46 protein-coding genes (1 of these 46 running past the window's edge) are annotated in these 57,671 nt (G+C 74.9%); 25 read left to right on the top strand and 21 right to left on the bottom strand.

From position 1 onward, the window contains the following. Positions 1-3,096 carry the end of a type I polyketide synthase gene (locus NX794_RS17830; protein ID WP_258779542.1) on the top strand. It extends 7,374 nt beyond the left edge of the window, so only the last 3,096 of its 10,470 coding nucleotides appear in the window; its start codon lies beyond the left edge, outside the window; the stop codon is at positions 3,094-3,096. A 69-nt stretch (positions 3,097-3,165) separates the two neighbouring features. Here the strand turns inward: NX794_RS17830 and NX794_RS17825 are convergent, their stop codons facing one another. The 6 genes from NX794_RS17825 to NX794_RS17800 all read right to left on the bottom strand — a co-directional run bounded on the left by NX794_RS17825 (position 3,166) and on the right by NX794_RS17800 (position 19,333). After that, a complete protein-coding gene (locus NX794_RS17825; RefSeq protein ID WP_258779541.1) occupies positions 3,166-5,898 on the bottom strand; it encodes a helix-turn-helix transcriptional regulator in 2,733 nt (910 codons plus the stop codon). 757 nt (positions 5,899-6,655) lie between these two features. Further along, a complete protein-coding gene (locus tag NX794_RS17820) occupies positions 6,656-8,524 on the bottom strand; it encodes a SpoIIE family protein phosphatase (protein ID WP_258779540.1) in 1,869 nt (622 codons plus the stop codon). Positions 8,525-8,889: 365 nt separating this feature from the next. Further along, positions 8,890-10,494: a PfaD family polyunsaturated fatty acid/polyketide biosynthesis protein gene (locus tag NX794_RS17815; RefSeq protein ID WP_258779539.1), complete on the bottom strand. Its 1,605-nt coding sequence runs from the start codon at positions 10,492-10,494 to the stop codon at positions 8,890-8,892. Continuing rightward, the gene (locus NX794_RS17810; RefSeq protein ID WP_258779538.1) at positions 10,491-10,745 is read right to left on the bottom strand and encodes a hypothetical protein; all 255 of its coding nucleotides are present in this window, start codon (positions 10,743-10,745) and stop codon (positions 10,491-10,493) included. Before NX794_RS17810 ends, NX794_RS17815 begins: the two co-directional genes overlap by 4 nt. Continuing rightward, a complete protein-coding gene (locus tag NX794_RS17805; protein ID WP_258779537.1) occupies positions 10,738-16,848 on the bottom strand; it encodes a type I polyketide synthase in 6,111 nt (2,036 codons plus the stop codon). Before NX794_RS17805 ends, NX794_RS17810 begins: the two co-directional genes overlap by 8 nt. 148 nt (positions 16,849-16,996) lie before the next feature. After that, entirely contained in the window at positions 16,997-19,333 is a 2,337-nt protein-coding gene (locus tag NX794_RS17800) for an MMPL family transporter (RefSeq protein WP_258779536.1), read from the bottom strand. 193 nt (positions 19,334-19,526) lie between these two features. Here NX794_RS17800 and NX794_RS17795 point away from each other — a divergent pair, with 193 nt between their 5' ends. From NX794_RS17795 to NX794_RS17760, 8 genes are all read left to right on the top strand, one after another. Beyond that, positions 19,527-20,123, top strand: coding sequence for a hypothetical protein (locus tag NX794_RS17795; protein ID WP_258779535.1), 597 nt, complete (start codon positions 19,527-19,529; stop codon positions 20,121-20,123). Between the two features lie 340 nt (positions 20,124-20,463). Then, positions 20,464-21,426, top strand: a complete 963-nt coding sequence (locus NX794_RS17790) for an alpha/beta fold hydrolase (RefSeq protein ID WP_258779534.1) — start codon at positions 20,464-20,466, stop codon at positions 21,424-21,426. A 74-nt stretch (positions 21,427-21,500) separates the two neighbouring features. Then, the gene (locus tag NX794_RS17785) at positions 21,501-22,166 is read left to right on the top strand and encodes a PepSY domain-containing protein (protein ID WP_258779533.1); all 666 of its coding nucleotides are present in this window, start codon (positions 21,501-21,503) and stop codon (positions 22,164-22,166) included. Between the two features lie 88 nt (positions 22,167-22,254). Continuing rightward, positions 22,255-23,496 carry an LmeA family phospholipid-binding protein gene (locus NX794_RS17780; RefSeq protein WP_258779532.1) on the top strand — a complete coding sequence of 414 codons (1,242 nt, stop codon included), beginning with the start codon at positions 22,255-22,257 and terminating at the stop codon, positions 23,494-23,496. Between the two features lie 66 nt (positions 23,497-23,562). Beyond that, positions 23,563-24,333 carry a L,D-transpeptidase family protein gene (locus NX794_RS17775; RefSeq protein ID WP_258779531.1) on the top strand — a complete coding sequence of 257 codons (771 nt, stop codon included), beginning with the start codon at positions 23,563-23,565 and terminating at the stop codon, positions 24,331-24,333. A gap of 246 nt (positions 24,334-24,579) precedes the next feature. Continuing rightward, entirely contained in the window at positions 24,580-26,268 is a 1,689-nt protein-coding gene (locus tag NX794_RS17770; RefSeq protein WP_258779530.1) for a PP2C family protein-serine/threonine phosphatase, read from the top strand. Beyond that, positions 26,265-27,356: a cobalamin B12-binding domain-containing protein gene (locus NX794_RS17765; RefSeq protein ID WP_258779529.1), complete on the top strand. Its 1,092-nt coding sequence runs from the start codon at positions 26,265-26,267 to the stop codon at positions 27,354-27,356. Before NX794_RS17770 ends, NX794_RS17765 begins: the two co-directional genes overlap by 4 nt. Beyond that, complete coding sequence (locus tag NX794_RS17760; RefSeq protein WP_258779528.1) at positions 27,353-27,703, top strand: STAS domain-containing protein; 351 nt, start codon at positions 27,353-27,355, stop codon at positions 27,701-27,703. The genes NX794_RS17765 and NX794_RS17760 overlap by 4 nt, the downstream gene beginning before the upstream one ends. An 8-nt stretch (positions 27,704-27,711) precedes the next feature. On the opposite strand, the gene NX794_RS17755 is transcribed toward NX794_RS17760, so the two are convergent. The 3 genes from NX794_RS17755 to NX794_RS17745 all read right to left on the bottom strand — a co-directional run bounded on the left by NX794_RS17755 (position 27,712) and on the right by NX794_RS17745 (position 31,497). Beyond that, entirely contained in the window at positions 27,712-28,575 is an 864-nt protein-coding gene (locus NX794_RS17755) for a restriction endonuclease (protein WP_258779527.1), read from the bottom strand. Positions 28,576-28,711: 136 nt separating this feature from the next. Continuing rightward, positions 28,712-29,923, bottom strand: coding sequence for a PP2C family protein-serine/threonine phosphatase (locus NX794_RS17750; RefSeq protein ID WP_258779526.1), 1,212 nt, complete (start codon positions 29,921-29,923; stop codon positions 28,712-28,714). After that, complete coding sequence (locus tag NX794_RS17745) at positions 29,920-31,497, bottom strand: sensor histidine kinase (RefSeq protein WP_258779525.1); 1,578 nt, start codon at positions 31,495-31,497, stop codon at positions 29,920-29,922. The genes NX794_RS17750 and NX794_RS17745 overlap by 4 nt, the downstream gene beginning before the upstream one ends. A 115-nt stretch (positions 31,498-31,612) precedes the next feature. On the opposite strand from NX794_RS17745, the gene NX794_RS17740 reads away from it, so the two are divergent. After that, positions 31,613-31,978: a hypothetical protein gene (locus NX794_RS17740; protein WP_258779524.1), complete on the top strand. Its 366-nt coding sequence runs from the start codon at positions 31,613-31,615 to the stop codon at positions 31,976-31,978. 3 nt (positions 31,979-31,981) lie between these two features. Continuing rightward, on the top strand, positions 31,982-32,413 hold the full coding sequence (locus NX794_RS17735) for a response regulator (protein ID WP_258779523.1): 432 nt from the start codon (positions 31,982-31,984) through the stop codon (positions 32,411-32,413). Positions 32,414-32,449: 36 nt separating this feature from the next. Here the strand turns inward: NX794_RS17735 and NX794_RS17730 are convergent, their stop codons facing one another. Next, complete coding sequence (locus tag NX794_RS17730; protein ID WP_258779522.1) at positions 32,450-32,881, bottom strand: SsgA family sporulation/cell division regulator; 432 nt, start codon at positions 32,879-32,881, stop codon at positions 32,450-32,452. A gap of 480 nt (positions 32,882-33,361) precedes the next feature. Between NX794_RS17730 and NX794_RS17725 the strand changes: the two genes are divergently transcribed. The 3 genes from NX794_RS17725 to NX794_RS17715 are packed head-to-tail and all read left to right on the top strand — an operon-like array spanning position 33,362 to position 37,868. Beyond that, positions 33,362-34,975 (top strand): SDR family oxidoreductase, encoded by a 1,614-nt coding sequence (locus NX794_RS17725; RefSeq protein ID WP_258779521.1) that lies wholly within the window; start codon positions 33,362-33,364, stop codon positions 34,973-34,975. A 5-nt stretch (positions 34,976-34,980) separates the two neighbouring features. Next, positions 34,981-36,357, top strand: coding sequence for a cryptochrome/photolyase family protein (locus NX794_RS17720; protein ID WP_258779520.1), 1,377 nt, complete (start codon positions 34,981-34,983; stop codon positions 36,355-36,357). Beyond that, a complete protein-coding gene (locus NX794_RS17715) occupies positions 36,354-37,868 on the top strand; it encodes a cryptochrome/photolyase family protein (protein WP_258779519.1) in 1,515 nt (504 codons plus the stop codon). The genes NX794_RS17720 and NX794_RS17715 overlap by 4 nt, the downstream gene beginning before the upstream one ends. Before the next feature lie 16 nt (positions 37,869-37,884). Here NX794_RS17715 and NX794_RS17710 read toward each other — a convergent pair whose 3' ends face one another. Genes NX794_RS17710 through NX794_RS17700 form a run of 3 tightly spaced genes read right to left on the bottom strand, consistent with a single transcriptional unit; the run spans position 37,885 to position 41,422 of the window. Further along, on the bottom strand, positions 37,885-39,465 hold the full coding sequence (locus NX794_RS17710) for an FAD-dependent oxidoreductase (RefSeq protein ID WP_258779518.1): 1,581 nt from the start codon (positions 39,463-39,465) through the stop codon (positions 37,885-37,887). Next, positions 39,462-40,196 (bottom strand): methyltransferase domain-containing protein, encoded by a 735-nt coding sequence (locus NX794_RS17705; protein ID WP_258779517.1) that lies wholly within the window; start codon positions 40,194-40,196, stop codon positions 39,462-39,464. The genes NX794_RS17710 and NX794_RS17705 overlap by 4 nt, the downstream gene beginning before the upstream one ends. Further along, entirely contained in the window at positions 40,193-41,422 is a 1,230-nt protein-coding gene (locus NX794_RS17700) for a lycopene cyclase family protein (RefSeq protein WP_258779516.1), read from the bottom strand. The genes NX794_RS17705 and NX794_RS17700 overlap by 4 nt, the downstream gene beginning before the upstream one ends. A gap of 255 nt (positions 41,423-41,677) precedes the next feature. On the opposite strand from NX794_RS17700, the gene NX794_RS35900 reads away from it, so the two are divergent. Genes NX794_RS35900 through NX794_RS17670 form a run of 5 tightly spaced genes read left to right on the top strand, consistent with a single transcriptional unit; the run spans position 41,678 to position 47,199 of the window. Next, positions 41,678-43,459 carry a polyprenyl synthetase family protein gene (locus tag NX794_RS35900; protein ID WP_309506003.1) on the top strand — a complete coding sequence of 594 codons (1,782 nt, stop codon included), beginning with the start codon at positions 41,678-41,680 and terminating at the stop codon, positions 43,457-43,459. Beyond that, positions 43,456-45,000: a phytoene desaturase gene (locus tag NX794_RS17685; protein ID WP_258779515.1), complete on the top strand. Its 1,545-nt coding sequence runs from the start codon at positions 43,456-43,458 to the stop codon at positions 44,998-45,000. The genes NX794_RS35900 and NX794_RS17685 overlap by 4 nt, the downstream gene beginning before the upstream one ends. Further along, positions 44,997-46,013: a phytoene/squalene synthase family protein gene (locus tag NX794_RS17680; protein WP_258779514.1), complete on the top strand. Its 1,017-nt coding sequence runs from the start codon at positions 44,997-44,999 to the stop codon at positions 46,011-46,013. The genes NX794_RS17685 and NX794_RS17680 overlap by 4 nt, the downstream gene beginning before the upstream one ends. Beyond that, positions 46,010-46,192: a hypothetical protein gene (locus tag NX794_RS17675; RefSeq protein WP_258779513.1), complete on the top strand. Its 183-nt coding sequence runs from the start codon at positions 46,010-46,012 to the stop codon at positions 46,190-46,192. Before NX794_RS17680 ends, NX794_RS17675 begins: the two co-directional genes overlap by 4 nt. Continuing rightward, positions 46,189-47,199 carry a Rieske (2Fe-2S) protein gene (locus tag NX794_RS17670; RefSeq protein WP_258779512.1) on the top strand — a complete coding sequence of 337 codons (1,011 nt, stop codon included), beginning with the start codon at positions 46,189-46,191 and terminating at the stop codon, positions 47,197-47,199. The genes NX794_RS17675 and NX794_RS17670 overlap by 4 nt, the downstream gene beginning before the upstream one ends. 73 nt (positions 47,200-47,272) lie before the next feature. On the opposite strand, the gene NX794_RS17665 is transcribed toward NX794_RS17670, so the two are convergent. Next, on the bottom strand, positions 47,273-48,322 hold the full coding sequence (locus NX794_RS17665) for a MerR family transcriptional regulator (protein ID WP_258779511.1): 1,050 nt from the start codon (positions 48,320-48,322) through the stop codon (positions 47,273-47,275). Positions 48,323-48,479: 157 nt separating this feature from the next. On the opposite strand from NX794_RS17665, the gene NX794_RS17660 reads away from it, so the two are divergent. The 3 genes from NX794_RS17660 to NX794_RS17650 all read left to right on the top strand — a co-directional run bounded on the left by NX794_RS17660 (position 48,480) and on the right by NX794_RS17650 (position 50,118). Beyond that, the gene (locus NX794_RS17660) at positions 48,480-49,067 is read left to right on the top strand and encodes an RNA polymerase sigma factor (protein ID WP_258779510.1); all 588 of its coding nucleotides are present in this window, start codon (positions 48,480-48,482) and stop codon (positions 49,065-49,067) included. A gap of 126 nt (positions 49,068-49,193) precedes the next feature. Continuing rightward, on the top strand, positions 49,194-49,553 hold the full coding sequence (locus NX794_RS17655) for an STAS domain-containing protein (protein WP_258779509.1): 360 nt from the start codon (positions 49,194-49,196) through the stop codon (positions 49,551-49,553). Beyond that, positions 49,546-50,118 (top strand): ATP-binding protein, encoded by a 573-nt coding sequence (locus tag NX794_RS17650; protein WP_309506002.1) that lies wholly within the window; start codon positions 49,546-49,548, stop codon positions 50,116-50,118. The genes NX794_RS17655 and NX794_RS17650 overlap by 8 nt, the downstream gene beginning before the upstream one ends. A gap of 247 nt (positions 50,119-50,365) precedes the next feature. On the opposite strand, the gene NX794_RS17645 is transcribed toward NX794_RS17650, so the two are convergent. Further along, the gene (locus tag NX794_RS17645; protein ID WP_258779508.1) at positions 50,366-50,851 is read right to left on the bottom strand and encodes a MarR family transcriptional regulator; all 486 of its coding nucleotides are present in this window, start codon (positions 50,849-50,851) and stop codon (positions 50,366-50,368) included. Positions 50,852-50,999: 148 nt separating this feature from the next. Here NX794_RS17645 and NX794_RS17640 point away from each other — a divergent pair, with 148 nt between their 5' ends. Continuing rightward, a complete protein-coding gene (locus tag NX794_RS17640) occupies positions 51,000-52,172 on the top strand; it encodes a PP2C family protein-serine/threonine phosphatase (RefSeq protein ID WP_258779507.1) in 1,173 nt (390 codons plus the stop codon). 89 nt (positions 52,173-52,261) lie between these two features. Beyond that, on the top strand, positions 52,262-53,440 hold the full coding sequence (locus NX794_RS17635) for a PP2C family protein-serine/threonine phosphatase (RefSeq protein WP_258779506.1): 1,179 nt from the start codon (positions 52,262-52,264) through the stop codon (positions 53,438-53,440). A 21-nt stretch (positions 53,441-53,461) separates the two neighbouring features. Here the strand turns inward: NX794_RS17635 and NX794_RS17630 are convergent, their stop codons facing one another. The 4 genes from NX794_RS17630 to NX794_RS17615 all read right to left on the bottom strand — a co-directional run bounded on the left by NX794_RS17630 (position 53,462) and on the right by NX794_RS17615 (position 55,380). Next, on the bottom strand, positions 53,462-53,986 hold the full coding sequence (locus tag NX794_RS17630; protein WP_258779505.1) for a MarR family winged helix-turn-helix transcriptional regulator: 525 nt from the start codon (positions 53,984-53,986) through the stop codon (positions 53,462-53,464). A gap of 217 nt (positions 53,987-54,203) precedes the next feature. Continuing rightward, positions 54,204-54,635, bottom strand: coding sequence for a PRC-barrel domain-containing protein (locus NX794_RS17625; RefSeq protein WP_258779504.1), 432 nt, complete (start codon positions 54,633-54,635; stop codon positions 54,204-54,206). Further along, positions 54,632-55,237: a PRC-barrel domain-containing protein gene (locus NX794_RS17620; protein WP_258779503.1), complete on the bottom strand. Its 606-nt coding sequence runs from the start codon at positions 55,235-55,237 to the stop codon at positions 54,632-54,634. Before NX794_RS17620 ends, NX794_RS17625 begins: the two co-directional genes overlap by 4 nt. After that, complete coding sequence (locus NX794_RS17615) at positions 55,234-55,380, bottom strand: hypothetical protein (RefSeq protein ID WP_258779502.1); 147 nt, start codon at positions 55,378-55,380, stop codon at positions 55,234-55,236. Before NX794_RS17615 ends, NX794_RS17620 begins: the two co-directional genes overlap by 4 nt. A 162-nt stretch (positions 55,381-55,542) precedes the next feature. Here NX794_RS17615 and NX794_RS17610 point away from each other — a divergent pair, with 162 nt between their 5' ends. After that, on the top strand, positions 55,543-55,995 hold the full coding sequence (locus NX794_RS17610; RefSeq protein WP_258779501.1) for a hypothetical protein: 453 nt from the start codon (positions 55,543-55,545) through the stop codon (positions 55,993-55,995). A gap of 222 nt (positions 55,996-56,217) precedes the next feature. Here the strand turns inward: NX794_RS17610 and NX794_RS17605 are convergent, their stop codons facing one another. Further along, positions 56,218-57,081 (bottom strand): ANTAR domain-containing protein, encoded by an 864-nt coding sequence (locus tag NX794_RS17605; RefSeq protein WP_258779500.1) that lies wholly within the window; start codon positions 57,079-57,081, stop codon positions 56,218-56,220. A 142-nt stretch (positions 57,082-57,223) separates the two neighbouring features. Beyond that, positions 57,224-57,424, bottom strand: a complete 201-nt coding sequence (locus NX794_RS17600) for a hypothetical protein (RefSeq protein ID WP_258779499.1) — start codon at positions 57,422-57,424, stop codon at positions 57,224-57,226. Positions 57,425-57,671 lie beyond the last annotated feature (247 nt).

The following is a 57,671-nucleotide window of genomic DNA, read 5'->3' as shown; positions in this document are numbered from 1 at the left end:
GACCTCACCTACGCGCCGCCCACCCTGCCCGTCGTCTCCGACGTCACGGGGGCCCGGGCCGGCGCGGACGAGCTGTGCGACCCCGCCTACTGGGTCCGGCACGTCCGCGAGACGGTCCGCTTCGGGGACGGTGTCAGGGCGCTGGAGGCCCACGGGGTGCGCACCTTCCTCGAACTCGGCCCCGACGCCGCCCTCACCCCGATGGGCGCGCAGGCCGTCACGGACCCCGAACGCGTCCTGTTCGTCCCGGCGTTGCGCCGCGACCGCGACGAGCAGCGGACCTTCGCCGCCCTGCTCGGCACCGCCCACGTCCGCGGGGCGGCCGTCGACTGGCAGCGCGCGTTCGCCGGCACCGGCGCCCGCCGCACCGACCTGCCGACCTACCCCTTCCAGCGCCGCCGGCTGTGGCTGGACGACGAGCCCGGCGCGAGGGGCGACGCGGGCGGACTCGGCCAGGCCCCGGCCGGACACCCGCTGCTCGGGGCCGCGCTGCGACTCGCCGACGAGGACCGCCTCGCCCTGACCGGACGCCTCTCCCTGGCCACCCACCCCTGGCTCGCCGACCACGCCGTGGCGGGCGTCGTCCTGGTGCCCGGCAGTGCCTTCGTCGAACTGGCCGTGCAGGCCGGCGACCGCACCGGCTGCCCGCAGGTCGCGGAACTCACCCTGGAACGGCCCCTGGTGCTGCCCGCACACGGCGCGGTCCACCTCCAGGTGGCAGCCACCGCCCCGGACGCGGACGGCCGCCGCCGGCTCACCGTGCACGCCCGCCCGGAGGGCTCCGACGGCGCGTGGACCCGGCACGCCACCGGTGTCCTCGCCCCGCGCACCGCGCCGGAACCGGCCCCCGAGCCGGCCTGGCCGCCCGCCGGAGCCACCCCGGTGGACGTCACCGGCACCTACGACCACCTGGCCGAGCAGGGCTACCACTACGGCCCGCGGTTCCGCTGCCTGCGCGGCGCCTGGCGGCTCGGCGCGGAGGTCTGCGCCGAACTCGCCCTGCCCGAACCGGAATCGGCCGACGGCTTCGCCCTGCACCCGGCCCTGCTCGACGCCACCCTGCACGCCATCGACCTGCTCGACGGCCAGGACCCGACCGTCATGACCCTGCCCTTCTCCTGGGAGGGCGTCACCCTGCACGCGGCCGGCGCCACGGCACTGCGCCTGCGCCTGACCCCGCACGGCCCGGACCACCTGACCCTGCGCCTGTACGACGGCACCGGCGCGCCCGTCGCCGAGGTGGCCGCGCTGCGCGTCCGCCAGGTCACCGCCGACCAGCTGCACGCGGCGACCCCGGCACCCGGCGACCTGTTCCGGGTGCGCTGGACCGCCCGCCCGCTCAGCGCCGCGGGCCCGGCACCGGAGCCCCGCGCCGTCACCGCCGATCCGCGGGGCGGCGGCGACCCGCCGACGCTGGCCCGCGAGACCGCCGTACGCACCCTGGCCGCCCTGCGGGCATACCTGGCCGAGGCGCCCGACGAGCGGCCCCTGGCGGTCCTCACCCGCTCCGCCGTCGCCGTCCACGCCGACGAGACGCCCGATCCGGCGCAGGCCGTGGTCTGGGGCCTGGTGCGGGCCGCGGCCGTCGAGCACCCCGGCCGGTTCGTCCTCGTCGACACCGACGACGCCCCCGCCTCCGTCGCCGCCCTGCCCGCCGCCGTGGCCGCCGGGGCCCCCGAACTCGCCCTGCGCGAAGGCACCTTGCATGTGCCGGAGCTGGCCGGGCTCGGTGCCGCGGAGCCCGGCGAGGGGCCCGCCCTCGACCCGGACGGCACCGTCCTCGTCACCGGCGGCACCGGAAGCCTCGGCCGTCTGCTGGCCCGGCACCTGGTCACCCGGCACGGGGTCCGGCACCTGCTGCTGGCCGGCCGCACCGGACGCCTCCCGGACCCCGCCGCACGGGACGACCTCACCGCCCTCGGCGCCACGGTGACCGTCACCGCCTGCGACGTCACCGACCGCGCGGCACTCGCCGCCCTGCTGGAGTCCGTGCCCGGCGAGCACCCGCTGACCGCCGTGGTGCACGCCGCCGGCGTCCTGGACGACGGCCTGGTCACCGACCTCACCCCCGAGCGTCTGGAAGCGGTCCTGCGCCCCAAGGCCGACGCCGCCTGGCACCTGCACGAACTCACCCGCGACCTCGGCCTCGCCGCGTTCGTGCTGTTCTCCTCCGCCGCCGGCACCCTGGGCGCGGCCGGCCAGGCCAACTACGCGGCGGCCAACGCCTTCCTGGACGCCCTGGCCGTCCGCCGGCACGCCGAGAAGCTGCCGGCGCTCTCGCTCGGCTGGGGCCTGTGGGACACCGGGGAGGGCATGGCGGCCGGCCTCGGCGCGACCGGGCTGCGCCGGCTGGCCCGCGACGGCATCCTGCCGCTGCCCGCCGACCGGGCCCTGGCCCTCTTCGACCGGGCCCTCACGGCCGGCACCGACCCGGTGCTGCTCCCGGTCCGCGTCCAGATCACCGAGGACGCCCCGGCCCTGGTACGGGCCCTCGCCCCGGCGGCCGTACGGCGCACCGCGCGGGCGGCCACCCACACGCCGGCGCCCGCCGAACCGCTGCCGCGGCGGCTGGCCGGGCTCGGCGCGCCCGACGCCCTCAAGGTGCTGGTGGAGGCGGTGTGCGGGCACGCCGCCGATGTCCTCGGCCACGGTTCGGGCACCGCCGTCGACCCGCACCGGCCGCTGGGCGACCTGGGCGTCGACTCGCTCGCGGCCCTGGAGCTGCGCAACCGGCTCGGCGCCGACACCGGCCTGCGCCTGTCCACCACCCTCACCTTCGACTACCCGACCTGCGACGCCCTCGCCCGCCACCTCTTCGAGGAACTCGGCGGGGACACCTCCGGCGGCCTCGACATCGAGGCGGAGGTGCTGCGGCTGGAGGAGGCGCTGGGCGCGGCCCTGGACCCGGCCGCCGTGGACGAGGAGCAGCGCGCCCGGGTCGCGGCCCGGCTGCGCACCCTGAGCGCGCGATGGGACGGCCCGGGGGAGTGGCCGGCGGACACCGGCACCCGGCCGAGCGCCGGCACCGGCCTGGAATCCGCCACCGCCGACGAGCTGTTCGGCATCCTGGACGACGAACTCGGCACGTTCGGCTGACCGACGGCGAAGGCCCCGGACACCCGCCGCCAGGTGTCCGGGGCCCTCGTCGTTCTCCGGGGAGAGGGCTCAGCTGGCGGTGGGGTGGGTGTTGGCCCAGCGGTCCGACAGCTTCGGTATGCGGTGCTCCAGCATCTTCGACGGCAGCTCCGAGCGGCTGGCCACGTTGAGCTTGCGGTAGACCCGGGTGAGATGCTGCTCGACAGTGCTGATGGTGACGTGCAGCCGGGTGCTGATCTCGCGGTTGGTGTAGCCGAGCGCGGCCAGCCCCGCGACCCGGCACTCGGCGTCGCTGAGCAGGGCGGGCGCGGCCTCGGCCGCCGGGCTCTCGGTCCGCGCCGGCTCCTCCAGCAGGTGCGCGTCGACCGGCGACTCGATACGGCAGGCCTCGGCCTCGGTGGCCGCCTGCCGCGCCACCAGCCGGGCGCGGGCGTACTCGCCCAACTCGTAGTGCGCCGCCGACAGATCGGCGTACGCCTGGGCCAGCGCGTAGCGGTCACCGCACGCCTTGAGCAGATCGATCGACTCGCGCAGCAGCGAGGCCCGCCGGTGCGGCTTGCAGGTGGCGGCGAGCAGCCGCAGCGCTGTGGCGCGGGCCCGGGAACTGTGCCCGCCGGGCAGCCGCAACTGCTCCTCCGCCCACTCCCGCGCGGTACGGGCCTTGCCGATCCGCAAATTGGCCAGCGCCAGGTCGGAACGCCAGGGGATGCCCTTCTGGAGGCTCGGGTTGCCCTCCCGGAGCAACTGCCCGCACGCCTCGAAGTCGTTGAGCGCGGCGAACGGCCGCCCGGTGGCCAGTTGGTGGTGCCCCCGGGCGCGCAGGTACTGGATCCCGAACACGGTCCGGAACATCGCCTCCGGCACGTCCTGGCCGAGCAGTTCCTCGGCACGGGCGTAGGAGCCCATCGCGGTGTGCGCGAAGACCGCCGTCGACAGCGGCAGACCGATCAGCACCCCCCAGCTCGGGGCACGCAGCGTGCCGAGCGCCGCGTGCGCGGCCTGCGCCGCGGTGGTCACGTCGCCCCGCAACAGGGCGATCTCGGCCCGGATGGCGCCCAGGACGGCCTGCCAGGTCGTCGCCCGCCGCTCCACGGCGCGCTGGAGAAGGGCGTCACAGACCTGCGCCGCCGTCGCCGGCCGGTCCGCGTGCGCGATCGCGAGCAGCGACATCGCGACCAACTCCAGGTTGAGATAGTCGAGTTGGTAGCCCTGGAGGGCCTGGGCGAGAGCGGCGGCCGAGTCGTCCGTGGCCTCGCCGCCGACCAGCGCCGCGACCCGGGCGGACAAGGCGCCGGTCCCGGCGGCGGTACGGGTGTGCACGGGGCGTCGGCGCGCCTCCGAGCCCCCGCCCTGACCGGACCTGCCGGGCAGGGCGACGCCGTAGAACCACTGTCGTACGAATTCCACCTCGGCGACGACCTGGGCGTCCGCCGGCGACTGCGCGTGGACGAGGCTGGCGATGGTCTGGACGGCCAGCTCGGTGTCGCCCTTCCACAGCATGTACCGCAGCACGGTGGCGGTGTCCCGCATGGTCAGCCGCCCCTCCAGGGCGGCCTGGCGTAACGGCTGGAGGTGGGGTCCGGCCGCCGCCGGGTTGGTGCGCCACTGCGCCCGGGCGAGGGCCGCCGACAGCGCGTGCCGTTCGCCCTCCTCGGCGCACTCGCGCAGGACCAGGCCCAGATAGGCGGTGCAGCGCGCCACGTCGTCGGCGGCCAGCGCCTGCTCGGCAGCGGCGCGCAGGATTCCCGTGCCCCAGCCGCCGGGGACCAGCCCGGCCGCGTGCAGATGACGTGCCACCTCCAGGGCGGACGCACCCGAGCGGTACAGGGCGTGCGCGATCCGGCCGTGCAGGTCGGCGCGCTCGCCGGAGTCCATGTCCTCCAGCACCGCCGCGGCGCCGGTCGGGTGCCGGAAGGAGTGCCCGTCCAGCAGGCCCGAGGAGTTGAGGGCGTCCACCGCCTCCTGGACACCGGCCGGCGTGGTGCCGGTCAGCTCGGCGACCGGGACGGTTCCGGTGGCACAGCCGAGCGCGGCGAGCACCCGGGCCACCCGGAGGTGTCCGGTGTTGCCCCGGTGCAGCAGGGACAGCACCGCCTGGCGGTAGGCGGAGGCGGCGACGGGCGGCCCGATCTCGGGGCCGAGCCGGGTGCTGTCGTCGAGCAGCGCGTGCACCAGGAGCGGGCTGCCGGCGGTGGCCCGGTGGTAGGCGTCGCGGACCTCGTCCGGCACCGGCCGTCCGGCCTGCGCGGCGAGCAGCTCGCCGACGTGCGCCTCCGGCAGCGGGGCCAGCCGGATGCGCCGGTGCGGCAGGCGCAGCAGCTCGGTGTGCGCCGCCGAGCGGACCCGGCCCAAATCCCCCGACGTCGCGCACACCACGAGCACGCTCCGGAGCCGGCCGCGGCGCAGCAGCTGGACGAGGGTCCGCAACGAGGGCCGGTCCATGGCGTGGGCGTCGTCCACGGCGACGACGAGAGGACGCCCGTCGTCCGCCAGCCGCAGCAAATCCTCCGCCTCCGCGCTCACCTCGGGCGAGGGCGCGCCCGGTTCCGGTCCCCGGGCCCCGGCATCGCGCGCGAGCTGCGCCAGCAGACTGCTGGGCCGGTCCCGCTCCTCCGAGCCGGCCGTACCGGCGAGTATGCGGGCATCGGCCCTGTCCAGCGTGGTGAGGAATTCGTGCAGCAACTGGGTCTTGCCCGATCCCGGGCCGCCCGCGATGATCACGAGCCGGCCGTGCCCCCGCGCGCTCTCGGTGAACGCTTCACCCAAAGCGCGCAGTTCTCTCGAACGTCCGAAAAGATGCATCGTAGGATCCCCCCTGATTCCTTTTTCGAGTGCGGTCGTGCACCGCTTTCCCGTGTGCCGGGACGATGCCGGGCGACGGTACGGAAAGGATTCTGTGAAGGCCGTGACGCCTTCACGAAGGCGGCGCGCCGGACTTTTCCCGGTGTGGGCGAACGGCCCGTGACGGGCTGCGGAACAAGGGCGGAACCGGTCGGTCAGGCCGTCCGTCCCCACCCGGGTGCGCCCCGGGAATTCGGCCACCTATTTCCGGCCGTCTGCTGTGTTTCCGGATTCCGCTTTTTGCCGGGATTTTCCGGGTGGCCGACCGATCAACAAGAGAAGCTCATAGCAGAAAGGAACGCTAGCTGTCTAGAACAACCGTGTCAACCGGGTCTCCTCGGCCTCCCTTGCCTACCTCTCGGACAGTCCGCGTGTGTGCCCCTTTACAGTCATTTAATTTACTGGCCAGTCAAAGAAAGGGACCGGACGCGGCCAATCGTGACATCGGTCACGAGAAAGCGCTTACTGCGCCCGCTCGGGCACCACGGGTCACCTGGAAACCCCCTGCCCTTCCGGTTCCGCTTTCCCGGCTGCCCACCGCTCGGGTGGCGATCGTCATACGACGCTCCGGGCGCCCCTGTCCGAAACCGGCACCGTCGACCGTGCCGACCGGGCGGCCACGACCTGTGCCTTCCCGCACCGGCCGCACGCGCACCCGGCCACGCGCCCACGGCAGCCGGCCGAGGGCGCCGCCTCGACGCACCGAACCAGCCAAAGGTCAGTCGGTCGGGCGCCTCGGATCCCGCAGGGGCTCACGGGCCTCACGGGTGGGGTCCTTCACCGGAGCCTGTTCCTGAACGGAGCCGGGGGCGTCCCGGTCCGGAGCGGCCGGGCTCCGGGGGCTCTGCGGGGGCGGCGGCGGGTTCTGGTCGCCGGGGGCGCCGGCGCCGGCCGGCGGCAGCCGCAGGGCGAGCAGGGCGGTGTCGTCACCGCTGGGCGAGAGCCGTTCCAGCAGTTGGTCGCAGAAGACGTCGACGGTCGTCTCGGGCAGCCCCCGGGCCAGGACGCCGGCGTGGTGGCGGAGCTTGGCCATACCGGCGTCGATCGGGCGCCCCCGGCTCTCGACCAGACCGTCGGTGTAGAAGAGCAGGGTCGCCTCCGGCGGCAGATCCTCGTGCGTGTCCGGCCAGCTCAGCCCCAGGTGCAGGGTGGCGCTCATGCCGATGAGCGGCCCGTGTCCGCCGGTGAGGAAGCGGGTCTCCCCCTCGCGTGTGACCAGCAGCGGCGGCGGATGGCCGGCGTTCACCCAGCGCAGCCGCCACGGCCCGCCCTCCGGGCCCTCGACCCGGGCGAAGACGAGGGTGGCCATGGGAGCGTCACTGGTGTGCGTCACCGCCTCGTCCAGCCTGCGCATGATCATGCTGGGCGGCTCGACATGCGTCCAGGCCAGCGCCCGCAGCATGTTGCGCACCTCCGCCATGTGCGCCGCCGCCTGGAGGTCGTGGCCCACCACGTCCCCGATGACCAGCGCCATGACCCCGTCCGCGAGCAGGAAGGCGTCGTACCAGTCGCCGCCGATCTCCATGGCGCTCTGCGCGGGCAGATAGCGGGCGGCCATCCGCAGATGGTCGACCTGGGGCAACGGGGCGAGCAGCTGACGCTGCATCGTCTCGGCGACGTCCCGCTGCTCGTCGTAGAGCCGGGTGTTGTCCAGGACCAGGGCCAGCCGCCCGCTGATGTCGGCGAGGAGGCGTACCTCGGCCTCGCCGAGGCCGGGGCCGTCGCCGCAGCGGGCGACGGTCAGCATGCCGTAGTCGCGCCGGCGGGAGTGGACCGGGACCACGGTGGCGCAGGCCCCGCCCAGTTGCTGGAACAGGACGCGGTGGCTCGCGGCCAGCGGCGCGCGGGCACGGTGCACCTCGTCGGCGGTCACCCGGAACGGCTCGTCCCCCCGGGCGGCCTCCCGCCGCTGCCGCTCGGCCGGCTGGGGCAGCGGTCCCTCCAGGCGCTTCGCCAGGTCGGGCTGGGCCGGGACGCACACGGCGACGCGCTCCAGGGCCCCGGACCCGGCCGCCACCAGGTCGAGGGCGGCCCAGTCCCCGAGGTCGGGCACCAGCAGCGGCAGCAGCCGGTGGGCCACGGCGCCGGCGTCCATGCTGGAGATCAGCGCGGTGGAGACGTCCGCCAGGAGGTTCAGCCGGTCGGTCAGCGCCTCCAGGGCGGCCATGTGGGCGGCCGCCCGTCGCTCGGCGTCACGGTGCGCGCTGTAGTCGCTGAAGACGACCACCAGCCCGGCCTGCCGGTCCTTGAGCGCGAGGGGCGTGGTGGTCCAGATGATCGGCACGGTGGTGCCGTCGCCCCGCAGGAAGTACTCGTCGCTGCCCTCCTCCGCGTCCCGGTTGCCCAGCAGCGGGGTCCGCAACAGGCACCGCTCACGGGGCACGGGGCTGCCGTCCGGCCGGCGGTGCAGCAGGTCGTGCGCGTCACGGCCGAGCATGTCGGCCATCGTGCGGGCCAGCAGCCGCTCCGCCCACGGGTTGACGTAGGTGATGAGCCCGGCCGAGTCCATCGTGAAGACACCCGCGCCGAGGTCGCGCAGGACGGTTCCCGCGAAGTCGGGATCCAAGGCCTCGTCCGATCCGGTCATGCGCTACCGCTCCTCGTGGCCCGGCTTCCTTGTAGCAGACCACACCGCGCACCTCCCGGCGACAGTGGTGCGCTGCCCGGGCGTACGGGCCCCGTCCCGGATCGGCATCGGCGTCGGCAACGGCGTCGGCGTCGGCGTCGGCAAGATCCGGTCATCTCGGCAGTGCCCGGCAGGCGGGCCCGGTGCCCGCCCCATGGTCGAGCTTCGGACGATCGAGACGACCGGCATTCGGCTCCACATCGCCGAACAGGGCGCTGGGGGAGGAGACGGCGTGTGCCGTGGAGCGACCGCTGCCGCACGCAGCCCGACGCCGCCCCGCACACGACGGCCGCCGGCACTGCACGATCGCCGTGCCGGCGCCCGCGTCATCTTGCGGCCGCGAAGGGTGAGTCACGGGCAGCCGGTGCCGGGATCGGGACGAGCGCGGGCGGGAGTGACGGCATCGGTCGCGGGTGACAGCGGATGGCCTCGGCGGGCAGGATGAGGCCGGTCGCGCGCAGGGCGTGGACGCGGGTGAGGAAGGCCGCGCCGTGCAGCAGACGGGCGGCGACGACGGCGGCGCGGCGGTGCTGCGGCTCGGCCAGCGCGGTGCCGGCGGTCCACGCGTTGAAGGCGCCCATGGCGGGGCCGCACCAGATCTGCCAGTGCGCGGCGTGGTCCGTCTCTCCCCGGGTGGCCCGGCGTGAGGCCATGGCGAGATACCAGCGGAACACCAGCGCCATCCGGTGCTTCGCGTCCCCGTCCGCGCGGGTCAGTTCGTGCGGGGCCCGGGTCCGCAGGAACGCGGCGGTCTCTTCCCACACTTCGGTCAGCGGCCGGCCCAGGACGGTGGTCTCCAGGCGGCGCACCTGGTGGGCGGGGAGCGCGTCGAGGCCGTCGTGGTCGCGGTAGAGGCGGTAGAGGTAGCCGGCGTGCTGGGCGAACCGCGTGCCCCTGGTGAGGACCTGGACGGTACCGCCCTGTTCGAACAGGTCCGCGGCCGGGGCCATGGTCACGTCGGTGGGCCCGGCCTCGGCCAGCAGCCGCTTGACCTCGGCGGAGGTGCCCGCCTCGACGCACGCCTGGTTGACGGAGCCGGTCACCACGTAGTCCGCGCCGGCGGCGAAGGCCGCGGCGACCGCGTGCGGGGTGCCGATGCCGCCGGCGGCCCCGATCCGCACCGGTGGGCGGTCCGGTAGCGCGAGGTCGTCGCGCAGGGCCGCGATCAGCGGGAGGACCACGGTCAGCGGCCTGCGGTCGGTGTGGCCACCGGAGTCGGCCTCCACGGTGACGTCGTCGGCGACCGGTACCCGGTCCGCCAGGGCGGCCTGTTCGGCGCCGATGTGCCCCGCCCGGACCAGTTCGGCCACCAGCGCCGCGGGCGCGGGGCACAGGAAGAGCCGGGCGATCTCCGGGCGGGAGACCTTGGCGATCAGGCGGTGCCCGGCGACCACCGACCCGTCCGGGCCCCGGCGCAGCCCGCTGAGCCGGTAGCGCAGCAGGTCCGGGGTGAGCTGCACGAAGGCGGACGCCTCCACGCAGCGCACGCCGTGGCGCAGGAGGAGATCGACGCAGTGCCGCTCCAGCTGGGGTGCGCTGGGGCTGTGGATGAGGTTGCAGGCGTACGGCCGGCCGTCGAGGAGTCGGCGCAGCTCGCTCAGGGCGTCGTCGAGCCGGTCGGGTGCCAGGCCCGCGGCGCCGAAGGAGGCGAGGTACCCGGCGCGGGCCAGGGCCGACACCAGGTCGACGGAGGCGATACCGACGGCCATGGCACCGGCCAGGTAGGCGGCGGCGACGCCGTGATGGGCGCGGAAGGCGGGTGCGCCGAGCCGCTCGACGGGGAGGGGTGGGGCGTAGGCGAGCAAAGGGCGCGCCGCGGTGGGCCGGTCGTGGGTCAGCCGGGGGTCGTGCGGCGGGCCGGTGACGTAGCAGGGGCGGTCCAGGGCGTCGAGGACGGCCCGCAGCTCTGCCGGGCTCTGCGGCGCGGTCACCGGGCGTGTCCGGTGCCGGTGCCTTCTCCCGCCAGGCGTACCTGGTGGCGGGCGATGGCGTGGTGGGCGGCCAGCACGGCCGCGTGGGCCCGCTGGATCTGCTCGGTGAGCAGGAGGGCGGAGGCGCGGGGCGTGCCGGTTGCCGTGATCAGGGCAGGTGCGCCGGGTGCGGGAGCGGCGGTGCTCGTCGGTGCGGTGTCCTCGGCGAGCAGGGTGTGCAGCGGGGTGCCGTCGAAGGCCAGTTCAGACACGGAGGGCACCTTCCGGGGTGGTGGGGCCGGTGCTGGGGGGCGTCGGCGCGGCGGCCTGTACCGGGCGGGCGGCCGAGGACGGCGATGTCGGAGCCGCCGGCGTGGTGCTCGCGCGCAGGCGGGACAGCATCTCGTCCGGGGTGAGGTTGACGAGGGTCACACCGCTCCAGCGCTGGAGGACCTCGCCGCCCGGGGCGCAGGCCGTCACGGTGCAGTGGGCGTCCACCGGGGTGGTGCCCTCCAGTTCGGCGACGACCAGGAAGGGCGCGTCGTCGGGCAGCGGGGCGAACAGTTCCACGCTGCGGACGCTGAGCGGGGCGCAGGCCCGCTGGTGGTGGGAGCGCACCAGCAGTGCCGCGGCTTGGAGCAGCAGGTCGCTCAGACCGGGGTCGTACAGCGGGGTGGCGAAGGCACCGGCGGACAGGGCGGGGGCCGGCATCCGGGCGCCGAGGACGAGCCGGTCGTGGGTCTCGGACAGGACGTCGCGCAGACCGGTGAGGGCGCGGCCGTGGAAGAGGAAGCCCTCCTCGTAGGCCGGGTGGGGCGGCCCCCCGAGGCGGCTCGCGGGAAGTGTGAGGGGAACCGGTGGTGCCGGGGGTTCGGTGCTCCAGGTGTAGTCGGCCTCGTAGAAGAGGCGCGGCGGCCCGTCGGCGGCCTCGATGGTGAGGTGGGCGCCGGTGCCGTGTTGGTTCCGTACGGCGACCGCGGTGACCAGGTCGGGCTGGCTGCCGTCGAAGAAGAGGCCGCGGCGCACCCGGAAGTCGTGACAGGTATGGATGCGGGTGTGGCCGCCGAGGGCCCGTTCGAGGACGTTCAGGCCCCAGCCGACGGCGGCGGTCAGGGGCAGCAGCGGGACACCGCTGAAGCTGTGGTCGCGCAGGACGGATTCGTCGCGCGTGCCGCGCAGGCAACGGGTGGCGCGGACGGTGTCCGGGAGACGGTCGGTGCGCCGGACCGGGGCGGTGGTGGGGCCGATCACCGCGACGGCGTCCGCGGCGGAAGCCGTCCGGGTGAGATCCAGCAGCTGGGCGCAGCCCTCCGTGCGCGTGAGGACGGGTACGCCCTGGCTGCGGAACAGCTCGGCCACGGGGGTGGCCATCCCGCCGTCCCAGGGGCCCCAGACCAGCGAGGTGACCCGGGTGGCGGGCCGGGCGGCCTTGACCGCGCAGGCGTAGCGGACCAGGGACTCGTTGGCCAGCGCGTAGTCGGACTGGCGGATGTTGCCCCAGTAGCCGGTGATCGAGGAGAAGACCATCAGATGGCGTAGCCGGTCTTGGTCGAGCAAGCCCATCAGCTGGTGCAGGCCGGTGAGTTTGGTGCTCACGACGCGTGCCACGGCATCCGGTGTCTTTTCGCGCAGCGGCTTGTCACCGAGGACACCGGCCGCGTGGACGATGCCGGTGATGCGCGGGACGTGTGGGGCGAGAGCCTTCGCGGCGGCGCCGGGCTCCAGGAGGTCGGCGCTGACGTAGTCGACGGTGACGCCGTCGGCGCGCAGCTCGGCGAGGAGCTGGGTGATCTCCGTCGCGCGCGCGTCCGGACCGTGCGGAGTCCCCTGCCACGCGGACGGCAGGGGAGTGCGGCCCAGGAGGACGAATCCGCAGCGGTGGGCCCGGGCGAGGGCTCGGACGCACCAGGCGGTGATGCCGGAGGCGCCGCCGGACACGAGCAGGACATCGTCCTCGCTCAGACCGGGGGTGGCGGGGTCCTGCGGCAGGACGCTCGCGTCCGGTTCGGCGGCGAGTGCCGTGGTACGGCGGCCGGACCGGTCGTGGCCGGCCTCCCGTACGTCGGTCGCGGTGTCGGCCAGCTCCGCGAGGAAGGTGCCGGCGGCCTCCGGGCCGCTGAGGGCGGGGTCGAGGTCGAGGGCGCGGCAGAACAGCGTGGGCGCCTCCAGCGCCACGGTCTTGACCAGTCCGGCCAGTCCGCCGGCGAGCGCGGCGATCGGGTCGCCTCCGGAACCGCGGTGTCCCAGGGCGCCGTCGAGCCGGGTGACGGTGAGGAACGCGGCCCGGCTTCCGGTGCGGGCGCTCTCCTCCAGGCCCGGGCAGGTGTGCTTGGCGAGCAGGACACTGTGCTGGAGCCGCGCCACGAGGATGTCCGGGTCGGCGTCCGCGTCTCGGTCGACCGGCTGGAGGACCAGGTGCGGCGGGCCGTCCGGGGCGGTGACGGCGCCCAGCCCGGCGGTGAGGGCCGCTTCGCTCCAGTCGGCCAGCACGTGTCGGCCGTCCCGGGGCGCGGTGCCGGGCAGGCCGAGGTGGCGTACCTGCCAGCCGGAGGTGCGCAGCGCGTCGCCGAGCGTTGCCGCGAGGGACCCGCCGTCGTCGACGAGCAGGGCCCGGCGGTCGGCGGGGAAGAGGGTGTCGCAGGTGTCGGGCGCGGGCAGCCGGCGCAGGGTGACGTAGGTGCGTGCGACGGGGGGCGGGCCGCTGTCCTCCGGCCCGACGCCCCAGGTGATGGCGCTGGTCCCCTTGTCGGCCAGGATCGAACGGAACTTCTGGCTCATTTCGCCGACCGTGCGCGCCGAGCTGAACTCGAACAGTTGCTCTCGGCTGATGACGGGGTAGCGCTGCCAGATCGCGGAGGCGATCTCGACCTGCTTGAGTGAGTCGATGCCGAGGTCTTCCTGGATGTACAGGTCGGGTTCGAGCTGGTGTGCGTCGTAGCCGGTGCGTTCGGCGATGATCTCCAGGAAGGCTCGTTCGACCTCGGCCGGGGCCAGGTCCTCCAGGCCGGTGGGCGTGTGAGCGGCCGAGGGATTCTCCGCTCCGGTGCCGTCGCGCAGGGAGCGTACGGCCCCCCAGCGGTCGCCGGAGTCGCCGCGGTCGCCGTCGGCCGGTTTGCGGCCCGCCGGGACGGCGGCGTGGGGATGCTCCGATGCCCTGTCGGAGAAGTGCTCGTACCCGGCTTCCGCTGCGGTTTCCGGTTCGGCCGGGCTGACGTGCGGGGCCGCGGTGCCGGCGGCGGTCGGCGTGAGCAGGGTGGTGACCACCTCGCCCGCCCGGGTGTGGGCCTCGCCCATGGCCAGGCCGTGCTGGGTGAGGGCCTGGACGGCCTCGAAGAGCGGCGCGGCGTCGCCGCCCCCGTGGGTTGCGGTGTCCAGCAGCCGGGTCAGCTCCTGGGCGGTGTGCAACTGGCTGTCGAGGTACCGGACATGGGCGTCGAGATGCGCCGCTGCCGCCTCCGCGAGCGTGGCGTGGACGCCGGGTGCCGGCTGCCGTGGGGACGGCCTGGCTGACACCGCCGCCGGAGCCGGAGCGGGGCCCGAGGCCGGGGGTGCCGGGGAGGGCAGTGCCGCGCGGGCGGCTTCCTGGCGGTCCTGGAAGGCGAAGTTGGGGCCGTGCAGGGTGCGGGTCACCGTGGACACGGGGTCAGGAGCCGGGGGCGGCGGCGCGTCGTAGCGGTTGATGCCGGTCAGGGGCAGGCCGAGCACGGCCAGGCGCAGGGCCGCCGACTTCAGGGCCGCCGCCGAGTCGCCGGCGCGGTCGGCCGTGTCGCAGGAGACGACTCGCACGGGCCGCCCGGCGAGCGTACGCCTGACCAGTCCGGCGAGGATGTTCCGGGGCCCGAACTCCACGAACACGGTGACGCCGTCGTCGTGCAGCTCCCGCAGGCGGCCCGCGAAGTCGACGGGTGCGGTGAGCTGGTCCACCAGGGTCGCGCGGTCGGCGTCGGCCCCCCTGCCGTAGCGCGCCCCCTCGGCACCGGCGTGGACGGCAATGGCGGGAGCGGCGAACGGAGTCGTGGCGCAGGCGGCGGCGAAGGGCGCCCGGGCGTGGGCGACGAGCGGGGTGTGGAAGGCGGCGGCCACCGGCAGGCGCAGCGCCGCGACGCCGGCCGTACGGCAGACGTCCAGGAACGCCTCGACGGCGGGCGCCGGTCCGGCCACCACCTGCTCGTCGGGCGCGTTGGCGTTGGCCATCCGCACCTCGGGATGGCTGTCGAGCAGGTCCCGTACCCGCTGCGGGCCGGCGTGGACGGCGGCCATGGCACCGGCGTCGCCGCCCTCGGCCGCGGTCGCGGCCAGGGCGGTGCCGCGCGCGCGGGTGAGGGTGAGGAATCCGGCGCGGTCGAGCACGCCCGCGGCGTGCAGGGCTGTGACCTCGCCGTAGCTGTGGCCGAGGACGGCGCACGGGGCGAACCCCAGCTCCGACAGGAAGTCCCACTGTCCCAAGGACAGTGCCCCGACCCCCAATTGGGCGTGGTCGGGGCGACGCAGGCGGTCCTCGGCGGCCCGCTCGCGTTCGGCCTTGGGCGGCGGGAAGACGGCGTCCGCGAGGGTGTCGCCACCGTCACAGAGGGCGTTGGCGTCGTCGAAGGCACGGCGCACCGCGGGCACGGCGAGGGCCGCGGCGGCGCCCATGCCGACGTACTGGCTGCCCTGCCCGGCGAACAGGGCGGCGGCGCGGACCTCGCCGGCGAGCGCGTGGCGCCGGTAGTGGATTCCGTCGGGGTGCTCCCACTCCTCCTGTCCGGGTTCGGCGCGCAGGTGCCGTACGGCCGAGTCGAGCAGGTCGCCGTAGCGGTCGCCCGGGGGGCAGACGAAGCCGATCCGGGCGTGCCCGGCGGGTGCGGGTGCCGGGTCCGCCGGTGCGCCGGACGTCAGCTTGGCGAGCAGGAGTTCCGGGGTGGCGGCGTGCCACAGGTGGGCGGCCGGCAGCTCGTGGGCGGCCCGGGGAACCGGCGGGGCACCGTCGGGCAGGTGTTCCTCCAGTACGGCGTGGTAGTTGACGCCGCCGAAGCCGAACGCGGAGACACCGGCCCGGCGGACGGGCCGTTCGGGGTCGCGGATCCAGGGCCGGGTGCGGGTGCTGAGGTAGAGGGGGGTGCCCGCGCGGGTCAGGGCAGGGGCGGGGGCCGTGACGCCGATGGTGGGCGGCAGCACCTTGTGGTGCAGGGCGAGTACCGCCTTGATGAGACCGGCCGCGCCCGCCGCCGCTTTGGTGTGCCCGACCTGGGACTTGACGCTGCCGACCGCGACGCTGGCGGGGCGCGCGCCGGACGACACGAGGGAGTCGAGCGCCTCGATCTCCACGCTGTCCCCGGCGGGAGTGCCGGTGCCGTGGGCCTCGATGAGGCCGACGCTGTGCGGGGGGCAGCCGGCGTCGTCGTAGGCGGCGCGCAGGGCTCGCAACTGGCCCTGGCCGCAAGGGGCGTAGATGCTTTTGGCGCGTCCGTCGCTGGAACTGCCCAGGCCGCGCAGGACGGCATAGACGCGGTCACCGTCGCGTTCGGCGTCGGCGAGCCGCTTCAGGACCAGCATGCCCAGGCCTTCGCCGAGGAGGGTGCCGTCGCTGTCGGCGTCGAAGGGGCGCACCCGGCTGCTCGGGGACAGCGCCGGGGTCTTGCTGAAGCACATGAAGGTCAGCAGGCCGTTGTCGGCGTCGGCGCCGCCGGTGATCATCACATCGGCGCGGCGGGAGAGGAGTTCGTCGGCGGCGGCGCGGACGGCGGCCAGGGAGGAGGCGCAGGCGGCGTCCACGGTGTGGTTGACCGCGCCCAGGTCGAAGCGGTTGGCGATGCGGCCGGAGACGATGTTGCCGAGGGTGCCGGGGAAGGAGTCCTCGGTCCACTCGGGCAGGGACCCCAGGAAGTCGCCGACGAGCGCGTCGGTGTCAGCCGGCGACAGGCCGCGGCGCAGTGCGATGTCGCGCACGTGCCCCGCCCACAGCCGGGCGGCGAGCGGGATGAGAGTGGAGTTGACGCCGCACACGCCCAGGACGACCCCGGTGCGGGCGGGATCGTGCCACCGGTCGCGTCCGTGGGCGGCGTCGCGCAGCGCGGCCTGCGCGACGCGCAGGCTGAGCAGTTGCACCAGCCCTACGGAGTCCACGCTGCGCGGCGGCATCCCGAAGGCGAGGGGGTCGAACCGCTGGGGGGCGAGGAAGCCGCCGCGCCGGGCGTAGACCTTGTCGGGGGCGAACATGTCCGGGTCGTAGTGTTCCTCGACGTCCCACCAGGCGGCGGGTACCTCGCCGGTGCAGTCACGGCCGGCCACCACCGCGCGCCAGAAGCCCCGCAGGTCGTCCGCTTCGGGGAACATGCCGCCCAGGCCGATGACGGCCAGCGGGTCATGTGCCATACGGCGGTCGGGTTCGATCATGACCGGTGTACCTCGCTTCACGGCATGGGGTGCGGGGACGCGACCGGGCGGGAAGGCGGCGCAGCACGAGGCCGCCGAGCCGGGACGCTGCCTTAAACGACGGCTTCGCGTCCCGGGTACGCGCGGCGGCGGCGAGTGCGGGCGTAAATCACCTGGTCGGCGGAGCGGAGGAGGTCTGCCCGGCGGTGTCCGCCCGTTCGGGCGCCGACGCGTGCGGTACCGGCAGTGCCGGTCCTGGGGACTGAGCGGCCACGGCTCGGTGCCAGGTGTCCAGGCCCAGCCGCCCGCGCAGCCGTGCCAGTCCGCGCGGTGCCCACCAGTTGGCCGTTCCGGTGAGGACCAGCAGGGCCGGGACCAGGACGCCGCGCACCACGGTCGCGTCGACCAGGACCGCCAGCGCCAGGCCACACCCCATGAGCTTGAGCAGGGTGATGCCGGAACCGGCCAGCGGGAGCAGTGCCACCGCGACCACAGCCGCCGCCGCGGTGATCACCCGACCGGTGGAGGAAACCGCACCGAGCACGGCAGCGCGGTGGTCGCCGTGCCGCCGGTACCCCTCCTCGACCCGGGAGACCAGGAAGAGTTCGTAGTCGACCGACAGGGCGAACGCCACGGCGAACATCAGCACCGGCACCGACGTCTCCAGCTCCCCGGTGACGGTGAAGTGCCCGAGCAGACCCCGCAGATGACCTTCCTGGAACACCCACACCATGGCCCCGAACGAGGCCCCCAGGCTCACCGCGCCGGTCAGCACCGTCTTGAGCGGGATGAGGACCGAGCCGGTGAACAGGAAGAGCAGGAGCAGCACGCCGGCCACGATCAGGGTGCCCGCGAGGGGCAGGGCGCCGAGGACGGCGTCCTGGGTGTCGAGGACCCGGGCGGGCCGCCCGGCGACACGGGCCCCGCCGCCCGGCGCGGGCAGCGCTCGCAGACGTTCCACGAGGGCGCGGTCGTGTGCCGGCCCGTGCGCGGGCAGGACGGCCAGCCAACTGGCGCCCTCGGCGACGAACGGCAGCGAGTCGGGGCCGGCCTGTGCGACCTGGCGCCCCTCGCGATAGGTGCCGGTTCCGGTGACGACCTCCCGCACGTCGCCGAGCGCGGACACCCGGGTCGCGTACGCGTCGAGCCGGTCCGCCTGCTCCAGCGCGTCGACATGGGGCAGGACGACGGCGAGCGTGCGGTTCCAGGGCAGGTCGAACTCCGCCTCGACGCGCCGTGCGGTGGCGTGCGACTCGGTGGCGGCGGGCAGCACCCGCTCGTCGGTGGCGCCGAACCGCACCTGCGCGAACGGCAGTGCCAGGGTCGCCAGGAGGACGACCGCTCCCAGGGCGGCCCACAGGGGCCGTGCGGTGGCGGCACGGGCGATCCGCGACCAGAGTGCCGAGCCGTCGGCCGGACCGCGCCGCAGCCGGGCGAACAGGTCGCCGCCCACGAGGCGGTCACCCAGGAGCACGAGCAGGGCGGGCAGCACGAGGACCGTGGCCAGCGCGGCGCACACCACCACGCTCACCCCGGCCACCGTGAGCGACCGCAGGAATCCCACCGGGAACAGCAGCAGCGTGCTCAGGCACAGGACGACGGTGGCCGCCGAGTAGCGCACGCACCGCCCCACCGTGCGCAGGGCGAGCACGACGCACTCGGCGGGGTCGGCGTGCGTGCCGCGCTCCTCGCGGTACCGGGTGACGACGAACAGGGCGTAGTCCACGGCCAGTCCGAATCCCAGCGCCGTGGTCACGTTGGCCGCGAACACCGACACCGGCATGAAGAGCAGTACGACCCGCAGCACGGCGAAGGCCCCGGCCACCGCCAGCGCGCCGATCAGCACCGGCAGCAGGGCCGCGGCCACCGAGCCGAACGCGAGCAGCAGCACCAGGGCCGTCAGAGGTGCGCCGATCAGTTCGGCGCGGAGGAGTTCGGTCCGGCTGAGCTGGGTGGCCTGGGCCATGACCCAGGCCGTCCCGGTGGCGCTGACCTCGACCCCCGGCCGGTGCCGGGTGAGGTGCGGGACGAGTGCGGCGGCGGTGCGCGCGGCCTGGTTCTCGTCACCGCGCAGGTCCAGGGTGATCAGTGCGGAGCGGTGGTCGCCGGACAGCAGCCGTTCCTGCCCCGTCGTCCAGTACGACAGAGCCTCGCGCACGCCGGGGCGGCCGGCCGCCTCACGGGTCAGGGCCCGCCCGAGCGCGGCGGCCGGCCGGCCGGTGGCCGGTCCCGGGAAGCGCGCCAACAGGACGACGTCGGGCACAGGGGCGTCGAAGCGGCGGGCCAACTCGCCCTCGGCGCGGACGGCTTCGGTGCCGGAGGCGATGTAGCCGCCGCTGGAGAAGGCGCCCGTGCCGCCGACGGCGGCGAGCACACACAGCAGTCCGGTCACGGCCGCCGCGCACACCACCCGCCAGGGCCGGGCGACGACGCGACGGACAAGGGCCTCGGACCACGGGGTACGGCCGGAGGGGACACGGGCTGACGGTGGGGTTCGCTGTGGCATGTTGGCCCCTTCTCGGTGCCGGGGGCGGCGCCGGGGGATCGGCGCGGCTCTGCCGACGACCAACGATTCCTGGGCCGAACAAGTGACGAAACCACATCCAACGTGGTGACAGCGCAACGAAGCCACTAGCTTCCGACACAGCGGGATCAGCTCGGACATACCCGCCTGTGCAACGCCTCGAAGGAGTACGTCGATGCATCGTGGAACCCGTACCGAATACCGCCCGGCACGCGTCTTGCTGGCGGCCGTCGTCACCCTGCTGGCGACCGTCGTCACCGGCCCGGCGGCCACCGCCGCCCCGGACGCCGCGCCATCGGCCCGAGCGGCGGCCACCCTGCGCTGCTCGCTGCGCACCGCCTCGCCGGTCACCTTCTCTCCCGCGGTGTCCGGCACCCCACGCAACGTCACGGCACGGGGCACCGTCAACCTGAACGGGTGCACGTCCCCCGACGGCCGCCGGAAGAGCATCCGTTCGGGTCGGCTGACCGTGCGGGGCAGTGGCCGGGCCACCTGCTCGCGGGTGTCCGGGGTGCGCGGCTCGGCCACCGTCACCTGGTATTCGGGGGCGGGGCGCACCGGGCGGGTCGTGGGACGCTCGGCCGTCACCCCCGCGGCGGCCGGCGTGAGCGGCTACACGCCGCTCGACTCCTTCCTCAGCGGTCGGATCACCTCGGGCCCGATGGCCGGCCGGCACATCACCGGCCGGGCGGCGCCCACCACGAACGTCAGCTCCTGCTACGGCCGGGGCCTGCGCAGCGTGGGCCTGCGCGGTACCGTCACCGTGAGCTAGTACTCCAGCGGCGGTTCGTGTCCTGAGCCGGTTCCTGCCGTCGGCCGCGTACGGCGGGGACGGTTGGCGCTCAGAGGCGGGCCGCGCAGCCGGAGCCGGAGTTCGCGCGGGTGGCGCCGGAGGTCCAGGCCTCCACAACTGGGCCGCCGCACGCGGGAGATCGGAGCCTTCGACGGCGACCGGCCCGCCCGCCGGCCCCCGGACACTCTCCCGCGCCGTGCCCCACCCCACCTCGGAGCGGTCGTCCGCGCACTGCGCTGGTTCCGCCGGCGCAAGACGGCGCCAAGCGATCGCCCGCCGCTGCCGCTACCGAAGAAGAGCCAGCTACTACGCTCGCCCCATGGTCGAGCATCGGATGATCGAGACGAACGGCATTCGGCTGCACATCGCCGAGCAGGGCAGCGGCCCCCTGGTGGTGCTGCTCCACGGCTTCCCCGAGTCCTGGCGTTCGTGGCAACACCAGTTCGGGCCGCTGGCCGACGCGGGGTTCCGGGTGGTCGCCCCGGACCAGCGCGGCTACGGGAGCAGCGACCACCCGGAGGACGTCGACGCGTACACGATCCTGCACCTGGTCGGGGACGTCGTCGGCCTGGTGCGGGCGCTGGGGGAGGAGACGGCGTACGTCGTCGGGCACGACTGGGGCGCGCCCGTCGCCTGGCACACCGCCCTCCTCCGCCCGGACCTGGTGCGCGGCGTGGCCGGGCTGAGTGTGCCACCCCCCTTCCGCGGGACGCGTCCCCCGCTGGCGGCCATGGAGGAGCGGTACGGCGGCCGGTTCTACTGGAACTACTTCAACCGTCCCGGGGTGGCCGACGCCGAGTTCGGCGGGGACACCCGTACCGCGCTGCGGAAGTTCGTGTACTGGGCCTCCGGTGACGCCCCCGGCGCGGGCGAGGGCCGGCAGCCGCTGGTCGACCCCGAGCGCGGCTGGCTGGCGGCCATGCCGGAGCCCGACACGATGCCGGACTGGTTCACCGAGGACGACGTCGACGCGCTCACCGAGAGCTTCGCCGGGGGATTCACCGGGGCGCTCAACTGGTACCGCAACCTGGACCGCAACTGGGAACTCACCGCCGCCTGGCAGGGCGCCGTCGTCACCCCGCCCGCCCTGTACGTCTACGGCGACCGCGACATCGTCCCGGCGTTCCCCGGCACACCCGAACTGATCGCCCGGCTCCCCGAGCTGATGCCGAACCTGCGATCCCGGCCGCTCGCACTGCCGGGCTGCGGCCACTGGACCCAGCAGGAGCGCCCCGAGGAAGTGAACACGGCACTGATCGAGTTCCTCACGTCCCTCGCGTGACCCCGGCGCGGGCGGGTCCGTCGGCCGCCCTCGCTCGCCGTGCCCCGTCCGGACATGTCACCTAAAATACCCGTATGACTACAAAGCGTAAGGAAGTCGCCGCGGTCATAGCCGCCGCGGCCGCGACCGGCGCCCTGCTCACGGGATGCGGCGCCGGTACCGACGACAGTGCCGCCGAGACCGGTGCCGCCGAGGCGGCGCAGGTGGCCGCGCCGTCGATGTCGCCCTCGCCGTCGGCGACCGCGAGCGCCCTCACCGAGGACCAGGCGGAGCGCAAGGCGCTCGTCCCGAAGGCCAAGACCGGGTACGACGAGGCGCTGCGCACCGCGGTCGCGGCGGTGCCCAAGTCCAAGCCGGTGTCGATCGAACTCAAGGGCCCGGCGAATCAGCCCAGTTGGCAGGCGGAGGTCGCCACCACCGACGGCGTGGCCCACACCGTCCGCATCGACGCGGCGAACGGCAAGGCCGGCCCGGCGCAGACGAAGTCGGACCAGGACAGCGGCGACCGCCGCGAACTCGCCGACCGGCTGGACAAGGCGAAGGTGACCGCGCAGCAGGCCGCCCAGACCGCCACCGGCAAGACCAAGGGCACCGTCACCGCCGTCGAACTGGGCGACACCGACAACGGCACCCTGAAGTGGTCCGTCGACGTCGTGTCCACCACCGACTGGAACAAGACCACGTACGACATCGACGCCACCAACCGCAAGATCCTGCGCGAGCACGTCGACCGCGACTGACCTGCCGTACCGCCGCGAACCGGCCTGTGGTTGGCTGGTCGCGGGCGCGGGTTGTGGTGCGGGTGAGGTTCTGTGGTGAGATGTGGTGATGCGTACCCCCCACATACCTGCGCATCCGCTCACCCCGTCCGACGAGCCACGGCCGGACCCGGTCCCGCGGCGGGCCAGCCCGTACGACGAGCTGGCCGCGCTGGCGGACGACCCGTCGGACGACCTCACCCCCCGGCCCGCCCCGGTGGCACCGGACGACGACGCCGGCGAGCCCTGGGCCCCGCCCAATCACCGGCGCGGCAGCCGCCGCCGCAACCGGGCCACCGGCCTGCCCGTCGTGGTCCGGGTGCTGGCCTGGACCCTCGCCCTCGCCTGCCTGGTCACCCTCGCCGACCGGTGGGCGCTGCTCTACGCCGAACGCAAGGCCTCCGAGCGGCTCAAGGACCAGCTGCACCTGGCCGCCGCGCCCGAGGTGCGGATCGGCGGCTTCCCGTTCCTGACCCAGGTGGCCGCACAGCGCCTGGACTCGGTCCAGGTCACCGTGCCGGACATCCCGGCCCGCCGGGTCACCCTCACCCGGGTCTCCGCCACCGCCCGCGACATCCGCGTCGACGGGGACGGGCCGACCGCGATCCGCGGCGCCCTGGTCCGGCAGGTGCACGGCCGGGTCCTGCTGTCCTTCGCCGACATGAACCGCGAACTCGGCGCCTCCCAGGTGACGTTCACCCCTCACGGGCCGAGCGGCATCCGGGCGCACGGCGATCTGCGCGTCGCGGGACGGGACGTCCGGGTCCGGGCCGACGCCCGCATCCGGCGCGACGGAGACCGCGGCATCGCCACCTCGGTCGGCGGCATCCGCCTGGACATCGGCGACCTCGCCACGTACCGCCCCGGCACCCGGCCGAGCGAGGGCCTGCACCTGACCCCCGCCTCGGCCCGCCGGGTCAGCCGGGAGGCGAGCCGTATCCGGGCCCTGCTGGGCGTCCCGCAGGTCGTGCGGCGGCTGGGCGTGCCGGACGGCACGGTCCGCGCGGCCCTGCGCGACGAGGACGCGCTGCACCGGCTGACCGGGGCGCCGCGCTTCCTGCACGACCTGACCCGGGTGAACCTGGTCGACGTCGCGCTCGCCCACCCCGCCCTGCTCAAGCGGCTGGGCCTGGACCTGTCCCTCCTGACCGCGCTGACGAAGCTGACCCGCCCGCAGGTCGCCGAGCGCTTCGCCTTCTCCTTCGAGCTCCCGAAGCCGCCGACCGGCGCCCTGCGGCTGGAGGACGTGACGGTGGGCCGGGACGGCATCCACGCCGACGTACGCGGATCGGGCCTGCTGCTGGGCCACTGACACCGGGTTGGGCCGTATGCCGCGTCCGGATGCGGCCCCTCCCGGTGCCGCCGCAGGATCGCGGTCATGCAGATACTCAAGGAGACCCGGCACACCGGACGACGGGTGTGCGCGGGGGTACGTCGGGGCGTGGGCGTGGCCGCCGTCTGCGGTGTGCTGGCGGTGACCGGTACGGCATGTGACGGGGCGGCAGGTCGCCAGGCCCCCGGAGGCGCGCCCGGTGCGGCGTCCGCGTCGCCCGGCCGGGTGGTGGGCGCCCGGCTCCCCGGTGTCGGGGACCGGATGTGGAGTCAGGTCCCGGCGGACAGCGGACAGGCGGTGGTCGTCTACGGCGAGAGCCCCGACTCGCCCGAGAGCACCGCCGTGCTCTACGAGAGGCGGGGCCCGTCCTGGGAGCGGACGGCGAGCTGGCCCGCGCACAACGGCCGGCTCGGCTGGACGACGGACCACCGCATGGACGACGAGCAGAGCCCCGTCGGCGTGTTCACCCTCACCGACGCCGGCGGCTCGCTCGCCGACCCCGGCAGCCGGCTGCGGTACTGGCAGGACGACAACGCCTTCGTGACGATGCTCAACCCGGGCGAGACCCACACGCACGACTTCGACTACGTCATCGCCATCGACTACAACCGGCTCAGAGGCGTCCCGCCCTTCGACTGGAGCCGCCCCGACGGGGTGGAGCGGGGCGGCGGCATCTGGCTGCACCTGGACCACGGTGACGGCACGTCGGCGTGCGTGAGCCTGCCGGAGGCGGGCATGAAGACTCTCCTGCGCACCCTGGATCCGACCCGGCGTCCCGTCGTGGTGATGGGGGACCGGGACCGGCTGGCGTCCTGACGACCGGTTTCCGGCGGCCGGGAACCGGTGTCCGAGCGCCGCCCGGTCGGGGTGATCGCCGGCACCCTTCACGGGCCCCCGGCACCACGACAGGGTGCGTACTGCCGGACTTGCCGGTTGTGAGGCTTGCGTGTGCGTTCCGAGGGCGGCTTGCGTATGGCCGGTGGCGTGCGAGACGGTTGCCGTACGGCATCTTTTTCCCGAGGCTGGAAGGTGGTGGGGTGCGCACGGCGCGTGCCTCCTTTTGTGTCTGTCTCCCGCGGTTCCTCCGCCCGCCCACCCGACGTCGACCCGAGGGTCGGCGCCACGTGGACCGAAGCTCCCTGTCCCGTCCTCGTCGTCGACCGGTACGGCGGGCTCGTACGGATCAACGGGGCGGCCCGCGCCCTGCTGCCCGACGCCGAGTGCGGTGACCGGCTGCACGAACGGGTCCCGTCCTGGCTGTGGGGCGCGCACCAGCGCATGGGCGAAGGCCCCCACGACGGCTCCCTCGGCACGGCGACCGGGCGGATCAACGGCCGCTTCGTCGAGGCGCACCCCACCCCCGTCGGCGAGGGCGAGGTGGTCTGGTGGCTGATCGACGAGACCGACCGGCGCCTGGCCGAGACCGCGCTGAGCAACGCCCGGCTGCGCTCGGAGATCCTCTCCGAGGTCTCCAGCGCGCTGCTGTCCACCCTGAACGTGCCGCGCTGTACGGAGGTGGCCGCCTCCATGGCCGCGGAACATCTCGCCGAAGCCGCCGTCCTCGTCGCTCCGCCCCAGGGCCGGCGGCACCCCCTGACCTACGCGCGCCGCGGCGGCCCGGTCACCCAGGTCACCCGTCAGGTGGACGTCTCCGGCGTACCCGGCCTCGCCGAGGCGCTGCAGGGGTTCCCGCCGGTGCCGGCCCGCTGGATCGATCCGGGTGCCATCCCGGACTGGGTGATCCCCGACGGGTTCTCCGGGGCGGTCGGCTCCGTGATCGTCACCCCGCTGCCCGGCCACGGAGTCCCCGCGGGCGCGCTCATCCTGCTGCGCTCCAGTACCGAGCAGGTCTTCACCGAGGGCGAGGAGGTCTTCGCCCGGCTCTTCGCCGCCCGCGCCGGCGCCGCCCTCTCCGCCGCCCGCCTCTACACCGAACAGGCCACCGTCACGGCCACGTTGATGCAGGAACTGCTGCCGCCCCGGCTGACCGGTGTGCACGGGGTGGAGTACGCCGGCGGCTACCGCGCGGCCAAGGACCACGAGCGGGTCGGCGGCGACTTCTACGACGTGCACCCCGGTGCCGACCCCTCGCAGGAGACCCTCGTGGTCCTCGGCGACGTCGCCGGCAAGGGGCTGGACGCGGCGGTGCTCACCGGGAAGATCCGCAACACCCTGCACGCCCTGCTGCCGCTCGCCGGAAACCACCAGCGGGTGCTCGACCTGCTCAACGGCGCCCTGCTGACCTCCCGGCACACCCGCTTCGCGACCCTGGTGCTGGCGTCCGTACGGCGCCGGGGCGGTCAGGTGCGGCTGCGGCTGACCAGCGCCGGGCATCTGCCGCCGCTCATCACCCGGGCCGACGGCACGGTGGAGGAGGTCGCCACCCAAGGCACCCTGGTGGGCGCCCTGCCGACCGTGAAGGCCCGTACCGTGGAGACGGTGCTGTCGCCGGGGGAGACCTGCCTGCTCTACACCGACGGCATCACCGAGGCCCGCGGCGGCCCCCTGGGCGACGAGCTCTTCGGCGAGCACCGGCTGCGCCGGGCCTTCGGCGAGAGCGCCGGCATCCCGGCGGAAGCGGTCGTGGAACGCGTGCAGATGCTCGTCTCCGGCTGGCTCGGCACCGGCCGGCACGACGACATGGCCGCCGTGGCCATCAGCGCTCCCGCCACGGGTGCGCTGACCCTGGTGGGCGGGCACGCGGAGGCAGGCGGGCACACGGGCGGTCCGGGAAGCAGGAGGATCACGTGACAGTGGCACGGCCCAGCGCCGCCGGTCTGGCCGACCGGCTGTGGCAGGCCGTCGTCCAGGGAGACGAGCGCTCGGCGGCCGGGCTGCTCCACGACGCCCTGGCCGACGGGACGGACGAGGAGACGCTCCTTCTGGAGGTCATCGCGCCCGTCCAAGAGAAGGTCGGCGTCGAATGGGCCGCCGACCGCATCACCGTGGCCCAGGAACACGCCGCCACCGCCATCAACGAACGGGTCGTCGCCTCCCTCGCGCACCGCCGGCCCGGTCGCCCGACCGGCGCACCGGGGCGCGGCCGGGTCACGGTGAGCTGCGTCGACGGCGAGTGGCACGCCTTCCCGGCCCGGCTCGTCGCCGAGGTGCTGACCCTGCACGGCTGGCGGGTCGACTTCCTGGGCGCCCAGACCCCGACCCCGCATCTGGTCGCCCACCTGCACCACACCGGACCCGACGCCGTCCTGCTGTCCGGGTCGATCCCCACCCACCTGCCGACGGCACACGCCGCCATCACCGCCTGCCAGGCCGTCGGCGTACCCGTGCTGGCCGGGGGGCGCGCCTTCGGTCCCGACGGCCGCTACGCCCGCACCCTGCGCGCCGACCGCTGGGCGGCCGACGCGCGCGGCGCGGTGAGCGCGCTCGACGCCGGCCTGGGGCGCCCGGACGCGTCCGCGACCCGGCAGCAGCTGGACGACCTGCCGCACCTGGCCGACCAGGAGTACACGATGGTCGCGCAGTCACGCGCGCAACTCGTCAAGCAGACCCTGGTGGACCTGGAGAACCGCTTCCCCGCCCTGCGGAGCTACAGCGACTTCCAGCGCGAGCGCACCGCCGAGGACATCGCGCACATAGTCGACTTCCTGGCCACCGCGCTCTACGTCGACGACGCCGAGCTGTTCACGTCGTTCCTCACCTGGACCGCCGACATCCTCGGCGCCCGCCATGTCCCCGCCCACTCCCTCGTGGCGAGCCTGGACCTTCTGTCCGGCCAACTGCGCGACTTCCCCCGCGCGGGCAAGCTGCTCCACGAGGGCGTCGCGGCCCTGGGCGAGCACTCCGACCGTCCCGTCCCCGGCCCGGACAGCCACGTATGACCTCTCTTTCACCTGCCGAGTTCGCCCTGTCCTTCTTCCGCGAACCCGCCACGCTGACCGTGCGGGTGTGCGGCGAGCTGGACTACGACACGAGCGAGGACCTCGTCGACGCCGTCGTGGCGCGTCTGGAGGAGGGTCCCCCGCCCCGCGAGGTACGCCTCGACTTCGGCGCCCTGACGTGGATCGACTCCTCGGGCCTGGCCGCGCTGCTGATGATCCATCGCCGTACCGACTCCGCCGGGGCCGTCCTGCGCCTGGAGAACCGGCCCGGCTTCCTGGAGCGCCTGCTGCACGTCACGAACGTCCTGGAGCACCTGACCGCCCCCGCCTCGGGCGGCCGGGGGTGAGCCGGCGCTCAGGACTCCAGGCCGACCAGGTCCCAGGGGTTCGGGCCCGTGCCCTCGCACCACGCCCGCAACTCCTGGCCGTTCACGCAGAGGATCCCGCACTCAGCGGCGTACTCCAGGGCCGGCGCGGTGTAGTCGCTCGTGGTGACGACCACGGCTATGTCGGCCTCGTGGATGGTGAAGCAGGTCCCCCCGAAACGCTGCATGTCCTGCGAGCCGACCTTGTTCTCCTCGCAGTACTGCTTGCACTGGACGACCAGGAGCCGTCCGTCCGGCGTGCGGCCGACGACGTCCGCCCCCAGGTCGCCGGCGCCGCCCACCACCTCCACCTGCCGGCAGCCGTCCCGCTCGCACAAGTCGGCTATGGCCCGCTCGAACCCGTCGGGATCGAGCGCGGTGTAGTCGACCGGACCGAGCGGGACGGTCGCCGACTCGGCCGTCAGGGCCGTCGTGGGGTCGGCTCCGAGCGTGGCCGTACCGGTACCGGCGACGGTGAACTCGCACGGCTCCGCCGGTACCGGCGCCGGTGCGACGGAGGGGCCGGGCGCGGCCGCCACCGGGTCGCGGAGACTGTCCGACGCCCGCTCGGCCGCCTGCTCCAGGGCGACGGCCGCCCGCCGCGCGTATCTCGCCGCGGAGAACCGGCGCCACCTCGGCCGGACCGCCACGACGGTCGCGAGGCCCAGCAGCCCCAGGATCACGGCCCACAACGGGCGGTGCGCCACTACGTCGGCCGCGGTGCGCGCCGCGAACGCGAGGACGCACAGGGCGATGGCCAGCAGCAGGAAGAACAGGGCCGTCGCCCGCAGGTCGAAGCGTCGGTCACGGTGGACAGGCCGAACAGGGCGAACAGGGCGCAGGGGCACGGTCATGCCGGTTTCCTCCCGGGGCGACAACGAAGATCGGTTGTCTACGGGTGCCCAAGATCGTCGGCTGTCGAACGCGGGAGGATTCGCGTGCCTCAAGCCCAACGGGTACGGCGCGTACGCCGCCTGACGTCCTGTCGGTTCAGGGCGCCGTGCGCCAGGCGCTCACCAGCTTCCCGAGCGTGCCGGTGTTCCAGTCCAGACGCAGTACGGCCAGATCGTCGGTGTGCCGGTCGGCGTTGAGGGTCCGGGTCCGGTTGATGAGCTGGTCGAGGTGGGTGCCGGGGTCGGGCGCGTGGATCCGGTCGATGATCCCCAGCAGGCCCTCCACTCCGAGCCGGGCTCCCGCACTGTCCGCGAAGCCCTCGATGAGCCCGTCGGTGTAGGCGATCAGGGCGCCGCGCGCGGGCAGTTCGAGGGTGGTCGAGGGCCACTTCCCGAGTCCGGGCGCGATGCCGAGGGCGATGCCGTGGGCCGCCGCGACCTGCTGGGTGTGGTCCGGGGTCACCATGAGGGGCTCGTGGTGGCCGGCCAGGTGCAGCGTCATGGTCGCCGCGTCCGGGTCGAGGGTGATGAGGGTGCAGGTGGTGAACAGGTCGCTGTTGGCCCGTTCCGCGATGTGTATCTGCTCCAGGAGGTGGAGCAGCTGCTGGTCGCGGTGGCCGCCGAGGGTCAGGGCACGCCAGGCGATGCGCAGGCAGACGCCGAGCGCCGCCGCGTCGGGGCCGTGTCCGCTGACGTCTCCGATGACCGCGTGCACCTGTCCGTCGTCGGTTTGCACGACGTCCAGGAAGTCGCCGCCCAGCAGGGCCTGGGCGCGCCCCGGGTAGTAGCGGCTGGAGGCGGTGACGGCGTCGGAGGACAGCAGGGGCTCGGGCAGCAGCCCGCGCTCCAGACGCGCGTTCTCCTCCGCGCGCAGCCGGCCGATCTGGAGGGCGGCGTTGGCCCGCTCGGCCTGCTTCCGCTCGACGGCGTAGCGGACGGCGCGCTGCATCAGGTCCGGCTCGACCTTGCCCTTGATCAGGTAGTCCTGGGCGCCGGCCGCGAGGGCGTCGACACCGGCGCGCGGCTCGTCCAGTCCGGTCAGGACGATGATGGCGGCATGGGTGTCCCCCTGGATCGCCTGCACCGTCTCCACGCCGGAGGCGTCGGGCAGGTGCAGGTCGAGCAGGACGCAGTCGACGGCGTCCGCCGCCAGCGTCACGCGTGCCTCGGCGGCGGACCGGCAGCGCGCGAGGGTGTGCGGCAGACCGGTGTCGTGCAGCAGTTCCTCGACCAGGAGGGCGTCCCCGTCGTCGTCCTCCACCAGCAGGACCCGGAACTGCTCCGCGCGGCCCAGGAGTTGATCGGTCACGGCTGTGTCCTTCGCTCCGAAGGCGCCGCTGCGGTCCCGGCGACGGGCAGGGTGAAGACGATACGGGTGCCCGGCGTGTGCTCGGAGTCGATCCCGATCCGTCCGCCGTGGAACTCCACGACCTTCTTGCACATCGCCAGCCCGATGCCGGTGCCCGGGTAGGCGTCCTTGGTGTGCAGCCGCTGGAAGAGGACGAAGACCTTCTCCCGGAACTCCGGTGCGATGCCGATGCCGTTGTCCGCCACCGCGAACTCCCACTCGTCGCCCTCGCGCCCGGCGCTGACGTGGATGCGCGGCGGCCGGTCGGGGCTGCGGAACTTGACGGCGTTCGACAGCAGGTTCTGCCAGAGCATGCCGAGCTGGGTGCTGTCCCCGACCACGGTGGGCAGCGTGTCGTGGGTGATCTCGGCGCCGGTCTCCTCGACTGTCACGCTGAGATTCTCCACGGTCCGGCCGAAGACCGCCTCCAGATCGACGGTCTGGTGGTCGTTGTGCACCCGGCCGACCCGGGAGAACGCGAGCAGGTCGTTGATGAGGACCTGCATACGGTTGGCGCCGTCGACGGCGAACGCGATGTACTGGTCGGCCTTCGCGTCGAGCTGGCCGCCGTAGCGCCGCTGGAGGAGCTGGGTGAAGCTCGACACCTTGCGCAGCGGCTCCTGGAGGTCGTGCGAGGCGACGTAGGCGAACTGCTCCAGCTCCGTGTTGGACCGCCGCAGGTCCTCCGCCTGCTCGTCCAGCAGCCGGCGGGAGCGCTCGGTGTACTCCAGCTCCTCCACCAGCCTGCGGCGCATCGAGTCGACGTCGGCGGCCAGGGCGCGCAGGTCGGCCGGGCCGGTGCCGGTGATGGCGCGGTCGAAGCGGCCCTGGGCCACGTCACGGGCGGCCGAGCCGAGCCGGGTGAGCGGGCCGGTGACGCCCCGCCGCAGCCCCTCGAAGACCAGGGCCGCCACCACGAGGATCACAAGGGCGATGACGGCGAACACCCAGTTCCGAAGATTCTGCGCGTGGCGCAGGTCGTCGCTCGCCGCTGCCCGTTCGTCCTGGAGGTGGGCCTGCTGGCGGGTCATCGTGCGGCGCAGGGCGTCGAACAGGGACTTGCCCTCCGTCGCCCGCCGGGCGGCGAGCCGCACCGCCTCCGCCGCCGGGGACTTCGACACGGGGACGGCTATGCGCTGCTGCCAGGCCTCGGCGCGCTTCTCCACGGCGGCCAGGTCGGCGCGGGCCCGCGGGTCGTGCTCAACCAGGGGGCGCAGCCGCCGCAGGGCCGTCTGCTCGTCGGCCGTGCCCTGTGTGTAAGGCTGGAGGAAGTCCGCGCGCCCCGACAGGCCGTACCCGCGCGTCCCGGTCTCCTGGTTGATCAGGGCGCTCTCCAGCCGGATCGCCTCGATCAGGGCGGGTGAGCGGCTGTCGACCAGCTCGGCCGTGATCCGCGACGTGCGCCACATCGCCCAGCCGCCCAGGGAGCCCAGCACAGCGAGGACGACCATGGTCGTGGCCACACCGGTCCGCAGCCAGCGCCGGGTGGTCCAGCCGGAGAGTGCTCCCTGGTCGTCGGACGGGTCGGTGTTCATAGCGGTCTGCTTCGCTCCCTCGGATAGGGCATAGTTGTCATGTGGCAAGCACACTGTACCCATGGCAGGACAACACATGTTGTCCCATCTCGGGCCCACAGCCTAGGGTGGATCCATGCCTGGTCCCGCCCGCACGCCACACCCGCCTGGGGAGACGGCCGCGCTCGTGACCCAGGTGGTGGACGAACTCGCCCGGCGTCTCGCCCTGGACGGCCTCCACCCGACGGGGGAACCGGTGGAGGCGGCCGTCGAGGCCCGCCGGCGAGCACTGACGCGGCTGGGCGTCCTGCGCCGCGTGCGGCAGGCCGTCCGACAGCTGGAAGACCAGGCGGCCCACGTGACGGCCGAGAGCGGCGCAGGACATCCCGAGATCGGCCAGGCCGTCGGCATGAGCCGGCAAGGAGCCCGACGGCGCCGGCCCGGTCTGACGAGCAACCGCATCACCCCCCCGACCCCGCATCCAGAACTCCGGAGTTCGTGACCCATGGCTGCTGCCGCCACCCGCCCCTACGACGTTCTGCTCGTCGAGGACGACGTCGCCGACGCGATGCTCATCCAGGACGCCCTCGCCGAGCGCGGTACCCGCAACCTGACCCAGGTCTCCGACGGTATGGCGGCCCTGGACTACCTGCGCGACCCCGCGAACGAGCGGCCCGACCTCATCGTGCTCGACCTGAACATGCCGCGCATGAACGGACGGGAGTTCCTCGCGGTGGTGAAGGAGGACGCCGAGCTGCGCACCATCCCCGTCGTGGTGCTGACCACGTCCGCGGCGCCCGACGACGTCACCGGCGCCTACCACCACCACGCCAACGCGTACGTCACCAAGCCGGTGAACCTGGAGGAGTTCGAGGCGGCGGTCCGCAGCATCGACAGCTTCTACCTCGACATCGCGGTCAAGCCCCCCAAGGAGTAGCCGCGCGCCACCGGCCCCGGCGCCGCCGGGGCCGGTTCAGCCGTGCCGCAGCAGCTCCGTGACGACCTCGTCCCAGTGGATGAGGGTGCCCTCCGTGCCCGCCGGTACCGCGGCGAACGTCCCGGCGAGCCAGCCGCGCAGCGGCGCGGCCGGCACGTACAGCACCGCGGCCCCCTCCCGGCCCCGCAGCACGATCCGCACCGTTCCCGGGCCGTGACAGGCGCAGGGCGGGCAGACGCGCACGTTGCCCTCACCGGTGGGAGTACGCAGCCCGCCGCGCAGCTGGTCCCGCGAGAGGAACCACGGCGGCACCGCCTCGGAGGCCCCGTGGAAGTCCAGCCGCACGGCCAGCGGATCGGCCGGGTCGTACCCCAGCCGGACCCCGACCGGCACAGCCGCCGCGGCGCCGAGAACCAGCTGGACGGTCAGATCGAGGTACGGACGCTCGGTCCGGTCGGTCGGGTTCATGACGCCTCTCGGAGATGAGGGGGAACGACGCGTCCCGGATCGTGCGGAGATCCCGCGCCCTGTGCGGGGGACCGACCGCGGCACCCTTTCCCGGGCGCGCGGCATCACACCCCGACGACAACGGGGCGGCTGCCCCGTCGGCCGCCCGGCAATACGGGGCCGTCCGGGTGAACCACCCGGTGCCGGCCCCCTCGGCTGCCCGGACGGTCACCGGCACCGACGAGGTCGCCCGGCGCTCCCTCGACCGTAGCGGGGTTCCGGGCGGGGCACCTCCGGGCGACGCCCGTCATCGCCGTACGGCGTCCCTGGCCGCTGGTCGGCATGGCCGCGCGCCGCTCGCCGTCGGTTGTGGCGGCGCCCCGTCACCCGACCGGCCCGTGCCCCCGGGCGCATCCAGGGGTCTCGCTCGCACCGTAGAAGAGGGACGACAGGCGTCGTGTGAGCGGTGTGACAGCGAGTGGGCAGGTGACGGTAGGGATCATGGGCGATGACGACACCACCTCGGGCGCGGAGCGGACGGACAGCGGGCTGACCTGTCTGGTGACCGGTGCCACCGGGTACATCGGCGGCCGGCTGGTCCCGGAACTGCTCGACGCGGGACACCGGGTGCGCTGCCTGGTCCGTACCCCGGACAAGCTGCGGGACCACCCGTGGGCCGGCCGGGTGGAGATCGTCAGGGGCGACGTGACCGACCCCGGGTCGGTGGCGGCGGCGATGCGCGGTGTGGACGTGGCCTACTACCTCGTGCACGCCCTCGGCACCGGACGCGGGTTCGAGGACACCGACCGGAAGGCGGCCCGCGTCTTCGGCGAGCAGGCGCACCTCGCGGGCGTCGGCCGGCTCGTCTACCTCGGCGGTCTGACCCCCGCCTCGGTGCCCGAGCGGGAACTCTCGCCGCACCTGCGCTCCCGCGCCGAGGTCGGCCGCATCCTGCTCGACTCCGGTGTGCCGACCGCCGTCCTGCGGGCCGCCGTGATCATCGGGTCCGGCTCCGCCAGCTTCGAGATGCTGCGCTACCTGACCGAGCGGCTGCCGGTGATGGTCACCCCCCGCTGGGTGCACACCCGGATCCAGCCGATCGCCGTACGCGACGTCCTGCGTCTGCTGGCCGGCTGCGCCACCCTCCCGCCCGACGTCAACCGCGCCTTCGACATCGGCGGCCCCGACGTGCTGACGTACCTCGACATGATGCGCGGCTACGCGGCCGTGGCCGGGCTGCCCCGGCGGCTCATCGTGCCCGTGCCCGTGCTCACCCCCGGGCTGTCCAGCCACTGGGTCGGCCTGGTGACCCCGGTCCCCGCCTCCATCGCCCGCCCCCTGACCGAGTCCCTGCGGCACGAGGTGGTCTGCCGGGACCACGACATCGAACGGTACGTACCCGACCCGCCCGGCCACCCCATCGGCTTCCACCGCGCCGTCGCCCTCGCCCTCCAGCGCATCCAGGACGCCCAGGTCGTCACCCGGTGGTCCTCCGCCGCCGTCCCCGGAGCGCCCAGCGACCCGCTGCCCACCGACCCCGACTGGGCGGGCGGCAGCCTCTACACCGACGAACGCGAACGCGTGGCCGCCGTACCGCCCGAAGCGCTGTGGGACGTCGTCGAGGGCATCGGAGGCGAGAACGGCTGGTACTCCTTCCCGCTGGCCTGGGCGGTACGCGGCTGGCTCGACCGCCTCGTGGGCGGCGTCGGCCTGCGCCGGGGCCGCCGCGACGCCCGGCGGCTGCGGGTCGGCGACTCGCTGGACTTCTGGCGGGTCGAGGAGATCGAACGCGGCCGGCTGCTGCGGCTCCGCGCCGAGATGCGGCTGCCCGGCCTGGCCTGGCTGGAGATGCGGGTGGACGGCGCGGACGGCGAACCCGTCCGGTACCGGCAGCGCGCCCTGTTCCACCCGCGCGGACTGCTCGGCCAGCTCTACTGGTGGAGCGTGTCCCCCTTCCACGCGGTCGTCTTCGGCGGCATGGCCCGCAACATCGTCCGGGCCGCCGAACGCACCGCGTCCGCGCGGCACCCCCGGCCGGGTGCATCCAGCGCGCCGGCCGGGACCGAAGACAGGAGCGTCCGTACCGGTTCCCGACGCTCCACCGGAAGAAGCTGACGCTCATGCACGTCTCGGTCGTCCTGTTCACCGGCGATCTCCGCCTGTACGACCATCCGCCGCTGCGCGCGGCCCTGGACGCCGCCGACGCCGTCGTCCCGCTGTTCGTCCGGGACCGCGCGGTCGAGGCGGCCGGCTTCGCCGCGCCCAACCGGTCGGCCTTCCTCGCGGACTGCCTCCGGGACCTGGACGCCTCGCTGCGCGACCGGGGCGGCCGGCTCGTGGTGCGCTCCGGCGACCTGGTCGAGGAGGTGTGCCGGGTGGTGACCGAGGCGGACGCCGACGAGGTGCACATGTCGGCCGGACACAGCGCGTTCGCCGCGCACCGCGAGGAGCGGCTGCGCGCGGCCCTGGAGGAGGCGGGCCGCCGGCTCTTCGTGCACGACGCGGTGACGGTCGTCGTACCGCCCGGAGCGGCCACCCCGGCCTCCTCCGACCACTTCGCCGTCTTCACCCCGTACTACCGGCGCTGGACGCAAGAGCACCTGCGGCCCGTCACCGGACCGCCGCGCAAGGTGCCGGTGCCCGAGGACGTGAAGGGCGAGGCGCTTCCCGTGCGCGACGAGACCACCGGCCTCTCCCCGAAGCTGCCGCCGGGCGGCGAGAGCGCGGCCCGCAAACAGGTGACCGCCTACTGGCGCCGGGGCCTCGGCGCCTACGCCGACACCCACGACGACCTGGCCGCCGACGCCACCTCCCGGCTCTCCGCCCCTCTGCACTTCGGCACGCTGTCCCCCACCGAGCTGGTGCAGCGGGCGCGCAAGTCCGGCGGGACCGGCGCCGAGGCGTTCGTCCGGCAGCTGGCCTGGCGCGACTTCCACCGCCAGGTGCTCGCCGCGCGGCCCCGGGCGGCCCACGACGACTACCGGTCCAAGCACGACCGCTGGCGCACGGAGCGCACCGCCGGCGCCGACATCGACGCCTGGCGCGAGGGCCGCACCGGCTACCCGGTCGTCGACGCCGCGATGCGGCAACTGCGCGAGGAGGGCTGGATGCACAACCGCGCCCGGCTCCTCACCGCCAGCTTCCTGACCAAGACGCTCTACGTCGACTGGCGGATCGGCGCCGCCCACTTCCTGCACTGGCTGGTCGACGGGGACCTCGCCAACAACCAGCTCAACTGGCAGTGGATGGCCGGCACGGGCACCGACACCCGCCCCAACCGGGTCCTCAACCCGGTCACCCAGGGCAAGAAGTACGACCCCGAGGGCGCCTACGTCCACCGGTGGGTCCCCGAACTCGCCGAGGTGGCAGCCCCGTTGGTGCACGAGCCGTGGAAGCTGCCCGAACCGGACCGGGCCGCCCTGGACTACCCCGGCCCGGTCGTCGGACTCGCCGACGGCCTGGACCGCTTCCGGCGCGCCCGCGGCAAGCAGCCGTGACCGGGACGGCACCGGCCCACTGGCTCTTCGGCGACCAGCTCGGCCCGCACTTCCTCACCCCCGGCGCGGGCGGCCCCGGCCGGGACGCACCGGTGGTGATGATCGAGTCCCGCGCGGTGTTCCGCCGCCACCGCTTCCACCGGGCCAAGGCCCACCTGGTGCTGTCCGCGATGCGCCACCGCGCCGCCGAGCTGGACGGCCGGGTCCGCTACATGCGCGCCGAGACCTACCGCGAGGGGCTGCGCGAGGCCGTCGGCGACGCACCGGTGACCGTCCACCACCCCACCTCGTACGCCGCCGCCCGCCTGGTCCGCGCCCTGCCCGGCGTGCGCGTCCTGCCCGCGCGCGGCTTCCTGCTGCCGCACGAGGACTTCCGCGTCTGGGCGGACGGGCACGGCGGCGGCCGGCTGCGGCAGGAGGACTTCTACCACTGGGTACGCCGCGCGCTGGACCTGCTGATGGACGGCGACACCCCGGCCGGCGGGCACTGGAACCACGACCACGCCAACCGCGAGCCACCGCCCCGCAAGACCGCCACGCTCGGCGCCCCCGCGCCGTACCGGCCGCGCGAGGACGACATCGACGCGGAGGTCCGGGCCGACCTGGACCGCTGGGAGCGCGAGGAGGGCATCCGCTTCGTCGGCCGCGACGGCCCCCGCCTGTTCCCCGCCTCCCGCCGCGAGGCACTGGCCGCGCTGCGGCGGTTCACCGAGCACCGGCTCGCCGGGTTCGGCCCGCACGAGGACGCCATGCTCGCCGCCGACCCGGTGATGAGCCACAGCCTGCTGTCGTCCTCCCTCAACCTCGGTCTGCTCGACCCCGCCGAGTGCGTGACGGCCGCCGAGGACGCCTGGCGCGCCGGCCGCGCCCCCGTCAACAGCGCCGAGGGGTTCGTCCGGCAGATCGCCGGCTGGCGGGAGTACGTCTGGCAGCTCTACTGGTACTTCGGCGACGACTACCGCCACCGCAACGCGCTGCGCCACGACGCCCCGCTGCCCGACTGGTTCCGGGAGCTGGACGCGGACGCCGTCACCGCCCGCTGCCTGGCCACCGTCCTCGCCCAGGTACGCGACACCGGCTGGACGCACCACATCCCCCGGCTGATGGTGCTGGGCGGCTTCGCCCTCCAGCGCGGCTGGGACCCGCGCGAGCTGACCGACTGGTTCCACCGCGGCTTCGTCGACGGCTACGACTGGGTCATGGTGCCCAACGTCACCGGCATGTCCCAGTACGCCGACGGCGGCCGGATGACGACCAAGCCGTACACCTCGGGCGGCGCCTACATCCACCGCATGAGCGACCTGTGCGCCGGCTGCGCCTACCGCCCCACCGACCGCACCGGCGACCGGGCCTGCCCCTACACCACCGGGTACTGGTCCTTCGCCCACCGCCACCGCGCCCTGCTGGCCGGCAACCAGCGCACCGTACGCGCCGTCCAGGGCCTGGACCGGCTCGGCGACCTGGACGACGTCCTGGCCACCGACCGGCGCTGGGACGAGGCGCCGCCCTGACCCGGCCCCGGTCGGCTCACCGGCCGCCGCTCGCCCGTGCCGCCGCCCATCGCAAGGGGGCCGAGCGGCCCCGGTCGGGCACCGTCCACAGGGCGTGCCCGCGCAGTCCCCACCGGCCCAGCAGCGTGTTGGCGGCCAGGAAACCGCTGGTGGCCGCCCGCTCCATCAGGGCCACGGGCAGACCGGTGCGGACCGTGTCGCCCGCGACGACCAGACCGGGCGTCGGGGTGCCCACCGTCGGCCGGTCGGCGTACCCGCCGACCGGGAACAGCGGGCAGTCGGCGCGCCACTCGTGCCGGGCGTCGACCACCCGGGCCTCGCCCGTCTCCGGATAGACCCGGCGCAGTTCGGCGAGGAGTTCCCGCTGCGTGGCCGCCCGGTCGGTGTCCCCGGGGCTCTCGGGCAGCGCGTAGGCGTGCAGTTCCAGGACCGAGCCGCCGGTGCGGGCGGCCCACCGCGCGGCCTCGCCCTCCCAGTCGCTGAGCACGCTGACGTTGTCCAGCGGGCCGTACCCGCTGGTGCCCAGGAACCCCGGCCGGCCGGGGCGCACGGGCCGGTCCAGCCACAGCCGGGAGACCAGGAACGGCGGCGCGGTCCGCAGCCGCGCGATCCGCTCCCGCCACCCGGCGTCCCCGAGCCCCCCGGACCGCTCCACCAGCGCGCGCAGCCCCGCCGGGTCGAGCGCGAGCACCACCGCGTCGTACGCCTCCGCACCCGCCGGGGAGACCACGGTGAAGCCGCCCGCAGACCCGACCGCGACCTCCCCGACCGCGGTGCCGGTGCGCACCCGCGCGCCGAGCCGGTCCAGCCGCTCCGCCAGCGGGTCCCACAGCGCCTGCGGGAACGGCTCGCGGGGCACGTCGAACAGCAGGCCCTCGGCCGAGCCGAGGAAGTAGACGTGGAACATCAGCGCCATCTCCGCCGCCGACAGCCGCCGGGGATCGGCGAAGAAGCTGCGCGAGAACACCTCGAACGCCAGGTGCCGCGCCGCCGCCGGGAACCCGATCGCCTCCAGGAAGTCGAAGGCGCTGACCCGGTCCAGCCGCTCGTACACCCCGGGCACCCGCACGTCCAGCAGCGGCAGCGCGGCCCGCGGGTTCATCCCGGCCAGATCGCGGACCGTGAACGAGTTGCTCAGCGCGACGAAGCCGAGCGCGCTCAGCGGCGGGGTGCGCGGCACCCGCCGGAAGCTGTCCCGCCGGCCGCTGCCGTGCCGCAGCGGGTAGTCGGGCAGGCCGGTCAGCCGGCACAGGGCGGGGTCGGTACGGCGCAGCAGGGCGCGCAGGTTGTAGTACTGCCGGAAGAAGGCGTGGAAGCCCCGGCTCATCGTCACCGTCGTACCGTCCGCCAGCCGGGTCGGCCACCCCGCCAGCCGGCCGCCGAGCCGGCCGTCCCGCTCGTACAGGGTGACCGCCACCCCGCGCTCGGCCAGCGCCGTGGCCGCGGTGAGCCCGGCGATGCCGCCCCCGACGACCGCCACGCGCGGCACGCCGTCCGCTTCGGCGCGCGCGGCGCCGGGCGGTGCGGGCAGCAGCCGGGCCCGCCGGTCCCGGCCGGGACGGGGCACAGGTCCGCCGCCGTCGGGGAGGCCGGTCATCGCCCCGCCTCCCCGGCGTCGGCGGCCGGGCGCCGGGCGACCACGGTGTGGGTGATGCCGGTCTGCCAGCCCGGCAACGGCAGGAGCCGCACCCGGTCGAACCCCGAGCGCCGCACCCGGTCGGCCAGTTCGCCGGCCGTGTCGAAGGCGACGACACCGCGCCACAGGTGCCGGTAGAGCGGGCCGTCGCCGAGCAGCGAGGCGACCGGCAGCACGCAGCCGCCGACCACCGCCGTCCACACCGCCCGGTGCGCCGGATGCCCGCTGAGCGCGTACTCGTGCACCGCCAGCCGGCCGTACGGGGCCAGCAGACCGTACGCGTGGGCGAGTACGGCGTCCGGGTCGGCGGTGTTGCGCAGCAGGTACGCGGCGAACACCGCGTCGAACGGGCCCCGCACCCCGGCCTCGGCCAGCCGCTCCACCGGCGCGTGCACGAACCGCACCGGACGCGGCCAGGGCCGCCGGGAGGCCTCGCGCAGCATCCCGGCGGAGGCGTCGACGGCGGTGAGGTCCGCGCCGGGCAGTACGGCGGCCAGCGCGGCCGTCGAGGCGCCCGTGCCGCAGCCGAGATCCAGCACCCGCAGCCCCGCGCCGCCGTCGGGCAGGCCCAGGCGCCGGGCGGACCGGCGCAGGTGCGCGTGGTAGCCGGGGTTGGCGGCCACCAGCGTGTCGTAGCTGCGGGCCGCGTGGTCGAACGCGGCGGCCAGGTCGGCGTCGCGCAGTACGGTCATGCCATCTCCTGAGGGGTCGTCGTACGGGGGAGCCGGGCGGTCGGGGAGGGGCGGCGCGGGGTGAACGGCAGGGCGACGGCCGAGCCGAGCATCGCGGCGACGGGCACGTGCAGCCCGATGGACAGGTCCTCCGGCAGGCTGGTGCGCCCGTCCAGGAAGCGCAGCAGGCGGGGTGCGGGCACCCGGGCGAACAGCCGGGTGAAGAACTCCGGGCCGTCCACCCGGCCGCGGTCGAGGGCGTGCAGCAGGACGGCGTCCATCAGCCGGGACCTGGCCGAGTGGGGGAGCGGGGGCAGCGGCTCGCGTCCCGCGTACAGCGCGGCGGCCACGGCGGCGGTCTGCCGCTGCACGGCGCTGAAGGTGTAGCCGGTCGCGGGCCGGGTGGCCCCGGCCGCAGCCCCGATCCGGAACACGCGCGCCGCGCTCCGCCGGGAGAAGTCGGCGTCCGTCATCGGGATGACACCTTGCTCGCACTCCGTGACCCGGTGCTCGCCGACCCCCAGGACGCCGGTGAGGTAGTGCCGCAGCGCGCCGTCGTACGCGTCCCGGCCGAGCACGCGCCCGGAGAACTCCGTGTACTCCACCAGCGCCCGGTCCGGGGCGGTCGGCAGCACATAGCCGAACGACAGGCCGTGCTCCGGCTGCGGCGTGCGGAAGTCCATGAACTCCACGGTCGTGGGGTCGAACACCGGCTCCCGGGTGCGGACGAACCAGCCGCGGAAGTGCTGGAGCAGCGTCGTGCGGGCCGGCGGCAGCCGCGCCGGCGGCCGGGAGTCGAACACCCAGCGGGCACGTACCGTCACCGGCCGGCCGTCGGCGCCCAGGGCGTGCACCAGCGCGCCGCCCGGCACGGACTCGACGCGCTCCACGACGGCCTCGACGGTCCGCACCCACCGGCTCCCCGCGAGCGCCCGGCCCGCCAGTTCTTCGAACGCCTCCGAGCGCAGCATCTTGTAGCGCAGGGGCGCGATGCCGGCCCGCACGGTCCGGTCGCCGGAGCGCACCCGCAGCCGGTCCCAGCAGGCGGTCAGCGCCGCGTCGTACGGGCCGGCCCCCGCCTCCCACCAGCACCAGGTGCGCCGGGGCGCCCGCAGCGGGCCGGGCGGCGCCGCCAGCAGCACCGCCGTGACCGCGCGCCCGGCCGCGGGCGGCGCCGCCAGCCGCAGCGCCAGCGACAGCCCCGCGGCCCCGGCGCCCACGACGGCGACATCCGACTCCACCCGCACGGCGGCTCCCTTCCCGGGCCGGTCGATCCGGCCAGTCTTCCCGGCCACCGGCCCCGGCGGATGCAGCCGGGAGCGTGTCGGGCGCCAGGGGGCCCCTTGGACCCGCATGTCCACCGGACGGCGCATCCACGGACGCGATCCGCGCGGAATGTGTCACGGCACAGGAGCACGACACAGAACACGACACCGGACATGCGACGGCGGCAGCGGGCACGGGCGAGGGGCCCGGTCCGACGTACGGCGAGAGGATTCGTGATGCGTTCCACCCAGGCGATCGGCCGCCCACCGGCGGACGCGCACCACCGCATGCCGGCCGGGGCAGGCCCCCGAGGCGGCGGGCAGCCGGCCGTCCCGCCGGACACCTTCGCCGTGGACGCCGACGTCCCCGGCGCCGTGGTACGCGAACTGCGCGCCCTGCTCGCCGAGCGCCTGGCCGCCGGCCACGCGCTGGAACCGGTGTTCGCCGAGGACATCGCCGAACGCGTCGCCCGCTTCACGCTGGCCGGCGGACGCCGCATCCGCCCACGGCTGCTGTGGTGGTCCCTGCGGGCCTGCGGCGGGGGAGAGACGGCCCAGGCACGCGCGGCGCTGCGGGTGATGGCGGCACTCGAACTCATCCAGACCTGCGCCCTGGTCCACGACGACCTGATGGACCGGGCGGCCACCCGGCGCGGCGCACCGGCGCTGCACGCCGACGTGGCCGAGCAGTACACCGGTACGGCGTCGCCGCCCCGGGCACGGTGGCTCGGCGCGTCCGCCGCCACGCTCGCCGGGGACCTCGCGCTCGCCTGGGCGGACGACGTGCTGACCGAGGTGCTGCTGGACTCCGGGCTCCCCGGGGGCACCGCACACCGGCTCCAGCGGGCGTGGCGCACCCTGCGCACCGAGATGGTCGCCGGGCAGTACCTCGACGTGCAGGGCCAGGCCGCCGGGGTGCGCACCCTCGCCCGGTCGATCCGCGCCGCCTGCCTCAAGAGCGCCCGCTACACGGTGCAACGGCCGCTGGAACTGGGCGCGGTGCTCGCCGGCGCCGACCCGTCCACCACCGAGGCCCTCGGCCGGGCGGGGCGCGACGCCGGCCTCGCCTTCCAACTGCGCGACGACCTGGACGACCTCTTCGCCGACCCCCGGAGCACCGGCAAACCGTCCGGCGGGGACGTACGCGAGGGCAAGCCCGCCTACCCGCCGGCGGCGGCCCGGGCCCTCGCGACCGCGGCCGGTGACCGGCACGCGCTCGACGTCCTGGACCGCGCGGAGGGCCGCGCCGACCTCACCGAGCGCGAACTGGCCGAGGTACGCAGGGTCCTCGTCGACACCGGCGCCCGCGACCTCGTGGAGACCCGCATCAACCGGCTCACCGCACAGTCCCTGCGCCGGCTCGACGCCACCGCCCTCGAACCCCGGGCCGCGGCCCGCCTGCGCGCCCTGCTGACCGAGGTCACCGGGGCGCCCGGACACCCGCCGGAGCCGGGCGGCCCACGCGGGCAGCGGTCCGGGTCTGCCGGTTCGTCCGGATGCCGGTCCGAGTCGGGTGGGTCGGCTGGTGGCCGGTCTGAGTCGGGTGGGTCGGCTGGTGGCCGGTCTGAATCGGTCGGTTCGTATGGGCCCGGGTCTGAGTCGGTGGGTCCGTCTGGGCCCCGGTTCGAGTCGGTCGGCTCGCCGGGACAGCGGTTGGAGCAGGCGGGTCCGTCCGGGTCCCGGTCCGAGTCGGTCGGTCCGTCCGGATGCCGGTCCGAGTCGGCTGGTCCGTCCGGGTCTTTGCCGGAATCGGTCGGTCCGTCCGGACACCGGTCCGAGTCGGCTGGTCCGTCCGGGCCTTTGCCGGAATTGGTCGGTCCGTCCGGGCACCTGCCCGAGCCGGCCGGCCCGCCGGGATACCCGTCGGAGCAGGCTGCTCCGTCCGGGCACCGACCCGAACCAGTGGGTTCGCCAGAACACCGGCCCGAACCGGTCGGGCCGCCCCGACACCCGGCAGCGGCCGACGGCCCGACCCCGGTCACGCCCCTGCCCGCCGACGGAGCGGAGGCGGGCCGGTGAGCAGGACCATCCCGGGACCCACCGACCACGTGGTGGTCGTCGGCGCCGGACTGGCCGGCCTGTCCGCCGCCCTGCACCTGCTCGGCGCCGGCCGTCGCGTCACCGTGGTCGAACGCGACCCGGGACCCGGCGGCCGGGCCGGCCGGCTGGACCTCGGCGGGTACCGCGTCGACACCGGCCCCACCGTCCTCACCATGCCGGAGATCGCCGACGAGGCGTTCGCCGCGGTCGGCACCTCGCTGCGTGAACGCGTCGAGCTGATCGCCCTGCACCCCGCCTACCGGGCCCGTTTCGCCGACGGCAGCACCCTCGACGTGCACACCGACCCCGAGGCGATGGAGGCGGAGGTAGAACGCTTCGCGGGCGCCGCCGACGCCGCCGGCTACCGGCGGCTGCGGCACTGGCTGCACCAGCTGTACCGCGCGGAACGGGGCCGCTTCCTCGACGCCGACTTCGACAGCCCCCGGCAACTGCTCACCCCCGGTCTGCTGCGGCTCGCCGCGCTCGGCGGCTTCGGCCGCTGGGAGGCCGGCGTCGCCCGGCACCTGCGCGACGAGCGGCTGCGCCGGGTCTTCACCTTCCAGGCCCTGTACGCGGGCGTCCCGCCCGAACGCGCCCTGGCCGCCTACGCGGTGATCGCCTACATGGACACCGTCGCCGGCGTCCACTTCCCGCGCGGCGGCATGCACGCCCTGCCCCGGGCGATGGCCGACGCGGCGCGAGAGGCGGGCGCGGACTTCCACTACGGGCAGCGCGTGACCCGCCTGGAACGGTCCGGGGACCGCGTCACCGCCGTTGTCACCGACGCCGAACGCATCCCCTGCGACGCCGTGGTCCTCACCCCCGACCTGCCGGTCACCTACCGCCTGCTGGGCCGCACCCCGCGCCGCCCGGCCCGGCTGCGGCACGCCCCCTCGGCGGTGGTCCTGCACGCCGGCTGCGACCGCACCTGGCCCGAACTGGCCCACCACACCCTGTCCTTCGGCCACGCCTGGCGGGACACGTTCCGCCAGCTGACCCATGACGGCGAGCTGATGTCCGACCCCTCCCTGCTGATCACCAGGCCCACCGCCACCGACCCCGCCCTGGCCCCGCCGGGCCGCCACCTGCACTACGTCCTCGCCCCCTGCCCCAACACCGACATCGGCCCCGCCACCACCGACTGGACCGCGCTCGGCCCCCGCTACCGGGACAGCCTGCTGCGCGAACTCGACCGCCGGGGACTCACCGGCATCGCCTCGGCCATCGAACACGAGTGCCTGGTGACCCCCGCCGACTGGGCCGCCCAGGGCCACGCGGCCGGCACGCCCTTCTCCGCCGCGCACACCTTCGCCCAGACCGGCCCCTTCCGCCCGCGCAACCTGGTACGCGGCACCGCCAACGCCGTCCTCGCCGGCTGCGGCACCACCCCCGGCGTCGGAGTGCCGCCCGTGCTGCTGTCCGGCAAGCTGGCCGCCGCCCGCGTCACCGGCACCGGGCGCCCCCGCGCCGTACCCGCCGTCACGGGTACCTCCCGTCCCGCGGAAGGAGCCCGCACGTGACCGACCGCGAACTCGACGCCGCCGGCATCACCGACCCGCGGCTGCGCGCCGCCTACACCCACTGCCGCGCGCTCAACGCCCGGCACGGCCGCACCTACTTCCTCGCCACCCGCCTGCTGCCCCCGGCCCGGCGCCCCGCCGTACACGCCCTGTACGGCTTCGCCCGCTGGGCCGACGACATCGTGGACGCGCTCGACGGCACCCCCGGCGCACCGGCCGGGGACGAGACGCTCCGGCGGACCGCCGCGCTGGACCGGCTGAGCGGCGACCTGACCCGGGGGCTGGCCGGCGGGCCCGGCGCCGCGCCGGTGGTCAGGGCCCTGGCCGACACCAGCGAGCGGTACGCCGTCGACCACCGCCACTTCACCGACTTCCTCGCGGCCATGCGCAGCGACCTGACCGTCACCGAGTACGCGGACTACGGCGCGCTGCGCGGCTACATGCACGGCTCGGCCGCGGTGATCGGCCTCCAGATGCTCCCCGTCCTCGGTACCGTCGTCCCCCGCGAGGAGGCCGCCCCCTACGCCGCCGAACTCGGCGTCGCCTTCCAGCTGACCAACTTCCTGCGCGACGTCGGCGAGGACCTCGACCGGGGCCGGATCTACCTGCCGCAGGATCTGCTCGCCGCGCACGGGGTCGACCGGGACCTGCTGCGCCACTGCCGCGACACCGGCCGCGACGACCGCCGGATCACCGCGGCCCTGCGCGCGTTCGGCTCGCTCACCCGGGACGCCTACCGGCGCGCGGCCCCCGGCGTCCCGATGCTCGACCCGGTCGCCCGGCCCTGCATCCGCACCGCGTTCGTGCTCTACGGCGGCATCCTCGACGCCGTCGCCGCCGACGGCTGGGCGGCGCTGCACCGCAGGGCCGCGGTGCCCCGCAGGCGCCGCGCGCTCGTCGCCGCCGACGGACTGCTCCGGGTCACCGCAGCCCGCCTCGCCGCCCGCCGCACGCCCCCGGACACCCCCACCCCGACCCCGCGCCCGACCACCCCCTTGAAGGAGGCCGCGTGACCTTCCAGCCCCCGCCCCGGCTGCGGCTGCGCCGTGCCCCTGTCGACTGGGTGCGGCAGCGGCCGATTCGGCGTGCGGCCCGGCCAGGGCTGATCGCCGATGCCGTGACAGGGGCGGGAGCCCGGCTCACCGGCGGGCGGACCCCCGCCCCGACCACCCCCTTGAAGGAGGCCACGTGACCTACCAGCCCCCGCCCCGGCGCGCCCGCCTGCCCCTGCGGCTGCGCCGGGACCCCGTCGACTGGGCGCGGCAGCGGCCGACCTGGCGTGCGGCCCGGCCCGCGCTGATCGCCGACGCCCTCAAGCGGGCGGGGGCCCGGCCGACCGGTAACTGGTACGTCGTCGGCGCCTCGCGCGAGCTGCGCGCCGACCGGCCGCTCGCCCGGACCGTCGGCGGCCGGGAGGTGGTCGTCTGGCGCGACCCGGGAGGCCGTCTCGTCGCCGGACCCGGTGTCTGCCCGCACCTCGGCGCGCCGCTCGGCGAGAGCCCGGTGCGGTGCGGCACCCTCGTCTGCCACTGGCACGGACTCGCCCTGGACGGCGGGCCGTTCGCCGGCTGGGAACCCTGGCCCGCCCACGACGACGGGGTACTGGTGTGGGTACGCCTCGACGCCGTCGGGGGCGAGGCGCCGACCCACCTGCCCACGGTGCCCGGGCGTCCGGCGGCGGCCGGCGCGCTGGCCGCCGTGTACACCGGTACGGGCGTCTGCGAACCGGAGGACGTCGTCGCCAACCGCCTGGACCCCTGGCACGGGTCCTGGTTCCACCCGTACTCCTTCGTCGACCTGACGGTCCTCGGCACCCCGGAAGCCGGCGACGGACATGACGCGTTCACCGTCGACGTCTCCTTCAAGGTCGCCGGCCGGCTGGTGGTCCCGGTCCGGGCGGAGTTCACGGCACCCGGCCCCCGTACGGTCGTCATGCGCATCACCGACGGCGAGGGCGCGGGCTCCGTGGTGGAGACCCACGCGACACCCCTGGGGCCCGACGCCCTGGGCAGGCCGCGCACGGCGGTGGTAGAAGCCGTCGTGGCCACCTCCGGACGCCCCGGCTTCGCCCTCGCCCGCCGCGCCGCCCCGCTGCTGCGCCCCCTGGTCCGCTACACCTCGGGCCGCCTGTGGCGCGACGACCTCGCGTACGCCGAACGCCGCTGGACCCTGCGCTCCACGGGCCGCTTCCCGGGCTGAGAGGGCGCACGTCCCGGAGCGGAGGGAGTGCCGGTAGCTGAGGGACGTCGAAACGTGCGGGAACCCGGCGTCCTCAGTCCCGACCCGGCGACGGACGTCGTACCGCGCCGTCCGCTCCGGACAGCGTGCTCAGCGTGCGGACGGCCTCCGCGAGGCCCGTGCAGCGCAGGAAGCCCTCGGCCGTCCGGCGGCTCCAGCCGGGGCCCGCCGGGAGGACCAGCGGCCGTCGGCGCGCACCGGCCGGGCCCCAGCGCAGGTCGCCGACGTGCCGGGCCAGCGGCATGGACGCCGTCGAACGGCTCTGCGCCCACAGCACGACGGCGGCCGGACCGGTGCGCCGGACACACGCCAGCAACGCCTCCACCGGGACGGCGGCGCCCAGCATCCGCGTCGGCACGCCCTGCCCCTCCAGTGCCGCTTCGAGCGCCTCCAACGGCAGCGAGTGCTGCTCGCCGGGCACACAGGCCAGCACCACCGGGTCGCCGCCCACGGGATCCGCCGCGTGCGGCAGCACCAGGTTCGCCCGGCGCAGGGTGGTGGAGATCTGCCAGGACAGCAGGTGCTCCACCTCCACGTAACGGTCCCCGGACGACTCCCACTTGCGGCCCACGGCCCGCAACGTCGGCACCATCACCTCCTCCCACGCCCCGATCAGCCCGTGCTGCCCGACCGCGTCCAGCAGCCGGCTCGCCAGCTCCGGGGCGTCCAGACGCACCGCGGCCCGCGCCAGCCCCCGGCACTCCTGGCGCACGTCGCCCAGCGGCAGCCCACCGCCCGGGCCACCGCGCCGGGGCGTGACGCCGGCCGGCACCGCCGCCGCCCGGGGCACCGGGGAAGCAGCCGAAACGCGCTCGCCGTGCGTGAGGCGGGCCACCCGGGCCGCCTCTGCCGGAGGCGCGCCGGCCGCCGCCAGCCGGCACATCTCCTCCACCATTGCCACGTCCCGCGGGCTCCACCGCCGGTGCCGGCCCTCCGCGCGCGAGGCCGGGCCCAGCCCGTAACGCCGGTCCCAGGAACGGAGCGTGGTGGGGGAGACCCCCAGGCGCCGGGCCACCGCGCCCGTGGTCAGACCGGCCTGCGGCGCCAGGCCCTCCTTGTCCGCTCCGTCACCTGCGTAGCCCACACGCACCTCCGTACCCCACACGCTCCACGGTATCCGATGCGTAATCGATGCGAGTTGTCGACGGCTTCGGCGCCGCCGCAGGCTGAACGCACCGGACGGCGGCACGTCCGCCGCCGCACCGGCGACGCCATCCCGGCTCAGGAGGAAGCACGTGGTCATGGACCGTTCCCCGGCCGCACCGACGACCGTCACCGGGTCCCCCTCCGGCCCGTGCCCCACGCCGGCGGGCGCCGACGACGCGACCTGGTCCGCGCTGCACCGGCAGTGGGGCGGGCTGGTCCACGGACTGGCCCATCAGGCGCTCGGTGACCCCCGCGAGGCGGAGGACGTGGCGCAACAGGTGTTCACGGACGCCTGGCGCGGCCGGCACACCTACGTCGCCGAGCGGGGCACTCCGGCCGCCTGGCTCGTCGGCATCACCCGGCGCAAGGTGGCCGACGCGCTGGCCGCCCGGGCCCGCCGCGCCCGGCTCGTCGCCGCGGCCGGCGAACAGGCCGCCGTGCGGGTCCCCGAGGACGGGGGCGATCCCGACGCCGCCCTGGACCGGCTCGTCGTGGGCCGGGCGCTGGGACGGCTCACCGCGCAGCAGCGCGAGGTGCTGCACCTCGCCTACTACGAGGACCTGACCCAGGCGCAGATCGCCCGCGTCACCGGCTGGCCGCTCGGCACCGTCAAGAGCCACACCCGGCGCGGTCTCGACCGGCTGCGCGGCTGCCTGGCGGACGAGGGCGTCGCCGTGGCCTGACGCGCGGAACCGATGCGACAACGGTGACGCCGGGGCGGTCGGACCGTACGGGCGAACGCGCCCGCGGTGGAGCCTCCCCCGTGGGCGGGCTCGCCCCGCGCGACCGAAGAGTGACAGGATGACGCAATGCAGTGGGAGTCAGGGACCGTCGTGCGGGTCATCCGGCACGAACGCGTCTTCGAGGTCACCGTGCGCGGTGAGATGGACTACGACGAGAGCGACCTGCTCGGCGCCGCGTGGGACGAGGCGGACGAGCACGCCCTGCCCGTCACGGTGGTCGACCTGACGCTGCTCACGTTCGGCGACAGCCAGCTGCTGCGCTCGCTCCTCGACGCGCACCAGCGCCACCGGGCGACCGACCGGGCCTTCGTCCTCCTCGGCCCGCTGCACGAGTCCGTCACCCGGCTGCTCACCATCAGCGGCACCTACGACCACTTCACCATCACCGAGTCCCGTGACGCGGCCCTGCGCAGCGCCGGTGGCTGACGACCCGGACCTCGATCCCGAGGGCACGACCGCCGCGCCAGGACCCGGCATGGACTCCGTGAAGCCGGGTACGAACCACCAGGTGAACGTAGTGCACACGGCCTGTACGGCGTCCGGTGCCCGCACGGGCGGCGCGGACACCGCGGGCCCCGCACCACTCCGGGCCGACGTGACACTCGACGGAGGCGTCGGCTGTATCGCCGAGTCCCGGCGCCATACCGAGCGGTTCCTCACCCGCGCCCAGGTCGAACACGGCGTCCCGGTGTCCGAGCGAGCGCACGACGTCTCCAAGCTGGTCGTCAGCGAACTGGTCACCAACGCCTGCAAGTACGCCCCCGGACCCATCGGCCTGCGGCTGCGCGTCGTCGGCACGCAGGTGGAGCTGTCCGTCCAGGATCGCGAGATCCTGCTGCCGGCACCCCGTGGCGCCGACCCCGACCGCGTCGGCCGGCACGGTCTGGAGATCGTCCTCGCCGTCACCGAGTCCTTCGCGGTGACGCGTGAGCCGCGCGGCAAGAGGGTCACCGTCCGTATCGCGCTCACCGACGACGCGGCAGCCCGCTAGCGCCCACTCCGCCTCTGCCCCGGCCCGCCCCCGCCGTCCGGGCGCCTCCCTGTGCCCTGCGGGCGGCTCATCCACCGGACCTCGGCCCCGCACATCCCTACTGTTGCCGTTTGACAACTATGGCCGCCAGGCAACAAAGTAGCCTTGTCCAACGTGCGCGGGGAGGAACTGGGATGCTCCGGTCAGCGGAGGCCGCTCCGTGTGCGGGCGACGGCCGGCAGGTGGTGTCGGTGACGAGCGGGACGGCTCAGGCGGTCCGGGAACCGGAACCCTGCGCGTCGTCGTGTATCTGCGCGGCGGCCACGGCGCAGAACGCCTCCAGCCCCTCCGCGAGCGCGGCCCGCTTGGCCGCCGGCATCAGGTCCAGGACCGCCCGCAGTTCCGCCTCGCGCCGCGCCCGCAGGTCGGCGAGGAACGCACGCCCCCGCACGCTCAGCCGCAGCCGCACCTCGCGCCGGTCCTCCGGACTGCTCTCGCGGTCCACGAAGCCGATCGCCTGGAGCCGGTCGAACAGCCGGCTGGTCGCCGGCGGCGTCGAGGCGAGGGACTCGGCGAGCGTGCGCATGTTGATGCCGTCGTGGTGCTCCAGGATGTGCAGGAGGCGCAGCTGGGACGCGGAAGCCGGGGCGGTCGAGGCGCGGCCCCACAGGACTTCCAGCAGCTCCGCGGCCGTGGAGGTCACGCGCGCGATCTCGTCGGGCTCCGGGCGGCGGTGGAAGGCAGTCACGGTCACACTCTCGCAGGTACTGGGGTGTGCGTCAGCGTACTAGGTGCGGGTGCCGCAGACGGAGGTCTCACGCGACCGGCGCGTGGCTCGGGAACAGTCGCCTCGGCAGTGAGGCACACACGTTGTCCTGCGAAAGATTGGTTCGTTTCCCATCGTGAACAGATTCCCCGCCGCCGAACGCGCCCTGCGGGCAGCGGCCCCCCACGAACTGCCCGGCGTGCTGCGCCGCGTACTGACCGACCAGTACGCGGCACAGGCCGTGGAGCTGTTCATGGCGGACTACGGACTGACCGTGCTGCAACCGGTGCCCGGCTCCCAGCCGGCCCCGCAGCCGGTGCCGGTGCACAGCAGTCCGGCAGGGCGCGCGTTCGCCTCCCAGCAGCCCCGCACCGAGAGCGCCCGGGACGGCCGGGTGCTGCTGCACCTCCCGGTCACCGTGCGCGGAGACCGGATCGGCGTGCTGTCCGTGACCCTGCCGGACGAGGACGAGGCCCGTCGGCACGAGGCCGAACTCGCCGAGATCGCCGAGGTGTTGGGGCGCGAGGTGCTCGTCGCCGACCGCGACACCGACCTGTACCGGCGGGCCCGGCGCAGGGACCGGCTCACCCTCGCCGCCGAGATGCAGTGGCAACTGCTCCCGGGCCGCGCGTGCTCGCGCCGGGAGTACGACCTGGCCGCTCAACTGGAGCCCGCCTACGCGGTCTTCGGCGACAACTACGACTGGTCGGCCACCGCCGACCATCTGATGCTCTACGTCACCAACGGCATGGGCGAGGGGATAGAGGCGTCCCTGCTGACGAACCTCGCCATCAACGCCCTGCGCAACGCGCGCCGGGCCGGCATCTCCATCGCGGACCAGGCCGCCCTCGCCGACCAGGCCGTGTACGCCCACTACCGGGGCCGCTGCTACCTGTCCGTCCTGATGTTCGACTTCGACCTGGACACCGGCCGGGTGAGCGTGGTCGACGCCGGCTCGCCCCGGCTGCTGCGGCTGCGCGGCGGTGCCGTGGAGCGGGTCGCCTTCGACGCCCAGCTGCCGCTCGGCATGTTCGAGGAGACCGACTACGTGGCACAGGAGTTCCACGTCGAGCCCGGCGACCGGCTCGTCTTCGTCAGCGACGGCGTGCACGCCGCGGCCTCCCCCAAGGGCGAGGAGTACGGCGAGGCCGCGCTCGCCCGGGCCCTCCAGGCCACCCGTCTGCTGCCCGCGGCGGAGGTGCCCGGCGCCATCCTGCGCGAGCTGACCAGCCATCGCGGCGCGGCCGCGCCCGAGGACGACGCGCTCGTCGTCTGCCTGGACTGGCGAGGGAGGCCGGACGGCGGCTGACCGGCCGGCCGGCGGGTGACCGGACGGCGGTCCGGAGCGGGCCGCGGTGCGGGGGCCCGCGTTACTGTGGAGGCCGTCGAGTGGAGAGGGTGGACGCAGTGGAAGCCTCCGACGCCTGGCGCTCCGCGGAGAGCCGCCTGCGCGCGGTACCTCCTCACGCACTCGTCGCCACCGCCTGCGATCTGCTGGCCGGTCTCGTCGGCGCCCAGGACATCACCCTCCTCATGGCCGACTACGGGCAGACCGTCCTGCAACCGGTGACGGACCGGCCCCGCGCTGGGCCTCCCGTGCCCGCCCACGAAGGCCCCCTCGGTGTCGCCTTCGACGGCCAGAGCCCGGTGGTGGAGCCCCTCGGCGACGACTCCTGCCAGGTGCACCTGCCGCTCGGCGTCCGCGGCGACCGGCTCGGCATCCTCACCGTGCGGCTGCCCGCCGACCTGGCGAGCCCCGCCACCGTCCTGCGGCTCCACGACCTGGCCGGCGCCCTGGCCCGCGAGGTGACCACCGCCGACCGCGACACCGACCTGTTCCTCAAGGCCCGCCGCACCCGCCGCCTCACGCTCGCCGCCGAGATGCAGTGGCAGCTGCTGCCCGGACACGGCTGCGCCCGCGCCGAGTACGTGATCGGCGCACACCTGGAGCCCGCGTACGCCGTCGGCGGGGACAACTTCGACTGGTCCGCCGACGCCGACCGTCTCGTCCTCACCCTCACCGACGGCATGGGGCAGGGGATGGGTGCCTCCCAGCTGACCAGTCTCGCCGTGGGCGCCCTGCGCAACGCCCGGCGCGGCGGGGTGAGCCTCGCCGACCAGGCCGCCCTCGCCGACCAGGCCGTCTACGCCCAGTACGGCGGCCAGGCCTACGCGCCGACGCTGCTGCTCGGCTTCGACCTGGACACCGGCACCGTGCAGGCCGTCGACGCCGGCTCCCCGCAGCTCTTCCTGCTGCGGGGGGAGCGGGCCGAGCGGATCGCACTGGACGCCCAGCTCCCGCTCGGCATGTTCGAGGAGACGGCGTACGAGGCCGAGACCTTCCAGCTCCGGCCGGGTGACCGGCTCGTCGTGGTGAGCACGGGCGTGCACGGCGCACGCTCGGCGAGCGGCGAGGTCTTCGGCGAGCGCGGCCTGCACCAGGTGCTCGGCGCCACCCGGGCCGTACCCCCGAACGAGGCGGCGCGTGCCGTCGTCGCCGGCCTGACCGGGCACTTCGGCAGCGAGGAACTGCTGTCGGACGCGGCCGTCGTCTGCCTCGACTGGAAGGGCCGCTGAGACCGGCGCAGCCGTTCGGCACTACGTCCGCCGCGGCGGCCCGGTCTCCCCGCCCGGCCCGTTCCCTGGCTCCCGGCGCTCCTGGGCGCGCAGGAACGTGCCCATGACGCGCACCAGCTCGGCCCGGTCGGTGTCGTCCATCCTGGCCAGCGCGGTGGTGAGGGCCCGTACCCGCTCGGCGGTGACCTCCGTGAGCAGTCGCCGGCCCCGCGCGGTGAGGGTCAGCTTCACCTCGCGGCGTTTGCGGGGATGCAGCACTCTTTCGAGCAGTCCGGCGGCCTCCAGGCGGTCGCACAGCCGGCTCGCCGTGGGCAGGCCGATGTCCATGCGGTCCGCGAGCGCGGTGAGGTTGAGGCCCGGGACGGCCTCCAGGACGCGCAGGCATCTCAGCTGGTGGGGTGACAGGCGCAGGCTCGCCGCCTGAGCGGCGCTGGACCACAGGACCGCGAGACTGTCCACGGCACGGGCGATCTCCAGTGCGGCCGCTTCGGGGCCGTCGTCGCCTGAGCGTGCCGGGTCGTCTCCGTCATCACCGAGACGCGTCACGAGCACATCACTTCGGGGAACCTCTGGGCCGGTCGGACAACAACCTTATGCGAACGCAGTACCCGCCCCCTCGCCGGACAAGCGGTGCCGTCGGGGGACGCGGCACCGCGCACCGGCACGGTCGCGGACACTCACCATGATCCTGCCCCGGGGGTGTCCGGGGAAGGCGGTTTCCCCGAGCCGGTGAGCCGGCCGGCGAAGGGTTCCCGCCCGGCCGTCATCGCGGGTCCGCGTGCACGACCACGGCGTACGAGCCCAGGCCGACGAGGCGTTCCCCGGAAATGTCCCCCAGCGCTGTGTACAGGGTGAGGACGCGGCCTGAGACAGGGTCGAAGGCGACGTCCTTCACCGTACCGTGCTCGGCGCCGTACTCGGTCAGGACCCGGTGACCGACGGCCTCCCGGTGTTCGGGCGCCTCACGCGGCCCCGCCTCCACGGCGGCCCGGGAGCGGACGATCACGGCGTCGCGCCCCACCGAGGCCACCGCGTCCCAGCCGACGACCTCGCACTCCCTGGCCGCCCCGGACAGCCGCAGACAGGCGATGCTCCGGGTGCGGGCGTCGATGGTCAGTTCGCTCACCTTCCCGAGCGCCGAAGCCTCGTCGGCGGTGATCACGGGAAGGCCCCTGGCCTGGGTGAAGAGCATCATGCGCGGCCTCCTTCGTCGAGCGGGGCGGCGTGCGTGCCGCCCGGCCTGCCCTGCGCCTCGAACGCCTCGACCTGACCACCGAAACTGGGCAGGTCCGCGGCGACGAAGTGACTCGCCGAGACGGGGACCACCAGCGCCTCCCCGGAGACGGCCAGCGTCTGGCCGCGCGGGATGAACACCTTGCGCCGTTCGGGATCGAAGTGGGCGTTGGCCGCGACCTCGAAGCCGACCACGCGTCCGCTGGTCCCGGTCTCGACCACCAGGTCGCGCACCGTGCCGATCTCGGTGCCCTCGTCGGTGAGCACCGGGGCGCCGATCACCCCGCCGGACGCCGATCCGCCGGAACGCATGACCGCCTTGCGGTCCTCCAGCACCGCCTCGGACGGGATCATCACGGCCGCGGGTCCCACGGCGTGCACCCCGGAGAACGGCAGGCTCCGCTTCAGCGGTCCGGCCAGCAGGCCCCGGCCGCTCAGGGTGAAGCCGGTGATCCGGCCGGCCCCGGCGTCGAACACGGTGTCCTTGATCCGTGCCACGGCCTCGCCGCTCAGCGTCACGACCTCCCGTTTGGTCAGCTCGGAGGCGAGCGCCAGCCCGGTCACCGGCCGCCTCCCCGTCCGCTCGGGCGGCCCGCCCGCACCGCGATCACCGTCCCGGAACGGCGTTTTGACTGCACCCCCACCGTCACGGCCGAGACCAGCCCCACCACCGCGATCACCGCCACCAGCCAGACCCACCAGGCCATCGCCGCCCTCCTTCGCGGACGTGCTACCGCTTCCTCGGGCTTCCGGTTGCCCGCAGAAGGGCCGGACACGCCTGCGCATCCGGGGAGGTCGAGACACGGTTGAGCCGGCGGCCGACCGGGCACTCGGCGGCGGCACGCGCGGCACGGCACCGAGGGAGCGCGATGAACGAGTACCAGGATGGTCCCGACCGGCGGCACCGCCGCCCCGAGGGCGTCTCGGACAAGACCGTCGAGGCGCTCGGAGCGCTGTCGAAGGCCTGGGAGACCACCGAGCGGGCCCGCGGTCAGCTCTACGGCTTCCACCAGCTCACCGGCGGCGCCGACCTCGAACTCGACCGGGCGGTACGGCTGCTGCGCGAGGCCGGCCACCCCGAATGGGCCGACAAGGTCGAGACCGAGATCCTGGGCCGCAACGTCATCCCCGGCCACTGGACCTTCCAGGTCGTCGAGGCCTACGACGACACGTACTACCGCCCGTTCCGGCAACTGGAGCGCAGCGCGGTGACCGAACTCGCCCAGGGCCGCGACCACCTGTACGAGGCCGAACTCAAGGAAACCCGCCGCACCCCGGGCCACCCCGGCCACACCGCGCGCCCCCCGGCCGCGGGCGACTGACTGCGGGGGCGTCCTCGGCCTCCCGCCCCTCATGGTGGCCGGGGGCCGGCGTGGCCGCGGTGGGGCGTAGCGCTGGGCGGTGCCGGACTCGCCCGCGAGTGGCGTGGTGTGGTGCTGGGACGCGGAGCGCGGGGGCCGGCCTCGCCCAAGCCCGGCCACCGCGCCCCCCCCGGCCGCGGGCGACCGACGGAACGCGGGCGATTGACGGCGGCGGGGGTGCCCTCAGTCCCCGGACCGCGCGGTGGTGTGCAGGTCCTCCAGGGCGTCCAGGACGACGGTGCGGCGGTGCCAGGAGAGCCAGCGGCCGACCGTGGCCGCGGTGTCCCGGAGGGCGTCGTGCCGGGCAGGGGCGAAGTCGCCCGCGAGCGGCGTGGCGTGATGCGAGGAGATCACCGCCAGCAGCGCACCGCGCTCGTCCGGCACCGGTACCCCGTGGCAGGCCCGGCTGCCCGCCTGGAGGATCACCCGCCGGGACACCTCGTCCAGACCGTCGTCCACCGCGACGTCGTGGACGGTGACCTGGCGTCCGTCCCGGGCCGCCGCGGCCCAGGCGGTGCCGGTGAGGTCGACGAAGGCGAAGAAGTCGGCGAAGTCGCCGTCCAGCCCGACCTGCCGCTCCAGGCGCAGCAAGCCGCTCTCGGCGAGCTGCACGGTGCCCCGCTCCGCCCCGGTGACCTCCAGGACCCGGGTGAGACCGGCGGCGAACACCTCGCCCTGCAACGTGGCCGAGGAGCCGTTGTGCCGCACCAGCCGGAGCCCGGTGAGCGGCGGAGCGCTGCCGCGCACCCGGCCGGGGAACCAGCGGAGCGCCCCGGGTGCCGGTCCGGGCACGCGGTCGACGGCGTCGGCGAGGGTGTGGAGCTTGATGTTGTGCGTCTGCGAGCCGCGCTTGAGCAGCTCGAAACCCTCGTCGAGGGTGGAAAGCCGGTACCGTTCCTTCAGGATGCCCTGGGCGGCCGAGACGGCCGAGCGGGCCAGCATCCTGTTGCGCAGCGCGATGTTCTCGCGCCACAGCTGACGTTCGTCGGGCAGTGACGCCCTCGGCTGACCAAGACAAACCGCGCGCGTGCCGGTTTCCTGGCTCACGGAGGATGGCCCCTTTCGCTTGGGTTGGCAGGCTTCGTCTCGCGAGGCATGCGAGAAGGAGTGCCTTGTTTCCCAAGCACTGCCCCGAGTCTAACTCGTTGCCACATGGCAATGAACCGGACGTGGCCGCGGCCGGAGCGTCTCAGCCGCAGGCACGGGCGTACGCGGCGCCCCGCCGGTGATCGTCGGCGATCTGGGCCGCCCGGACGGCCGTGACGACACCGCTCTCCAGGCCGCAACTGCACCGCACCACCGCGCGCCCGGTCGGCTCGTGCTCGACCCAGCCGCCGGGATGGATGCTCTCACGGGTGATGCCCTGGACGAAGGCCGCGTGTTCCACCATGTGCCCATGCTCGCCGCGGAAACGCGTCCTGGCCCGGGGTGATGACGCGAACGGGTGGTGCTCACGGGACTCGGCGGCCGTCGGCGGCGATTTGCTGTAAGTGGCGGGCATGAGGGCAGGATGAGGGGGTAAACGCGCGATCGTCGGCCGTTCGGTGGCCGGCGACTGCGGACGACTCGACTCCGGAAGGGGCACGGCATGGCGCTCACGAGCACGGCGGCGGTGGACACACGGACGGCATCCGGGG

It is taken from the genome of Streptomyces pyxinicus, assembly GCF_024753135.1.
Lineage (GTDB): Bacteria > Actinomycetota > Actinomycetes > Streptomycetales > Streptomycetaceae > Streptomyces > Streptomyces pyxinicus.
This window is presented reverse-complemented; position numbering and strand designations above follow the sequence as displayed.

What these genes read in the sequence shown, in the direction of transcription:
- NX794_RS17825 (WP_258779541.1), bottom strand. Translation starts at nt 5,898, where the DNA reads ATGCATCTTTTCGGACGTTCGAGAGAACTGCGCGCTTTGGGTGAAGCG.
- NX794_RS17820 (WP_258779540.1), bottom strand. Translation starts at nt 8,524, where the DNA reads ATGACCGGATCGGACGAGGCCTTGGATCCCGACTTCGCGGGAACCGTC.
- NX794_RS17805 (WP_258779537.1), bottom strand. Translation starts at nt 16,848, where the DNA reads ATGATCGAACCCGACCGCCGTATGGCACATGACCCGCTGGCCGTCATC.
- NX794_RS17800 (WP_258779536.1), bottom strand. Translation starts at nt 19,333, where the DNA reads ATGCCACAGCGAACCCCACCGTCAGCCCGTGTCCCCTCCGGCCGTACC.
- NX794_RS17795 (WP_258779535.1), top strand. Translation starts at nt 19,527, where the DNA reads ATGCATCGTGGAACCCGTACCGAATACCGCCCGGCACGCGTCTTGCTG.
- NX794_RS17790 (WP_258779534.1), top strand. Translation starts at nt 20,464, where the DNA reads ATGGTCGAGCATCGGATGATCGAGACGAACGGCATTCGGCTGCACATC.
- NX794_RS17785 (WP_258779533.1), top strand. Translation starts at nt 21,501, where the DNA reads ATGACTACAAAGCGTAAGGAAGTCGCCGCGGTCATAGCCGCCGCGGCC.
- NX794_RS17780 (WP_258779532.1), top strand. Translation starts at nt 22,255, where the DNA reads ATGCGTACCCCCCACATACCTGCGCATCCGCTCACCCCGTCCGACGAG.
- NX794_RS17775 (WP_258779531.1), top strand. Translation starts at nt 23,563, where the DNA reads ATGCAGATACTCAAGGAGACCCGGCACACCGGACGACGGGTGTGCGCG.
- NX794_RS17760 (WP_258779528.1), top strand. Translation starts at nt 27,353, where the DNA reads ATGACCTCTCTTTCACCTGCCGAGTTCGCCCTGTCCTTCTTCCGCGAA.
- NX794_RS17755 (WP_258779527.1), bottom strand. Translation starts at nt 28,575, where the DNA reads ATGACCGTGCCCCTGCGCCCTGTTCGCCCTGTTCGGCCTGTCCACCGT.
- NX794_RS17745 (WP_258779525.1), bottom strand. Translation starts at nt 31,497, where the DNA reads ATGAACACCGACCCGTCCGACGACCAGGGAGCACTCTCCGGCTGGACC.
- NX794_RS17740 (WP_258779524.1), top strand. Translation starts at nt 31,613, where the DNA reads ATGCCTGGTCCCGCCCGCACGCCACACCCGCCTGGGGAGACGGCCGCG.
- NX794_RS17735 (WP_258779523.1), top strand. Translation starts at nt 31,982, where the DNA reads ATGGCTGCTGCCGCCACCCGCCCCTACGACGTTCTGCTCGTCGAGGAC.
- NX794_RS17730 (WP_258779522.1), bottom strand. Translation starts at nt 32,881, where the DNA reads ATGAACCCGACCGACCGGACCGAGCGTCCGTACCTCGATCTGACCGTC.
- NX794_RS17725 (WP_258779521.1), top strand. Translation starts at nt 33,362, where the DNA reads ATGGGCGATGACGACACCACCTCGGGCGCGGAGCGGACGGACAGCGGG.
- NX794_RS17720 (WP_258779520.1), top strand. Translation starts at nt 34,981, where the DNA reads ATGCACGTCTCGGTCGTCCTGTTCACCGGCGATCTCCGCCTGTACGAC.
- NX794_RS17710 (WP_258779518.1), bottom strand. Translation starts at nt 39,465, where the DNA reads ATGACCGGCCTCCCCGACGGCGGCGGACCTGTGCCCCGTCCCGGCCGG.
- NX794_RS17705 (WP_258779517.1), bottom strand. Translation starts at nt 40,196, where the DNA reads ATGACCGTACTGCGCGACGCCGACCTGGCCGCCGCGTTCGACCACGCG.
- NX794_RS35900 (WP_309506003.1), top strand. Translation starts at nt 41,678, where the DNA reads ATGCGTTCCACCCAGGCGATCGGCCGCCCACCGGCGGACGCGCACCAC.
- NX794_RS17660 (WP_258779510.1), top strand. Translation starts at nt 48,480, where the DNA reads ATGGACCGTTCCCCGGCCGCACCGACGACCGTCACCGGGTCCCCCTCC.
- NX794_RS17655 (WP_258779509.1), top strand. Translation starts at nt 49,194, where the DNA reads ATGCAGTGGGAGTCAGGGACCGTCGTGCGGGTCATCCGGCACGAACGC.
- NX794_RS17625 (WP_258779504.1), bottom strand. Translation starts at nt 54,635, where the DNA reads ATGATGCTCTTCACCCAGGCCAGGGGCCTTCCCGTGATCACCGCCGAC.
- NX794_RS17615 (WP_258779502.1), bottom strand. Translation starts at nt 55,380, where the DNA reads ATGGCCTGGTGGGTCTGGCTGGTGGCGGTGATCGCGGTGGTGGGGCTG.
- NX794_RS17610 (WP_258779501.1), top strand. Translation starts at nt 55,543, where the DNA reads ATGAACGAGTACCAGGATGGTCCCGACCGGCGGCACCGCCGCCCCGAG.
- NX794_RS17600 (WP_258779499.1), bottom strand. Translation starts at nt 57,424, where the DNA reads ATGGTGGAACACGCGGCCTTCGTCCAGGGCATCACCCGTGAGAGCATC.